A 57,671-nucleotide genomic window follows, 5' to 3' on the forward strand; every position below is an offset into this window, starting at 1 on the left:
GCTCAATAAGTTCCTTTTGTTCCGATGTAAGATTGTCTTTCTCTTTAAAAGAACCACTATTATTGGCTTGCTGAATCCATTTGTCTAGCAAGGAGGAGGCAATATCATATTCTCGGATAATGTCACACTTACGTTTTCCATTATTATATAATTGTACTACTTGGTTCTTGAATTCGTCCGTATAGGTACGGCGAGGGCGTCTTTCAACAGTCATGGGCTTAGCTCCTTTTACTTTATAATTATATTTTACATGCCCTTATGATAACTGTCCAATTAATTGTAGCCTATCCAATTTTTCAAGTATCCTTAAAGGAGAATTGAAACGGGTAAAGGAATATTTGATAAGGACACAATGTCCCTTTCAAACAAATATCTTCTAAACTTACATCGTGTAATGTTAGAAAGGTTCCAGAAGAACCCTTCAAACTTTTAGGAAGCAACAAGTTGTTACCTCGTAACTTGCATGTAATAATTAGGAAGGTTCTCAAAGAACCTTGCAAACTTTTGGTAAGCAACAAACTGTTACCTACCAACTGTAGGAATGGACACAATGTCCTTACCTAACTTGATGAAATTTATTGACACTTAAACTATAGGATTTTTCTAAACATTCAAAACGAAGGATTGGTTAGGTTCAAATTGAACCCTACTAAGATTTTAGGAAGTTGCAACTTGCAACCTCGTAACTTTGCTTGTTACTTATTAAATTATATATCTTGTGTGATCTAACAGAAACATAGTATTCACCTTTAAAGGGGAAAACGTAATACCAGGAGAAAATATTCCCTGATTCACCTCTATGCAATAGAGTGAATGTTAAATCGTTAGTATTTTGTTTTCGTTAAATAATGTTATTATCTGCCAAATGGGTACATGAAACTGTTCCACGACTTCACACCTTGGGAAAGTCGTTGTGTACCTATTTGTCACCTTGGCAGATTTACAAACTCCATTGTGATATACTTATATAAAATTTAAATCATCAATTGAAAGGGAATAAAATGGAAAAGTTTTTGAATATTGTTGGTGGAGTTTCTGTTGTTTTCATAGCAATTACTGCAATATGTTATCGGAACAGTGAAAAATATCCTCTTATCGGTTTGATAGTAGCGATTCTATTACTTTTAATTACAGCAATTAAAATATTCCGAAACAAAAGAAAAAAGAGATTTCAGATTTGAGCGTAGCGAAAATAGGGGTCTTATATGACTATATATTCTATATGATAGTGGAGTGTATTTTTTGCTACGCCAAAACGGGGTATACTTTCACATTTTTACCCAAAGTATGCTACGCCAAAACGGGGTATACTTTTGAAAAAGCAATTTTAGAAGGAGGAATTTAAGAGGTTTGAGATTACAGAATCCCCAAAATATCAGATACAATAAAGTTTGAAAATATATGAACAAGGGTGTAAAATATAAAAAAAGGGGTGCTTTAATATGATGGGGAAAACACATATTTTTATAGGTATGGCTTCGGCTCTTGCTATATCAGTTCCTAGCACAGGAGATGAGTGTTTGGCTGCAATAATGGGCGGAGCAGTGGGAGGAATAATTAGCGATATAGATATTCGATCAAATTCATATTGTAGAGATGCTTTATATGCAAGATTCATAACGGCTGGAATTGTATTGTTTTCATTTATTATTAATTTTTTTGTGGGTGGAGAAATATGGAGAAGTATCATCAACACTAATTATGTTCGTTTATCTATTGGTATAAGTACCTTTTTGATGTTATGCTTGTTTGGTGTTTTTCAAAATCACAGAGAATTTACTCATTCTCTGATTGCATTAGTTTTATTCACTGTTTCAGTTGGATTATTTTGTTATCCAATAGCAGTTCCATTTGTAATTGGTTTTTTGTCTCATCTTTTATTAGATATTTTAAATAAAAAACCTATAAGATTATTATTTCCTAAGGACAAAGGTATATGTCTGAAGTTATGTTATTCTAATAAAATAGCAGATAAAGTTTTTATGGTACTTGGAATTGTGGGAACTATTTTTGCTTTATCATACTCATGTTTTAGAATTTTCTGACAGTGTTTATGTAATTTTATTTTACAACAGTATTATAATTTGAAACACAAAAAGCACACCCATTAATTTAATAATGAGTCTGCTTCTTATCGGAGAGTATTACTTCCCTTATTAACGCCGCTCTCCCTTAGTTCAAAGGGCGCCCCTAATCTTCCGGGATTTTAATCCAAGTACTTGATTTTGCCGTGCAAACTCACAAGGTTTCTTGCTCACTTGAATTAAAAGATTTTGTATGGAATCATGCACGCTAGATTATTACCATACCATATTGACGATTTTGATTGATTATAACCATAGGCTCAACCATAAACCTACCCACCCATACGATCATATTCTATATCCATATTGTTTGGTTAATCTTAATATAGATATTTTATTGATATAATGCTCATTTTTTATTATACGATTCAGGAAGTTAGCATCTTTCTCTCAACTGGTATTATTGGCCTCACAGTTGGCTTTGAATCATAGTTTGACCGAGACTTTTGTCGATTTCATCTTATGATTATTGGCATCACGGTATATCGGTCATGATACCGTTTCACCTTTAACAAAGAGTAAAATATATGGAAGATTGTCGAACTCCCAAGACACTGTCCGGTCATATGCTATGCTCTCAGCCACCCAACGCTGAAAGCAATCTTGCCTACTTCCGAACTCATGTTCTGTATGAATTATATCGAACATATGTGCTATTGTCAAGCGTTTTACGAAAAGAGATTTAATTAATTTTTCTTCCTATATGATATTGGATTTGCAGTTCATTGTTCCCCATAATATCAATCATATCATTCAAAATTTGCCCCAATTTCCGCTTAAAATGTCTTAGGTGTAAACTTGTAAGGGTGTGACATTAGAAGTCCATATTAGCCTTTAAAACGCATTGTAGATACATTGGGATATGTTATGCCGACGTGGTAAATTTACCCGCTCGGATATCTGAATCTTAAATTTAAGACGCAGATACCAGATCAGCATTTTCTATTTGATAAGTCAGTATTCAGTTTTTCGTTTTAGAGTGATAAAATAGTTTTTCACCCGCGGGGGATAAACCTATAGTTTTCTCAATTCTGCGTAAAAGGTGCTTACCTGATAAGCACGAGGTTCCAATGGAACTTGGTGTCTTCTCCAGACGGAGAACACTCCTCTTGTCAATCCAGATGGAGCACACTTTCCCAACTTTGGGAAGATGTACACTTCACGAAATTTCACTCCCAAAATTGGGGGATTGATTTTACTATTGCCTTGAAAGGCATCTGCCATAACATCAAACACATCACATAATCACCCTTAATTTGCCCCTGTAACCTCTTGCCCTGACAACTCTCCACCTACACGCTTAAACGTCCATATGAGACAAATAAACACCTTGTACAGTCGGTGTAATGTAGTTATAATTCAGCCGAATTTACGGCTCTATTGCTCATATCATTTCCTATGCTCATATCATTTCCTATTAAATGGGATTCTCTGACCTCGTGGTAAATTTACCACAAAGACATTCCCCAACGCAGAATCATGGAGTTTGGAAAGAAGATAAGCCTTTGGTAAATTTACCAAACCCTATATCTAATGTTGACACTACAAAAAAGTTGGCTCAAAAGTTAGGAATGTAACTACTAACAATCTGTTTTATTTACCAATCTGGTAAACGATTAGATGGAGTAACGGTTCGTGACTTCATCAACTAACGAATTTCTCCGTCAGTACTTTCCAATTTGGGAACTACTGAACCACTCGTACAAAATTTACGAGAGAATACCCTCCGACAAAGTCGTTCAGAACGACTACAATTTTGTTGTGCATCAGATGCACACCTTGATTAGCGCCCACCATTTGGTGGCAAGTAGATTCCTTAAAAATCAATGCTCCCAGATCGGGGAGTAGTAGACGGACGGACTTTCCCATTGGTAGGCTGAGTGAACAATCGGAAATTTCCGATACTTGAATAAATTTCGCCATCCAGATCTGGACTGCAAGCTGTTCCTGGTTTGCCAAGACCGAATTATTCGGTTTTGCCTTAAATCTGTGTACACGGTGTCAACTGTCTCAAATTAGCGACGGTTCCCCGCGGGATACTGGTAAGAATCAGCATAGTTTTCGAAGAATACGCTATATGCTCGAGGTGTGGCTCTTGCCCACACGTTCACGAAGTCCCCAAATGGGATATTGTACTGTGACGACTGCTTAGTTCTAAGCAGTGTCCTTCAAAGACCACACACTATCTGTGTATCCTATATTCCGTAAAATGTGGAATCCAGTAAGGGGTGTCTGGAATGGATATACCTTTTCACAATGATATATGAGGGGCGGTAAGTTGCCGTATCCCTACAGGGTGTCACAAATTTGAGATACCTTTATATAGAAGTCTCGTCAAAAATGGTGTGTCATATTTGACCCTCCTTTAGAGGACTCGGAACTTTTTCCGACTGCTGCAACTTCGGTTCAAACCGAAATCGGTACAGATTCCCTTTGAAGGGAAATCGTGAATAGGGTATCACCTAAAATGGTGGATACCCCTTACTTTTACCAGTGTACTTATGGGTACGTTGGTAAATCTCATTGTGCACATGTGCACAGTGAACCTGTACTTTCTGATACGGGTTGGTTTTGATTAATATGGCTTCAAAAAACTAGTACATATGTTTGCTTTTTTACTATGGTCATGCTATAATGGGTGAAGTATGAATCCAATGAAAGAAGGTGAATCCGTGCAAAAGAAACTGACAAATAAGCAAAAGGCAGTACTAGATTATCTTAGGAATTATATTAGCGGGAAAGGATATCCGCCTACAATACGTGAGATTGCTTCTGAAATAGGGGCAAAATCTCCCTCCACAGCACAAATGTATTTGGAAACATTAATAGAAAAAGGTTACATTGAACGTGATCCTACAAAGCCTCGAGCTATTACGATTGTAGATGCAGAGCATAACAGTATGGCATCAAATGATAATTGGTTTATTGATATTCCTGTGTTGGGTTCAATTTCAGATGAAAAGTCTTTTTTTTCGCAAGAAAATATTAAGGATTATTTTTCGGCTCCAACAGAGGCAGTGAGAGATAAGGATTGCTTTATGCTTATTGCAAAAGGAAGCAGCATGGAGAAGGCTGCAATATATGACGGTGACAGGGTAATTGCGTCAAGACAATCGAATGCTGAAGATGGCGATATAGTGATTGCATTGATAGGAGATATGGCTACAGTAAAACGATTCTATAAGGAAGATAATGGTTATCGCCTTCAGCCAGAAAATGATTCAATGGAACCCATCATATTGAATAAAGCAACAATTTTAGGTCGGGTGGTAGGAGTCGTTCGTGATATGCGATAGAGGAAAAGAGGTTATTATAAGAAAGTTTGAAATTATTGGAATTTATCGTTGACAATACCTGAAACAGGTGGTAATATTTAAAAAGAACATACGTTCTAGTTTTTGAGGTGAATATGAGAAGTATCCACACAAAAAAAGAAAGCCAATGCTTGGCGGCATCAGCTTTTGAGTAAGGTAACATTGGCGTGTTATCTTACAATATGTAATAAAAACTGCACAGACAAAGCTGTACATAAGAATTTAGTCATTCATATTATAGCAGATACTTTCTAAAAAGTAAAGTCTACGGATAATTCAATCCGGCAGTTTCCAACACATTGATTTTTTACAACTGAATAATGCTTTATTGCTCTATGCCTAATATCTGAATAAAATCTGTCTTTTATTACGATTCGTTTTAATTGTCAGAAAATATAAAGATAGCATAGGTGCTATTTGTGTGCTACTGATATCGAATGATACCAGGTCTATTAAGCATACTCATTCTTTGGAATTCAATCAATATAAGATGAAAGGAGATAAGAAAATTTGGAGTCATCTAATCTACAACTGTATGATTTTAAGATACTGCGTGTGGTAAATGCGTTGGGGAGGGATTCCCCTGACAATGCAATTACTCTCGTAGAAATAGAAGAGGCCTTACCGAAAGTAGGTAGAAAATCGCATATGTCTACATATAAATATGTCCGCAAACTTGCAGATAATGGTTATTTGAATCGTGGTTTCTGCGATGGGCTGATTATTACATACTACATCAGTGATAAGGGGCAAGAGTTTTTGAAAAATGTTTGTGAAGGTAAATAAAGTTTTATTTAGAAAAAGGAGGATTTTTAATGGATTCAGGAATTGTCAAATGGTTTAACGCAATGAAAGGTTTTGGTTTCATTACAAGAGAAGATGGAACAGATTTGTTTGTACATCATTCGGATCTCAATATCACTGGTTACAGAACTCTTAATGAAGGCCAACGAGTGGAATTTAATTCAGTCACTACTAAAAAGGGAAATCAGGCAGTAAATGTTTTCTGCTGGGAGTTTGCACCGCAGTAGAAAATGTATCTATATTAATCAAACAAAAATTAAGGAGGATTTTACAATGATTAACGGAATTATTAAGTGGTTTGATGCTAAGAAAGGCTTTGGATTTGTGATGGAAGAGTTTAACCCCTCAAAGGAGTATTTTCTTCATATTAAGAATTTAGAACTGCCTGAAGGTGAACGTGTCGACATTGGTCGTGCTGTTGAATTTGAAACCGCTACCAATGAAAAAGGCGAAATGGCTGTTAATGCCAAGCTGACAGGTTTTAGCCTAAAGAAACTTAGAAGAATCTGGGGAGAAAGAAATTGCTCCGTCTCATCTGGCAGAAATGCAAATGGAACTATTGGCTACAAAATTATTGACAAGGAAAATAATCAATCCTTACTTGGAGATGATTACAATTTAACATTACCAGAAGTTGAATGTTATTACTACGCATAAATAAAAATCAAAAATAAAAGGAGAAAACACAATGAAAGCAGTAAAAATTACAGGAGTAGAATTACAGGAATTATTAAAGAAGTCCGCTGGCGGTATCTATGTTGGACGAGGATTTGAGAACTTTATCAAAAAGTCTTCTATTGAAGTTTTAGACGAGGAATTAAAGTTGATTTGTGATGATTGCACAACTGTTACATTACCTGTCTACAACGGAAATATTTATGTCAATTTTGCGGTTGCTGCGGAAGATGATACTGAAGATACTGTTTATGAAGTATGGGAAGGTAATGCTTATTTTGATTATGTATTTGAGATTTTGAATACGGTGATCGCTTTCAATATTAACGAGAAACCTTTTGTTTTATCCCCTGTTCAGTTTAAGTCATTGGTGGAATATGTTCCTGTTTATGGCATTGAATACAATGTGTCAAGCGTAGATTCCTATGGTCTAAGTGTTGATATGAATAATTGCACTTTATATGTCGAAATCAAGAAGAAGGAAATTGAAATTAACACGAGAAGAGGGGCAGAAGTAACAATTGATATGGACATTGTGGATTCAATTCAGAATCTTACCGAGGAATATGGCTATGTATGCTACGCTATTGACCTTGATGGTTCGGCTCGTTTGGAGATAACCCCAGCGAAGAAGTTTAGCTTTATTGGCGAATTGAGATATTGAAAACTTGTAGGAAAGGCGACTGCTTGAAAAATAGCACTCGTCCAAACTTAAAAATAAGGGAGAAGAACACATGAATACAGCAGAATTATTACAGGCATTAAAGGAAAATAACGATAAGTGTGGCATGTACCAGATCCATCTTAATTCAGGTAATTTTGAAGATACAGGCAGAAGAAACCACGGTGTAGAATTTAGCGATATTTACTTTACTACTTGTGGAACTATAGGAGCAAATATACTTTCCTTTGGCAATATGAATAGAAAGCCTATCAGTAAAAAAGAAGATGGAACACCGCTTTATCCAATGGATAGTAGTAATACTCTTTACATTTATCTTGACGAAATTGAAGAGATTGAGGATTTAAAAGATTATGATGATTGGTTTGAGACGGCGGTGTCGAGAGTAATTAATGTTTATATGCGTCCGGAAGGTGGTAATCCAGATGGAAACAGGGATGTTGTTACAATCGGGTTTATGAAATAAAAGAAAATATCATTAAGGACGGTGCGATGATGCCGTCCCCTAAAAGAAAAGGAGAAAATATAATATGGAAAAAATGTTATTAAGCAAATATGATTCAGAAAGTCTTCTGAGAGGAGATACAGTAATTCACGATGATTTCATCAGCAGAAGGGATTTTATCAACCAGACAGGAATCTTTGTTACACCGAGTTACTTTGATTCTATTTACGATGATTTTAAAGAGAGTGGCACATCAGTAGAAGAATTTGTAGAAAACTATGAAGAGAAATACTCAAATTGTATTATAAATGCAGCTATGAATGAAACATTTAAGTATGAGGTTTTTGATGAGGATTTAAGCTGTCTTGGAGACTATGAAAGTACGTTTGAGCCAAATATTTGGGAAATAATTGATAGTCTGGTGAGAACAATTAATTGGGAACGAGAGAAAAAATGGAAACAGCAAGAAGAGTACATGAACGTTATCAATCAGGCAATGGACATAAATGGAAAAATGTTAAAAATGCTGAAAGGTGAATCTATGGAAGTTGCTGAAAAGGAATCTTGTTCACTGCCACAATAACAAAGTTAAAAACTGGGGACGGTTCGATTATGTTCAGTCCTCTAAATAGAAAGGAAATATGATTATGAAAATAAAGACTGTGTTATGCCTTGTACAGTTAATATCCTTGGGTCTGTTGGACTGTAGCATTATTGTAAATGGTGCTTCTTTGCGTCAAAAGGTAATTGCTTTGGTTTTACATATCCCGGCTGCAATACTGGCAAATAAGACGATTCGTGAGATGGAAGCAGAAATTAAACAGAGGAGAGAGGAAAAATAAATGATAAATTATAGAATTCTTGAAGAAGGAAGAGAAAGATCTATTGGCCCGGTTGGGAATGTTACATTGTCTCTGGAAGTAACAGAAATTGGTACTATAGACAGTTTTTCTGTTGATGAAGCTACAAAACAGAGAATTGTTTCAATCATTGAAGATATGCGTGGTGGAGTTTGTGAGGGAATCTTCCTTATAGCAAAATATGAAGATGATTCCTATGTTGAATGTGTAGGTGCATTACTAGGGGAAGAAGATGAAGCATTTTTAGACGGAGCAGAGGTGGATTACTGCATCGCCTGTGACGTTGCACATCATGAACTTTCTACAGAAGAGAAATGGAGTGCAATTATTGAATATGCCAACAGACACAATCTCATGGATAGCATTATTGATTTGATTTATTTCTATGATGGCAGAATAAATGCAAGTATGTATGGTGATGTGCTTAGAAAATTATTTAAGTGGGTTGCTATGGCGAAAAGTCGGAAGAAGGGGGTAGAATACGATGTCATGTAAAGATTGTAGGAATTTATTTGATTTAATGGAGTGTGGAGATATAAACAAAGTTTCTTGTGAAACACACTCATTCCATATTGAAGAGCCAAAGGAATGCAAAGGGTATTTAAAGGCAACCTGCAAGGATAAAAAGAAAATTGAAAAGAATATACGAATTGTCACAGAAATGTATCTGGCAGATCAGGAAGAAGACTTGGAATAAATTATAGAGGAGTGACTTTTGAAAGAATCAAAGCCTAAAGTACGTGCTTGGCAGCACTCCTTCTTTTCGCAACAAGTTGCTCAAAGTGATTTATATTTAACCTTTCCATTTTTGAACGAATCAATACCCTAGTATTAATATATATACATAGGGAAATGAATTGTTCAAATTTGGAATAAAGTAATTAGAAATAGTTGTGTTTGAGGGTGGAACACCCGAAAACAAGGAGTGCTTTAGCACGTACTTAGAGATTTAAAACACACAAACAAGGAGAATTAAGGATTGTATACCACAAGAGGTAAGAAATATATCTATGCTGTTAATTTCGCAAATGAGTTAATCCAAAAGGGTTATCGTTGTATTGAAACTGGAATTAATCCCACAACCAATAAATGTTACTGGGTGTTTGATTATAATGACGTTCAACCATATTATGATGGAAAGTTAAAATCGAAAACGTAAGAAAATAGAATCGAGGTAAAAGTAAAATATTAGAGCTAAATAAAGAATATACATATTCACAGATTTGCGAGAGTCTTGGTTGGGATAAAAAGGAAGGTAATTCAAAGATATCACAAATTCGTACTATAGAAACTGCATATGAATTTTACCACCCTATTAATAGGAAAACTCATAAAAATAAAAAGAGTTACATATTCACAAAAAAAGTATGTGAAATCGAGTTAGTCGATGGACGCATAAAAAATGGGGCTAAATCCGCATTCCCGAAAGATGAATTTGATTATCTTCTTAATTGCCTTTTAAAGAAGGGGATTGAGAAAAATAAATACTTCTATAGAGATGGCATGTTTCCGGTTTATATATCAAATACTGTAATTTATGGTGAATTTGGATTTGATTATTATGGATTATTAAATACCATCAAAAAGCCCGATGACGATATTGATTGTGTTATTTTTAAGAACCTGTTTCAGCAGATAGTTCTGCAATCTGTAAAAAGTAATACCATTACAAAAATATGTAAAAAATTTGGTTATAGCAAAAATTCCATGCCAAAAGGAATCCTTCGCAATGAGCATAGATTCAGTAAATCCACAAAAAGTATTGTTCCTATACCAGATGATGGGTTGCTTGAGGAATACGATAATTATGCTAATCAATTTATTAAAAATTGTGGATTTAATGACATTACAAATGTTGTGGATTTTGGATTATATAACGATATGTTGAAATATATAAAAGAAAAATTTGAACAAAGGAAACTCTATGCAGTAAAAAAACTCAATAAAATATCTCTCCCTGAGGATACATATAAGGAAGTGCTTAGTTTTCAAGCCGATACAGAAACTAAAGAAAAATACCAAAAACACTTTAAAGAAATTATTCTGGACTGTGTGGAAAAATCCGTAGTAAATAGAATTAACGAAGCGAAAGAATATTCATTTAAACTCAATAATAAGCAAAAGAATATTCTAAAAGACTACTTTGAACAATTGTCAAGTAGAAAATTGCAAGCTTGCAATACCACTGATAGTGATTTGGTTACTAACAATTCCTCGAAATTTGAACGGAATGATGATACATCAGATATGGATAAATTATTTGACGGTAAATCATTATGGGGAGAGCCTGATTTAATGGAGAATGACTTTGCTATTGAGGAAATATTAGATATGCCTGAGATGAGCGACCCATATACAACTAATGATTTAGAAAAACAATAAATAAACTGAGTTCGTAAATACCTTGTTGAACAATGAGAGGAGATAAAAATGGATGTGGTATATGCCAATGAGTGGCAAGACTGCTATAGGATTATAGATGGTTACTTATTCATTGTAAATAAGTTTATAGAAATGGATGACCTGGGATCAACTTACATAATTCCAAAAAATTACTATAAGAAGGTGGCGAAAGGTATTAAGGGTAACTTGTGGATTCTTACTAGACCAGTAAAGCGTTATGGTGGTAGGAGCCAAGAGGGATTATTAGAGCAAGATGAAGAAAACGGAGAATTTCCCATAGGAACTGTGTTTTATAATGAAACACCAGTAAGAAAAACGGATAACCCATATCAATACGATTGCTTTGGAAGAGCTTCTTGGAATTGTTTACATGGGGATTTGGAGTATTGGAAGATTATATCAGAAGAGATTAAAAAAGTTGTAGATCTATATAAAAGGATATAACGCTAATTTGTAGTTTCTGACAGAGTAGGCAATTTCTTGTAAGCAAATTATCAAATATTTATTTTAATTATGAAAGGGAAAAATATTATGTAAAAAAGAAAAAAACAATATACTGAAAATTTATATAGTAAGTTTTCTGCATTACTGGATAGATTCATGGATTCAGACACTATTGAATGGAGTGAAAAAGAGCCGGTTCTTGATGATTTTAAAGAAATGATTGATTGTAAAAACAAGAATTACATAGTGAAGATTTACTTATGTAATTTTGGGTTAACTTAAGAGTCGGAGGAAAAGAATGAATAATAACGGTTTTATTAAGCGTGGAGAAATTATCGTAACTATGAAAGGTGACGTTTGCTGCACAAATACTAATTGTCAGCATTTGAATTGTGTAGGTTGTTGTACGAATGTAAATGCCAAATGTAAATATCAGAACCAGAGAAATGACGCATTGTTGCATTACATGTTTGATGATGATAAGAGTGTAGAATTTGAAATAAAAATATAATGGAACTGATAAAAAATAAAGATTATTCCATTGTAAATTAAGGAGAAAATTATATGGCAACTAAAAGCACTGAAATATGTTTCTTATGTGGTAAGACAAAATTGGAAGTAAAACGTATGTTATCTGGTAAATTTGGCTGTGTTTGTGATGAATGTATATCAGATGCTTATGAAATATTAGCCAGCGAAGATGAAGAGTCAATTGATTCCAATGTTCAATTGGCTACACCTTCCCAGATTAAGGCTCATCTGGATCAATATGTGATAGGTCAGGACGATGCTAAACGAACACTGTCAGTAGCCGTATATAACCATTACAAGCGGTTAAAACAGGATAAGAAGTCAGATGTGGAAATTCAGAAATCCAATATTCTTATGATTGGTTCGACTGGCTCTGGTAAGACATATCTGGCTCAGTCTCTTGCAAAATTCCTTGGAGTACCGTTTGCGATAGCAGATGCCACAACGCTTACCCAGGCTGGATATGTTGGTGAAGATGTAGAGAACATTCTTCTAAGACTTCTTGAAAATTCTGATTATAATGTTCAATTAGCGGAACAGGGAATTGTCTATGTTGATGAAATAGATAAGATTGCTCGCAAAGGTGAGAATACCTCTACCACCCGTGACGTATCTGGTGAAGGAGTGCAGCAAGCATTATTAAAAATAATTGAAGGAACAGTGTCAAGAGTTCCTTTATCTGGTGGACGTAAACACCCACAAGCTGAATGCGTTGAAATTGACACATCGAAGATATTATTTATTTGTGGTGGAGCTTTTGACGGAATTGAGAAGATTGTTCATAATGAGTCAAAAAGTAACCCTATTGGTTTTGGTGCTGACATTAAAAGTGTCTGTTTGACCGACACGTTGGATTTATCAGAGATTCAGCAACATGATCTTGTAAAATATGGTCTTATGCCTGAATTAATTGGACGTTTACCAATTGTGACAGCATTAAATCCTTTATCTGAAGATGATTTACTACGAATACTGGTAGAACCTAAGAATGCCTTAATTAAGCAGTATCAGGAACTAATGGAAATGGATAAAGTGAAGTTGGAATTTGATGAATCAGCTCTACATAGAGTTGCAGAACTGGCAATTAAAAGAAATATTGGTGCCAGAGGACTGAGAAGTATCCTTGAAAAAGCTATGCAGAAAGTCATGTTTGATATTCCTGATATGGCAAATGCAAAAAGGGTAGTAATTACGGCTGGTGTTATTGATGAAAAAGAAGTGGCTGTTGTGTATGGAGCCAAAAATAAAAAGATTGCATGAAAATAATGGAGGAATTGTATGAACGATAAATTTACAGTGATAAACAATGATAGAGCAGATCAGAAGAAATTAGACCATGTTTATAAGGTGGCAAAACTAAATGAGTTATGGGACAGACAACGTAGAAATGCTACCTTACAAGCAATTGAAAAAAATAAAGGGAAAGAGTTTGCAGATTTTCTACAAGAGGATTTAATGAAAATAGCCCTTTGTGGTGTGAAATATATATGCTCTCACCGTGATGTTAAACGAGAAAATACCCAATTAAGTACAGGTTATAAGCAATCTTTGGAAGAGTCAAAGATACTGTTTCAATTAATTGATGGTATCTTCGCTGTATGTGGGTATTTGCAGTTAAAAAACTTCGTTACCACGTTTCCCATTACAAAGGAATATGATGGCGAGAAGTGGGAGTGTAAGGATTATTTCTTTACCATGAATGTTCTTTCAGAGATGGATTGGGATAAGCCAGTTGGTAGAGAAAAAATTTCTGATTTGTTGTGGGATTATCAGAATGATGATTTGCGACATGTTTATGTTGAGTATACAAGTGCAATGAGCGATATTTACCGTTCCCAGACTGGTAAGGGTATGATGGAATCATTTTTCGAGAAAGAAGGGATCGGTACACATACTCTGATCCCAGGCAAGAACATTATGAAGGACAATTCGACTGGTGGGATTATGAAAATATGCGATAAACCGTCTCATTTAAAGATTGTGAAATAAAGGAGCATTAGTGTATGAGAGTTTTTATAGTAGTTTTAGTTTTACACGATGAACCATGGAAACAAGGTGAAGTAATAATAAAAAGCGTGTGTTCAACCAAAGAGAGAGCAGAACAATTTGTTAGAGAATCTTATAAGGGATTCTCTAGGGAATTGTTTGACTTCAATGGAACACGATTAGAAATTAGAGAATATGGAGTTGTCTAAATATAAGGAGGATACTAATGAACAGCCAAAATGTAACAGCAATTAAAGATACCAACGGGATATGTTTTAAATGTTTAAAGAAGCACAATCAAGAGAATGTCCATAAGATACATATTCCATCTGCTGGATATGGTAGTTATTTTGACAATTTATCTACAGAATTGCAGCTATGTGATTCCTGTTATGCGGAGACTGATTCCGAGTGGTGGGAATTTGAGAGTGTACCATATTGTAATGATGGTGGTAGGTTGTTTAAATATGATGATGAAATCCGTGATTATCTGAAACTTTTACTGCTACCAGGACAAGAACTTGTTTGGAATAGATTTGCTTATGGTGCTTGTGCTAACTACAACATGGACGGTCAAGACTGGATTGATTTTAAACTGGGTGAATTGCCACATAAGAAGTGTAAAGAATATGGATTCTATTCGCCAGATGAAATCAAGGCATATCAGGAGCTTTTCACTACTTGCCAGTATCCAATGAATGAAATTCATAATGATGGTTCTATAGGCTGTTATTGTCCTTATGGAGCGTCGGGTAAAAAGGATCAGCAGGTAAGTGGAAACATTTCTAGTCATTGTTATGGTTGTAAGAAATATAAGAAGCGTGAGACACCGATTCTATCAGTAAAATCTAGTGATTGGGAAGATTTAATTCTTTTCATTAAATATCGTAAAAGGAAAAATTATCTGGAAGAGAAATTTGGAAAGCTGAAATTGGGGATATAGGGGGGATACTACATTACCATAAAACTATACTTTGCTAGGGAAGAAAATAATTAATGGCCTATGTTTAACTTAGGTCGTCAGGAGAGTTAAGAAGGGAGGCAATAGCCATAGGAACAGATGAACAAAAGCAGAGTAGTGCTATTAATATTAGGAGCATACAGGCAGCAAGCCTTTATAGATGTAGCAACGGTTATAAATTTAAGATATCTAAGAAAAAAGAGAAACCAAAATACAAAGAATCATACTTAGATTTTGGAAACGCAGTTATAAATAACAGTTTGTTTGCGGAATATGTGCGAAGGCATGGTGTGACCGTCAAAAAGCATATTAGTTTAGATTTTATAATGATTAAATTTGATTTTGGTGTTGAAGAAGATGATTCGGTTGAAGGAGAGTATAAGCCACCTGTTTCAGCAGAGGATCTGAGGAAGTACTATTATGAGAATGGTGCAGAGATTACTTGGCAAACATATGATTCTGAAACTGGTAAAGTGATTCCTGGTTCTGGGAAGACTATAATATACAGAATGTTGATGAGAAGCCCTGGAAAAGCCAAGGAAGGACACTGTATTTTTATCAGAGATGATTTGCTGAATAAAACAAGGAAATATTTAACAATGGGTTTATGGGATAGAATGGAAAATGTAAAAGGTGCTCAAATTGTAGAGTTATCTGCATACGCTCCATTGATAACGGCCACGGCAATAGACTACATAAATATACCTTTGGAAAACATATTTGTATTAAAAGATGAAAAGGTGTCTGTATTTAAAAAGGCTGTTGCAGTTGGCGTTAAAGATATTGAATATTTTAGAACTGAAAAAGACTTTCCCCAATTTGAAGAATATATAAATAAATTTAATCTCACCTTTTATCAAAACAAAGCCAAAAAGAATCCGAATTTAGTAAAGATTGAGCGGACTAAAAAGGCACTTAAAGAGTACGGTATAGACATAAGTCTTTGTCCGACAAAAAAAGTTAAAGATAAAAAGAAACAGTGTTATGTTGACAGAGGAGATGAACCAGCAAAAATAACAAATGTTTTATGGGACGGTATGGGACTTGTTGATGATTCAATTTTTCCATCAGACGCAACAGGGTTTATTTACTGTAGAAGTCATTTCTTTAAATCTTGTTTATTTAGAGGAAAAATACAAGAATATTTTAAAGATAACTATGGAAAGGAATACGAAACTGCTTATGAAACAGATATGATTGGTCGCAGAATTAAAGTGACTGACATAAAGGTGATCGTTACAGAAAATTCCTTAAAGTGGATAAAGTTTATAAAATTAATGAGTAAAGACGGATCTCTTGCTAGTGCATTTAATTATTATAATGAATTTATGAAAAAGGATGGAGAGCGTTTTGCCATCGTAAAAACAGCGCATACTAGTAAGTGGGGGGATTTACAGAGAAGTTCGTTCCAGATGAATAATACTTTGCTTACTAGGGATTACAATGTACTACGTGAAATAGCAAAAGAGAGCATCGATTATTGTAATAGCCTAAAATTAAGTGATGAAGCTTTTTTAAGGCACTTAGACATAACTGGAAGTGCAAAATACAGTATCAATAATATACTCATTGATTTGTATAGAATTAATGACGAGTTTAGATACATGGAATATTTTAAACGCAAGAAAAGAAGTATAATTAACGAATTTAAAGACCAGAGGTTAAAGCTGGGAAAATTATTGCAGCAAGGCGACAATCTTACCATATGTGGTAATCCTGTTGCAATGTTACGAAAAGTTGTTAGTGAAACGAAAAAAAACTTCCTTGATGAGCAATGTTTTAAGACAATCTCAGATGGTATCCAATGCTATACCACTCGATTTCCTGAAAACGAGTATATTGCTGGGTTCCGATCTCCGCATAACTCGCCTAATAATATTGTGCATTTGGAAAATATTTATCCAGAAAAAATTATAAGATATTTCCCAGATCTAAGTGACAATGTAATCATAATTAATGGGATTGGAACTGATGTACAGAGTCGACTTAACGGACAGGATTTAGATACAGATTCAATTTTTGCAACGAATCAAAAGGATATAGTCAAATTGGCAAAGAAAGCATATCTTTACTACCCTACAATCGTGAATGATATAAAAACAATTGGTACTAGCGAATATGATAAAAGTATGGAATCATATGCAATAATGGATTCAAATATATCAAAGGCGCAGTATTCTATAGGGTATGCGAGTAATATTGCTCAGTTGGCACTAAGTTATTACTTTGATGTAGGGTGCAATAATAGGGATTTGGAAAATATATTTATCATGTGTTCCGTCCTGGCACAGGTAGCCATAGACTCCGCAAAGAGAAATTTTGAGATAAAGGTTAGCTCTGAATTATCAAGAATATCGAATATGGAATGTATGAAGCGAGAGCCTAGATATCCTGTATTCTATGCAGATGTTCAAAAGAATAATAACAAGAGAAAAAAAGGTAAAAAGTTGGAAATTAAGAAAATCGATGTTGCTTCTTTCAATTGCCCGATGGATATTCTGTATAAAATTATTAATAATGAGATTATTAATCTTACAGAACATAAAGATTTGAACACTAAAATTTATAAGGAAAAAGATGAAGGAGTAAAACCTATCTTTGAGTATGATGAGAAATTAAATAATAGAAAGCAGTATCCTAAAGTCATAAGCATAGTTAAGGAATATCGTGAAAATGTCCACAAAATTGAAAAATCAAACGATAATTACCATGTTAATAGATTGAACGAATTTGAACTTTGTATGAAAAAATTAAAGAATATCACCATTAATAAAAATACCATGGGTGCTTTGATTAATTATTCATTTGCGAAAGGGAATGAAGACATTAGAGATAGTTTGTTAATTGTGTTATATGATAAGAACAGAGAACAATTTTTGAAGTGTTTTAAAAAAACAGAAAAAACGTCACAGGAAGTGACCTGAAACCGTTGTTTTATAAGGCTTTTCAATATTTGTATATGAAGATAGGATATGAAAGAAACGTAAGTCGAGTAGTGTCCTTTCTCATATAATATTTTTTATATGCAATTAAATTATAATTACCCATAATGAACTATACTACATAACGGAAGTTTTGTATATGGTAAATATGCACAAAAATAGTGCTTACTATTAGTGCAGTTAATTATTTTTCAATTAAAAAGGGATATGCAAATAAAACTGAAAGGTGGTGATCTAATGTCAAATAGTGAATTAAGAAGTATTTATTGCACACGCTTGGAACGGGAGAAACAAAAATATATTGCAAAGGTAACGGGTATTGACGTAAGTATTTTATCAAAATTCAAATCAGGGAAAATTGATTTGTACCCGCATTTATTCGTAAAACTTGAAGCATATCTTTTAGGCAATGAAACAGAATGTCATGAGAAATAATAATCTGAAAGGGTGATTGCTTGAAACTAAACAAAGGTGATCGTATTAAATATGATGATTCAATTTACATAGTTATGGCGGTTGTTTGGTCTGCTGTTTATTTGCAGTTGGCAAGTGATAATGGGAAAGATTACAGTTTTACAATGGAACAGTTACATGAAAACGGATATCGAGATATCGAAATTATAAAATGATGGAGGAAATTAAATTATGGAGAACAATAATGTATATGATGTGGAAATGGTAGCTTCGGTATTAGGAGGATTATCAGAAAATGAAAGAGGACTGCTGTTAAGTGCATTAAAAATTGATGCCCTAGTTTTGTCTGCAAACGATGATGTTGCACAAGAACATATAGCACATTGGATTGATTCGTATATCCGTGTTATGAGTAATTTAAAGGACGGTTTTATTCACTTTATTGAAAAAATCCATTCAGGAAATCCGGTGTATTCATATGATAAAGAAATGGAGAGTTTTAAAAAATTTAGGGAAAGCATTAGCAGAGAAGATAAGGATAAAATTGATTCATTTTTTACTGAAAATCCAATTAGTGTTCCCCCTGTAGATTTGTGTGATACGTTGGGAAAATCTAGAAGTTTTCAAGATGTCTTAGATGATGTTGCAAAACGTTACAATAATGCAGATGAAGATGAACGTAAAAGTATCGTAGCCTTATTCAGTTACCTTTTAGGAAGTTGATGAACGAATGAAAGATTTAAAGACTAGGCTAAAAAACCTTGATGTCTCCAAACTTAAAATGAAAAATGGTAAGACAATCGAGGAAGAAATGAAGCGTCATGCTGCAATACTAGCGGACTGTATCCAATATGAATTAGATGCAGTCTATAACAGCTATTCTCCGAAATATTACAATCGTACTTTTGGACTTTACAATTCGTTGCACATTGGAGATATGAGAATAGACGTTTCCTCTAGTGGAACAGATTTATCCATTAAGTTGGAATTTGATGATGGAGCAATACATAAAGGATTAGATGGCTCCGACGCTGACACAGCCATATTAATTAATGATGGTTGGCAAACACATGGTAGTTTTGCAGATGTGCCTTATTTTGGATATAGAGAAGCTACTCATTTTATTGAAAATGGAATAAGTGACTATAAAAGAAGTACAATCAACCCGTTCAATGTTAGATTAACAAAGAATGGAATGTCGGAATTATTTTAGGAACGAGGGTTGTAAGAGGCCTTCGCTCTTTTCGAATGGAGGAAATTAATGGGAAGTAGCGCAGAAATTGAATTACTGGCGGGGTTGGATTTATCGGCAAGTGAAAAACAAGTAATTAGTGATATACAAAAATTAAACAAGATGATTCTGGCAAGTGGAAAAGGAAACATCAATCTAAAAATAGGCGAGATCGACACGAAACAAGTGAAAGAACTTGAAAGTGTGTTAAATAATATTAACGCCAGAGTAAGAGTGGGGAGCTCTGTATTTCAGCAGTTTGGATCAACCTTAGAAGATGCCTTTCGTACCTTTACTATGGCGAATATGCTTCAAGACGCTATATATAAAGTAGTTGCAGGTGGAAAAGCGTCTGTTGAGACAGTAAAGGACTTAGATGACGCAGCAACATCGTTGAGAATGGCAACAGGCGATTCTTACGAGTCTGTAAGGCGATTAATGAGCCAGTATAATGATATGGGGCAAACTTTAGGAGCCGTTACGACTGATGTCTCAAATGCCGCTGATGCCTGGTTGCGTCAGGGACATACCATTGATAATACGAATAAATTAATTAAAGACTCTATGGTATTAAGCAAGGTATCAAATTTGGATACCGCGGTAAGCACAAAATATCTCACTTCTGCCATGCAAGGTTATAAAGTGGCGGTTGATGATGTGGCTAGGGTGGTAGACAAACTTTCAGCTGTCGACCTAGAAAGTGCTACTGATGCAGGAGGGCTTGCCGAGGCTATGTCTAGAACTTCCGAGTCTGCCAATATTGCTGGAATAAGTATGGATAGACTTCTCGGAATGATTGCTACTGTTGGTGAAGTCACACAGAAACAAATGTCAAGTATTGGTGAGTCGTATAAAACAATTTTTTCCAGAATGAGGGATATTTCTGATAATAAGTTATCTATTGTTGGAGACGATGGAGAAATAGAGGATATCTCAAAAGTTGAAATCGTTTTAAATAAACTTGGAATTAAATTACGAGATAGTAATCAAGAGTTTAGAAATTTTCAGATTGTACTAGATGAAGTGGCTGGCTCTTGGGGGACATATAGCTCAGTACAACAGGCCGCTATTGCAAAGGCATTTAGTGGCGTTCGTCAGCAAGAGAATTTCTTAGTTTTAATGGAAAATTGGGATAAGGTAAAAGAATATACTGAAGTGGCTGCCAATAGTGCAGGAACCGCAGAGGAAAAGTTTGGATACTACTTGGAAAGTCTGGAAGCAAAAACAAATTCTCTGAAAGCCAGTATGGAAGATTTGGCCTCTACTACGATCAGCAAAGAATTATATGCGTCCATATTAGATACTTCTAAATCCGTTGTAGATTTTACAAATGAAACAGGACTCTTAAAAGGTGCATTGGCTGGACTTGGAACAGCAGGAGCATTATATACATTTCAGCAGTTAGCTTTGCTCATTGGAAAGACGGCTCTTGAATTAACAAAGTTTTCCGAAGCGTTGGAAGTAATTAAGACGGTAAATGCAACTTCAAGTATGCAGAAGTTACTTGATTTAACGAGTGGGTTAAGTGCTTCCCAGACAAAATTATTGCTTTCTACTGCAAATCTTACCAATGCACAAAGAATCCAGATTTTAATAAATCAGGGTTTGACGGAGTCCCAAGCAGTAACCAAATTATCTACAATGGGGCTTGTTTCTGCTAATGGTTCTGCTGCCGTAGCAACTACATCGCTCACAGGTGCCTTAAAAGGGCTATGGGCTACGTTAATGGCGAATCCCTTAGTATTGGTGGCAACAGGTGTAACAGCCGGTATAATGGCATTTACGACGTATGAGAACCATATCAAAAAAGTTAAGGAAGAAACCGCTGAAGCAGCAAGTCAAATAAGATCTTCTATCGATGAAACAATAAATAAGTACAATACTCAAAAAGAAGCCATTGATAGTTTGTCTGGTAGATTTACAGAGTTATCAAGCGGAGTAGATGATTATGGTAATAACGTATCTCTCACCAATGAACAGATGGACGAATATAACAGCCTTGTTAAAAAGTTGGTTGAAATTAATCCGTCTATTGTAAAAGGATACGATGATCAAAATCAAGCTATTGTCAATAAAAACACTGTTTTATCCGAAACAATCAGACTACTTGAAAGAGAAAGACAGTTAGAGTTAGAGAAAGAAACTTCTTCCGACAAATTGGAAACAGTTGGAGCAGATGCAGTCAATAAAAGGAATGATCTATATGGTATTGGAAGTCCCTATGATAAATCGGGTGATCTTAGACTTGATACTGTATCGGGACAGGCTACACGTTTCGGAATTGAAGCTGCAAAGATTTTTAATGATGAATCGGTAAAGGCATTTTATGATTATACCAACTCACGTCCGTTTGAAAAATTGTATGGTAAAAGTGACTGGCTGAAAACTTTTGGATTTGATGTTGCAGATGAAGACATGGACTTAGATATACAAGGATTTATGGAAAGAAATATAGGTGTATTTTCTAAGAATATGGACGATATTCTTCAAAAAGCTGGTATCGATCCAAGATCTGAACAAGCAAGAAGTCTTAAGATGTATGTCCAGGAGTGGCAGACTTTAGACAGTGAATTGAAGTCATTGGACGGTACATATATTGACAGCTATCTCCAAAAGATTCCCCGGCTAGTAGATGGCTATGGTGAATTGACCGATGCACAAAAATCATTTGTTGATAATTATGTCAAAGATAATTTTAGTGCAGAGGATTTGAAGAATAATGCAACAGGTGTTAAGGCTTCAATCATTGGAATGGTTGAAAGTATCTCAGATGATCCTAAAATCAAAAGTGGAATCAATGACTTATTCGCTCTTGATGCAAAGAATTTGAATGTCTCTGATTATGCAAAACAGTATAGTGATATTTTAGACCAGATTATTTCTCAGCTTAATTTATCTGATACAGATGCAAATAAATTACGTTTTAATCTTACGGTTGATACTGATGATCTGATGGAAAAATATAACAATGCCATTGCATCAGCTGAAGGTAAGTTTGGTCAAGATGAAACTAACTTCTTTAAAGTTAATAGTATTAATACCACAGAAGAAATAGATAGATGGCTTAAAATTGCACAGGGGGCTAAAACTGCGGAAGAAGCAGAAAAAGCCTATATTGAGCAGAGTAAGAATGTAGATTTGCCCGTTTCGAAAGAAGATGTTATTGCCAGTATAAATTCAATGTCTGAAGGGTTTGAATCTCTTGATAAGATAATGACCAGTATGAAGGATAAAAAACCTTTTGACTATGGATTATTAAATGATAAGAAATTTCAAGATAACTTTGGCGGACTTGGTGAAGCATATACGGATTTCATTGAAACAGTATCCAATTCTCCAAAAGATGTAAAAGGTGCACAATCCGCTTTTGATAACCTAACTACGACATGGATTGATAGTAAACTTGCCCTAAAAGGTTACACAGAAGAAAATGCTAATATGATTGCTTCTATGTTGAAGAACATGGGTGTGGCTAATGCTGACGAGGTAGTTGCCAACAGATTGGCAGTTGCACATGAAAAACTTGCTGCTGAAAAATACTATAACGAAAACGCTTCTGAATCTTTGAGTAATGCTACAATGTCTGAAATTGATGGTTTCGTGAATGAAGGTATTGCAGCCGGTGTATCTGAACAGGCTATGTCACAGTTAGCTTTAGAAAAGTTATCAGTAAACGATATTAAAATTGATACCGCCAGTGATATTGATCAGGTAATTGCTCTAGCTAATGCAGCCGGGGCGAGTACGTCAGCATTGGATCAGTTGGCTAGAGCGAAGTCTGCATTTGCCAGCATTAACTCAGCTATTGCCAAAAGTACTGCACAGTTAGCAAATCCATCATTGGGATCTCCTATAGCTGCTGGACTAACAATGGCTACTGAAATGCTACACAATAACACAATGGCTGAATTAAGTGAAGCACAGAAGACGCTTGAAGGTATTGCAAACGGTACATTTGATTACGGCATTAAAATTAATGCAGACGATTTCAAAAAGGCTACATACAATGGGCCTAAATCTAGTAAGGCTGGCGGTAAGGATAAAAAGGAAAAAGATCCTACTCAATTTGACTGGATAAAAGTTCAAGCAGAACAGGCACAGAAGAGTGTTGAAAGAATTCAAGACCAGATTAATGATGTTTCAAACTGGAAGCCTAAAAATACTCTAACTGATACTGCTATTTCTGAAATGTCAAAACAGGTGGAAGCGTTACAGGCCGAAGCCGACGCATATCAGGCCGAAGCTGATTCTTACGGGCTTTCTCCAACTTACATAGATAAAATCAAAAACGGTGCATTAGAAATTGAAGATATCACTGATGAACTAGTTGCAAAAAATGTAAAAGGTTATCAAGAAGCATATAACAAAGCTGAAGATTTCCGGGACAAGATTGATGATGTAAAAAAATCTATGAAAGAATTAGCAAAATCCAGATTAGACAATATCATTAATGATTTTGATAGCCTTGTATCTCTCATGGATAAATATTCTTCCTATAGCAATAGTCTCATTGATTTACAAAAGGATTTAGGAGAGGAAATTTCTAATGTAGACTACGAAAACTTAATCAATCAGCAAGAAGCTATATACAATGAATTGCAAGGAAAATACGACACATTAAGCAAAGAATTGTCTAAGGCCGTATCTAGTGGCACAATAAAAGTTGGTACAGATGAATGGCGCAAGTATCGTGAAGAATTAGTTAGCGTAAATTCTGAAATGAATGATGCCGTTTCCTCCATGAACGATTTTAGAAAAGCCATGATTGATCTTCCTTTTGAAGAGCTGGAAAGAATTTCTGACGCAACCAGCCGGGCAAATGACGAATTAAGCACCATGTTAGAATTGATCGGAAATGATGGTCTTATTAATGGTGGAATGGTGACTTCCAAAGGTCTTACCAGACTAGCATTATTAGGGAAGCAGTTATCCAATGCTAAACAACAAGCAGCCGACTATGCAGAAGCCATAAATGCTGTCAATGAAATGTATGAAAATGGTTCTCTCACGCAGTCCGAATACAACGAAAAGATAAATGAGTATACTTCTGCTCAACAATCCGCTGTTAAAGCCACCAAAGAAGCAAGGGATGCAATATTACAGTTTAGGTATGATGCAATTCAAGCAGAGATTGACGATTATAATGATTTGATTGCCAAGAAAAAAGAGGCGTTACAAACCGAAAAGGAATATCAAGATTACCTTGAAGAAATCAACGGCAAACAGAATGATATTGGAAATCTGCAAAGGAAAATTGACGAGCTGTCATTATCTACTGATAGAAGGGATATTGCTCAAAGATTACAACTTGAAGCAGATATGGTAAAAGCTAAAGAAGAATTGGCTAAGACACAAGCGGATCATGCTTTTGATAAAACTCTTGAAAGTCTCGATAAACAAGGCGAAGAATATGAGAAAGCCAAGAATGATGAGCTTGATACCTTGAAAAATAATACCGACGCACAGGAAAAAGTAATTGAAGATTATCTTGGAAAAGTTAAAAAGGATCATAAGATTGTCTATAACACTATTACTCAATACGGTGTTGATTATGGCTTAAAAATGACCGATGAACTTACGTCTCCGTGGGAATCTGCCACAAACGCAATGGACACATTCCAGAGTGCAGTTAGCGATGCTATCGCACAGATTAATATTGATATTGCAAATATTGATTTGTCTAAGCTGACTGAAATGGTAAGCACAATGTCTGGATTTTCTGCCAATGGTTCGGGAGCATCGTTTGAAGATGTTACTGGTGATGGCACATGGCAAAAGACATCTAAGGGTTGGTGGTATGGTAACTCCAATGATGATTATGTTTCTGATGGAGTTTATACCATTGGTGGTAAACAGTATAACTTCAACGAAGATGGATATATGAAATCTGGTTGGGATGATAGTACTGATCAGTGGAGATATTTTGAGCCAGAAAACGGTCAGATGGTTAAATCTACTTGGAGAAAAGGTTCAGATGGTAAAGAATATTACCTTAAATCTGATGGCACGATGGCTACGGACATGGCTGTCAAATCAAAGTCTGGTGACGGTTATTACTATTTAGATGACGAGGGGATCTGGGACGGGAATACCCTATCTCATGACGAAGTTAAAGAGAGAAAAATCACTGTTGGTTATAAGAATGGTACTCAGAACTCTAAGCCCGGATTAAAATATGTCAATGAAGATGGCCCTGAAATGATAATCACAAAAGATGGGACTCTTCTTAATTCAGCTGGCGGAGATACTATTTTTCCAAATGATATGGTAGAAAAGTTGTGGAGCATGGCGGATAATCCTATGAATTATATGTTGTCAAATATGCCGAAGTATGATTACAATGCGATACCTGCAAGCAATCAGACTAAAAACGATATAAAACTTGATGTGCAATTTTATGTCCAGGGTGACGCAAATGAGAATACACTGGCTGAATGTAAAAATATGTTAGAGGAATATGGAAAGAATGAGTTTCCGAAATTTGCTCAAAGACAATCTAAAGATATTTAATGAAGGGGGGATTCGTAACTGAGTCCCCTATAAAAAGTGAATAGGAAAGGTGATTACATAATGAAATTTAATTTTGACGGATATAACAAACCACAGATTCCGCGGGTATTTCTCTCATACCCAAATAAGAAGTTAATATGTCAACTAAATGCCAAGAAAAAGAAATCAAATTTCTTAGCAGCTGGCATATCCAGTTTTCAATTTACCATATATCAGTATCATGAAAATGTCCAAAATGATGGGTTTGACGATATTTCAGTCGGTAAATATATATGGCTAGAGGATAACGGCTGGTATCGAATCACGGATATTAAACGCACAGATAATGGACAAAATCCATATCTTGAAGTTGTTTGCTATGATTTGGCTTACGAATTAAAGCAGACATACCTAACTTCGTTTGGCTCCATGGGAACCGAAGATGATGAGCAAGGCGGATTAGATCGGTATGCTTTATATGATGCCAGTGACAAATCCCATAGTATTGCTCATATTTTCATGGATAAAAACCCTGGTTGGAAATTCAAATATATTGATCCAGCCATCTCGAAAAACAGACGTAGTTTTGATAATGATAATGTTGCATCATATAGATTTTTAGTTGATGATGTGGCTGAAACTTTTGAATGTATATTCACATTTGACAGCAACGATAGGTCTGTAAGCGCATTTAAGGTTGAAAATCTTGGTAAGCAGATTCCGTTAATTATGTCATTTCGTAATTTAATTAAGGAATTAAACATATCATGGGACGAAGATGATATTAAGACTAAATTATGCGTTACAGGTGGTAATGATGCAAGTGGAACAGCTTTATCTATTGCTTCTGTGAATCCAAGTGGAAACAACTACATTACAAATTTCAGTTACTTTTACAATGATATGAGTAAAGCATTGAAAGAGAAACTAGAAGAATATTATCAAAAGATGGAAGACAGTAAAGGGCTAATTTCTGCTGCCTTGACTCAATTAAAAATGCTGCAAGATGAATTAGATAGTCTGAATAATAAAATGCCATCTAATGAATCAAGTACAACATGGCCAGAGTACGGACTTGTTGGATTGAAGGCAAAAGCAAATACATACAAGGAACAGATGTCGGTGTTGACTGACAAATATAATTCTGATCCAGTAGCCCAGACACAGTACAATAACTATAATACTCTCTGGAATGCGGTAAATAATGAGATTATTGTAAGACAGTCTCAAATCACCACTAAAGAAAACCAGATTAAGGCCAAACAAACAGAAGCACAATCATATGTTGTAAAAATTGATGTGGTATTGGGTGAAGAATTGTATAAAGAATTACAGGCCTATGTTAGAGAAGATGTTTTATGTGATGCTTCATATATCGCAACTTCCACTATGACTGAATCTGAAATTCTGGAAATGAAACAGAACTTGTATAATCATGGTGTCGAAGAATTAAATAGGGTTTGTTTCCCTCAATTTGATATGACTGTTAATTCCATAAACTTTCCAGTGTTATTTAAGTATAAGGAGTATACCGATGGACTGGAAATAGGAGATATTCTTATAATCAAATATTCTGACGACGATTTCATTAAAGCCAGATTGTTAAGAATGGAAATTGATTGGGAAAACTTTAAGAATTTCAAACTAACATTTAGCTCTAAGACGAGTCTGACTGATGGCTATTTTTCTCAAATTGAAATGCAGAGAATGGCAGATAAAAATAACACCACTCTGAAATATAAGACTTCCGGTTGGAATCAAGCGTCTAAACAAGCGAATGAAGCATATTACAACACAAATTTAAAAGACTTTCTGGATTTAAATATGCAACAGATACAAAGCAATGCAACAGATCAAACAGTGACGATTGACAATACAGGTGCATTATTCACTAAGAAAGATGCTACAGAAAAGTTATGGATTACCAATAGGCAGATTATGCTATATGATGAGCCGGTAGGAACTAATTTGAAAGAACCGAAAATTGCCATTGGAATGATTGAGGTAAATCAGAATGGAGTTGTTACTAGAGCCTATGGTATTGGAGCGAGTCTTTTACTGGGTAAAATTGTAATTGCTGAAAATCTGTATATCCAGAATAAGAATAATACTCTTACCATGGGAGCTGATGGATTCAAGGCAAAGGCTTTAAATGGATTCAGCGTACAGATTAATCCTGATGATTCTAACAACACGTTCAACATATCAAAAGATGATGAAAAATTCTTTTACATTGACGGAGAAAGTAAGAAGTTGGTGTTTAGAGGATATGCTGAAATCGACGAGGGTAAAATTGGTGGTTGGGATATCACTAAGAATGCCTTATATTCAGGCAATGTAGGTATGAGTTCTGATCCTACCCCTGGTGCCGTTGCTTATTGGGCTGGAAATGCAGATAAGACCAAAGCTCCCTTTAGAGTAACGAATCAAGGGAAGGTTGCAGCGTCGGATATTGATATTAATGGTGGCTCAATCAAACTTGGAGATAAATTTAGTGTAACAAGAGATGGTAGCTTGAGAGCTTCAGATGGTACATTCTCTGGCAAAATTAACTCATCAATTTTTAATAGTGGAGAGATCCATATTGGGGGTGGATTGTTTGACGCAAGTGATGATGGAGTGGATTTTGGCGATTACCATGTCAGTGCTGATGGTAGCAATGAATTAGTGTCAAGCAATGGTTGGGTTCGCATCAATTCAAATGAAAGACCTGCTGGTAGCCCTGGAGGTGGATATGCTTCATTGCATCTTGGTGGTGCTGGATATGGAGGAGTTACTATAAATGGTAAGGGGGATATTGAATGTGGAGGAATGGAATGTACAGATGTCTTTATTAAGGACTCTTGGACAGAAGAAATGGGACTTCTGGAAATGCTTAAACAAATTTATGGAAGGCTAAATCAGTTGAGAAACTTCACAAATATGGGCAGTTGGGACGATTAATTGCCCATATCCCTTGACATTTATAGGCTAATTAATATAAACTAATTATATAAAATGTTGGGGGTGAAATTGTGAGATTTTTAAAGACTATAACTGTAGCTTTAATTATAGGATTGTTGTTACCTTCTACGGTTTTTGCATCTCAAGAGGGAATGAGCGTAGTAAGAGACAGTTCAAAAATGGCAGTATACAAATATGAGACGGGTATCGAAAATGAATATGGCTTTTCTGATTACTTACAAAATCAATGGAAACAAGTATGGGATAATTGGTACTATTTTGGTGACGATGGAATATCCAAGCAGAATACTTGGGCTAATATTGAAGGAAAGTGGTACTACTTTGACCAGTGGAGCGTAATGCTTCACGATACAACAACACCTGATGGATATCAAGTAAATTCAGATGGTGCATGGGTTAAAGATGGTCAAGTGGTGATTGAAACAGTAAAATAGCATGCAATTTGAGAAACACTTATCTTAGATTTTAATTGATAGGTGTTTCTTTAGATTAAAAGAGAAGGAGATTAAGAATATGACAAGAGAAGAAATTGAAAGTAAATGGGAAAATTTAAAATGTCCAGTATGTAGTGGAGCAATGAGAGAAGAAAGTAAGCAGTATGCTTTATTAAATCAGGAATTCTTTTCTAATGATAGACCTGATAGATATGTATTTGAAACCAGACCATATGTATGCGAGGATTGTGGTTGTACCATTTTTAGAAAAGCAAAGTAATATTGTAACTATTAACCAGAGAGTGGACAATGTTCTGCTCTCTTTTGTTATGTTCATATCTCCGCCCCATCATAAGAACCTACGTTCCTGTAGAAATATGGAATATTATGGTATATAATTGGAAGTATTACTGATGATAGGGGAATGGGAGTATGAAGATCGATTTAAGTAAAACACAAAAATATCTCAACTGGTTGTCTACAAAATTATTTTTAGATAATATTGCAGAAAAGTCTAAAACTAGAATTATAAATAGAGGTATGGTATATTGGTGCCATTTTGGTTATAATATTGGGAGTGAGTTAAGTAAAAGCAATCCTCGTCCATGCGTTATTATACAAAAAGAAGAATATAATAAAAAGTCACCAAACGTTATAGTTGTTCCTGTTACCCACAGTTTCGCTAATCTATCTTGTATTGTTCCGTTAGAGACTAGAAAAAATGAATCTGGAGATTTGATTTTAGATGGTTATGTTAATGTTTCTAATATTATGTGTATAAGTAAAGCGAGATTAACCGATCCTATTTGTGAATTAAGTTCAGATGAGGTTAAAAAAATTGAATTTGCCATTATGCGTCAGTTAGATATAATGAAGTATTATAAAGATTTAGAAGACAAATTTCAAAAAAGTAAAAAATATATTGTTAAGGCGAATGATGAGCTTTATAAACAAAAACAAATATTGAATGAAGTTAAAGGAGTTTTGAGATTAGAAGATAATGAAATCAAACATAACCTAAAAAATATACTTGACAAACTAGAGAAATAATGATAATATCAACTTACAAAAAAGATTTCTTGTTTGTACAAGGAATGATATTCATTAATGTGAATATACTATTATCACAAGAGAGTCTTGCATATGATATGTGAGAAGAAATAACAATAACCAGAAAGGCATTCACTATATAGGTGGGTGTCTTTTTGGCTTTATTGTATGTTAAATATGCTATATCAGAAATATTTGTAAAAAATTAACAATTAAATTTTATTTCTTAACCAAACCACAAGAGCCACCTACTCACGTAGACTGGCTCTTTTTGCATGTGAAAATATAACTAAGAAAGGTAGGAGATAAGCTATAGAAAAAGCGTTACTAAATATCAATGAATTTTGTGAATATTTAGGTGTTAAACAGACAAAAGCGAGAGAATTACTACATGAACCCCAAAATGGATTTACAGTGAGGATTGGTAACAGATTGTATGCACACAAAGGGAAACTGGATAAATGGCTACTAAATCAAATAATGTGATGATTGTCGATTGAAAATAAATATCGGGTATGGTAAAATTAGGGGCGAATGTTCTAACAGATATTCTTTCCCCGATTTTACGCAGGAAGGAGGATATATTGGGTAAATCACTTAAAGGGAAAGAACTTGGTAAAGGCATTTCTCAAAGGAAGGACGGTCTATATCAGGCTAGGTTTGTTAATAGATTTGGTAAAAGACAGACGATTTATGGAAAGACATATACCGAAATATCCCAAAAGTTACGAGCTGAACAGTATGAAGACGAAAAACAAACTAATGTTGTTAAAAAGGATATTACTCTTGATGAATGGTATCAAATATGGCTAAACACTTGTAAGAAGAATTGTAGAAATTCATCAAAGGAATCTTACGCCACTCATTATAAACGGATTAAGGAAGATCTTGGATGGAGAAAATTAGTATCACTGAACCTCATCAACATGCAAGAGGCCATAAATAAATTAAATTCAGATAATGAGCGAAGCAACTCGAAGAAAATATTAGTAGATATGCTTAACAAAGCATTGGATAGTGATTTGGTTACTAAAAATGTTGCAAAGCAAATCAATACCGTTATAACCAAAGAAGAAAAAGGGGAAAAACGGGTACTAACAAGAGACGAAACCGATAAATTTCTTTTAATGGCAGAAGGACGATTTTACAATAATCTCTTTATACTTGCACTTGAAACGGGTATGCGAATAGGCGAATTATGCGCCTTGCAATGGTCTGATGTTAATTTGAAAAACAAATTTATCAATGTTCAGCATACACTCTGTTACTTTAGCAAAAATGGTAAATACTTATTTGAGATGCACGATACCAAGACCGTTAATGGTAAAAGGATTATTCCACTAACTGCAAAAGCTATCATGGCTTTAAAAAGGCAGAAGGCTCAGAAACAAGAAATTGTTTTTGCTGGGAAAAGTGCACTAGAAGGTTATGAAAATCTTGTGTTTGTTACGAAAAACAATCAGCCAACACAGTTGTTTCTTGTTAAGGAGTGCATGAGTTTGATCATAAAAAGTATTCAAAAAGAAGATGCTAGATTTAAACATTTTACACCACATACATTCAGACATACATTTGCAACTAGAGCTATTGAAAATGGAATACAGCCAAAAACACTTCAGCATATACTTGGACATGGCACATTAAAAATGACAATGGACTTATATTGTCATGTGACAGAGGACACTTTATTTACAGAAATGGAGAAAATGGAACAGAAGCGTGCATAAATCCAAAATGGTGTAAAAATGGTGTAGTAGAGCAGATTCAACATAGATAGAAACGCTAGAGAGCGCATAAAATAAGGAGAAAATGATAAAATGGAACAGTATAAGCAGGAATTTATTGAATTTATGGTAGACAGCAAGGTCCTTAAATTTGGTGATTTTACGCTGAAAAGCGGAAGAAAATCCCCCTTTTTTATGAACGCAGGTTCTTATGTAACAGGAGCGCAGCTAAAAAGGCTGGGAGAATATTATGCGAAAGCCATTCACGATAATTTTGGTGACGATTTTGATGTCTTATTCGGACCGGCATACAAAGGAATTCCGTTAAGCGTTGTTACGGCAATTGCTTTTCATGACTTATATGGCAAGGAGATCCGTTATTGTTCCAATCGAAAAGAGGAGAAGGATCACGGCGGCGATGCCGGTATCCTTTTAGGAAGCCCTATAAAAGACGGGGACAAAGTGGTTATCATTGAAGACGTAACGACTTCTGGTAAATCCATTGAAGAGACATTCCCCATTATAAAGGCACAGGGCGATGTGGAAATATTAGGACTTATGGTTTCTTTGAATCGTATGGAAAAAGGAAAAGGGGACAAAAGTGCTCTTGATGAAATACAGGAAAAGTATGGTTTTAAAGCTTCTGCTATCGTATCCATGGCGGAGGTAATTGAACATCTGTATAACAAAGAGTACCAGGGAACGGTCATCATTGATGATAAATTAAAAGCTGCAATTGATACTTATTATGAAGTCTATGGAGTAAGATAAGGAGTGTCTGATATGGAAAGAATCTATAAAACCATGAGAAATGCCGGAGCATTAAGTCTGGTTGTGGGAATTGTGATGACAGTTATGGGACTTACTGTCGGTGTGATGTCAATCATCAATGGATCTGTTCTTCTGAAACGAAAATCAGAAATTACATTTTAATATTACTCTTAGAGAAGACTGTCAAAAGTGAAAGTTTTGACGGTTTTTCTCGTCTTTCATAAAATGGAGCTGCTATGATTAAAGACGCAACAAAACGGCAGAAAATAGGTTGGGTAATTTTTTTGTTATACTTAATCTTTTTGGTGTACTTTCTGTTTTTCTCTGATTATTTTGGAAGAGGAAATCATTCTGAAAGTAATTATTCCTACAATCTGATTCCTTTTCGGGAGATACGGCGTTTTATTATTTACAGAAAAGTGGTTGGCTTCCAGGCTTTCTTTCTCAATATTGTAGGGAATATTATTGGGTTTATGCCCTTTGGTTTCTTTTTGCCTGTTATCAGCCGGAGAAGCCGCCGTTTTTTAAATACAGTGCTGTTGAGTTTCTTATTTACTCTGACCATTGAGACCATTCAGCTTGTATTTAAAGTAGGAAGTTTTGATGTGGATGATATGATATTGAATACAGCAGGAGGAATCCTTGGCTATATTCTTTATAAAGTGATGCAGCACATAAGAGTAAGGAGGAAAAGGCGTGAAAAAGCAGAAAAAAGTGTCCTACATTAGAAAGCCTTTTGCAAAAAGAAGTTTTTTAGCGCTGGGGCTTTCTGTTGCAGCACTGATACTGGGGACAATTGGAATTGTAAGCTCTGTTCTTGCAGGAGGGCAGGCGCAGCTTAATGTTGCGGCTGTCTGTTTCTGCAGTATTTTAATTTCCTTTTTTTCCATTGGCTACGGTGTGCTTTCTTTTTTTGAAAGAGAGAAAAAGTACATCCTGTCCAGGATCGGAATCGGAATCAGTGGATTTTTAATTGTTTTATGGATTGTTCTCATTATAATAGGAATAAGGAGATAACAGCATGGATTATCGAACAATGTTTCAACAGGAAAATGAAACAATTATGGAACGGTATGAGCTTTCTATGAGCCGGATCAAAACGATGATCTCGGAACAGACAGTGAAAAAACCGTTCCTTACTTATTTTGAAAAAACAGCTTTGTTTATTCAAATGATTGGAGAGTATCTGGCATTTATAGAGTCTGGCAGGCAGAGAAGTGCTTCCTTTAAAGAACTAAAGGCATGGAACCGGAGACTTTATGAAGATATTTTACCGGAAAATTATGAAACCAGCTACGCAAATCCAGCTTATGCCGTATCAGAACTGGGAGAAGATTACGGACAACTTCTTTGCTATTTATACAAAGAGATCAGGGGGGATATTGTATTTGCCCATGAGTGGCGGCTTACGGATATTACTATTTTAAATGAGGCATTTATTGAAATCTATAATCTGTTTGAGGAAGATGCGCAGGAAGTTTCCGCAGTAAGAGAGATTCTATATTGGTTTGTAAGTGACTATACGGACCATACGGTTTCTTTCCGTGTCAGAGAAGGGCTTGATCCGTCTCTTGGTTTTGCAGCAGATATTATCCGGAAGCATGATCTGACAGATCTTCGCTATCTATATTATTTTGGGGAATTTATCTCGGATTCAGAACTTAAGGTGGCTGAATTTTTAAATTCTCTTCCAGAGGAAAAGGTCCGTTTAATGGCTGACACCTACACAGAAGGATACCGCAAAGGATTTCAGGTTATGGGAAGAGATCTGTCTAAAAAGAAATCCGTGCAAATTCGTTATGAGCTGGGATTTGAGCGAATGGTTAAGTATGCCATGGAGAATTTTGAGAAAATGGGACTTAGCATTATTCTCTGCCGTGCGGCAGTCTGGACAGTGAATACTAATGCAGGAAGAAAAGCCGGTTATTATGGAACCTCTGCAAACAGACAGTATGATTATGATCACCGCTATGACGATGCGCTCTATTTAAATAAGGCATTTAAGGACCGAAAAGCAGCGGTGCTGAAAGTGGCTTACGAGACTTACAAAGATCTGGCATTATCTTATGCAGGACCGGCAGTGATTGAAACTTTCGGAAAAGAAGGGTTTAAGCCTGTGAACAAGGCAGAAGCACTTTCCTATGATGGAAAACAGGAAAAACTGGCTGCCGAGATGTCCAATGAGACTTCGAGAATTTTGAACCAGTTTGTTCCAGGAGATGAAACCAGTTTTACAATTATTGCATTTCCAGTTCCTGAGATTGGTGAAAAGTTTGAAGAAATTTTTGAAGAAACCATTGCAATTAACACATTGGATTATGAAAAATACAAAGGACTTCAGCAAATCATCATTGACGTTCTTGATGAAGCCGAGTATGTGGAGGTGACTGGAAAGGGGAATAATAAGACCCATTTAAAGGTTGCTCTTCATAAATTACAGGACAAGGAAAAAGAAACAAAATTTGAAAACTGTGTGGCTGATGTGAATATTCCTCTGGGAGAAGTATTTACCTCTCCGGTGCTTTCAGGAACCGAAGGGACACTTTTCGTAAGTACCGTATACATTGCAGATTTTCAGTTTAAAGATCTTACAATGACATTTCATGATGGGATGATTACTGATTATTCGTGCAGCAATTTTGAAGATCCAGATCAGGGGAAAGCTCTGATCAAACAGGTGATCTTAAAAAATCACGAAACACTCCCCATGGGTGAGTTTGCAATAGGTACGAATACGACTGCATATGTGATGGCGAGAAAGTACGGAATTCTTGATAAACTTCCTATTTTAATTGTTGAGAAAATGGGACCTCATTTTGCGGTGGGGGATACCTGCTATAGCTGGGCAGAAGACAGTCCGGTCTATAATCCCAATGGAAAAGAAGTGATTGCCAGGGATAATGAAGTGTCTCTGCTTAGAAAAGAGGATTTGTCAAAGGCTTATTTCAGCTGCCACACAGACATTACCATCCCATATGCGGAACTGGACCGAATTGAAACGGTTACGAAAACAGGAGACCGCGTGGTGATTATTGACGATGGAATGTTTGTTTTAAAAGGAATTGAGGAATTAAATCTACCTCTGTCTGGTATTTGATGGATAAAGGTTAAGAATCTAGTGCTGAATCATGATTATATTAAGACTTCTTCAAAATTACTTAAGAATTTCCATATATTGTCGATATTTGCAGTGATGATATAAAAGAAGCGTAGATCAGATGGAGGACACTAGATGAAGAACTTAAAGATTGGTAAACGGATTACAGTTGCTTTTGGAATTGTTTTCATTTTGTTTTTGATTGTTTCCTGTAGTTCATTGTACGGTTTGGTGAATAACAACAGCAAATTTAAAGATTTTTATAACAATGGACACCAGGTTTCCCTTCTTGCTGTGGAGATGCGGCGTAATATACAGTCTTCAGCAAAAAATGTAAGTTATGCAACTATGAGTCTTGATGTGAACACCACAGCAAAATACATCGATGAGGCAGAAGCTGATTTTGATAAAATCAATGAAGGAATCCAGTATTTAAAGGAAAACTTCAAGGGAGATCAGGCGCTTGTTGATGATATTGCAAATGCGTTAAAAGAAGCAGAGCCGGTAAAAGAACAGGTATTTGTACTGGCAAAGGAGAATAAGAGCCGCCAGGCATCCAATCTTTTCTTTGATTCTCTGGAACCATATTTTATTACAGTTCAGGAAGATCTGATTAAGGTTAGTGATGGTGCAAAAGCCAATGCGGACAGCGAATTTAAAAAGGCTCAGACGCTCATGACAGTGACGGAAGTAGCCATTGTAATATTCCAGATTCTTGGTGCTGCTGCCACCATCATACTGGCTTCTGCAATTACAAAAAGTATTGTAAAACCAGTCAAAGAGATTGAGAAGGCTGCGGAAGAGATGTCAAAAGGAAGCCTCCATGTGGAACTGGGGTATGAGTCTGTAGATGAACTGGGAAGTCTTGCGAATGGTATGAGAAAGACTATTTCCAACATCGGAACCATTATTGATGATATTACCCATCTGCTTGGTGCGATGGCAGCCGGAGATTTTGGAGTTGTTTCCAAATGTCATGAGCAGTATATTCTTGACTACCAGCCAATTCTGGCAGCGATCCGTAATATCAGAAACAATTTAAGCGATGCCCTTTCAAGAATCAATGAAGCAGCCGATCAGGTTGCCAGCGGATCCGATCAGGTTTCTTCCGGAGCGCAGGCGCTTTCCCAGGGAGCTACGGAACAGGCATCTTCTATCGAAGAACTTGCTGCGACGATTAATGATATTTCAAATCAGATCAACAGCAATGCACAGAATGCGAAAGAAGCCAGACGTGAAGCAGAAGAAGCAACAAAGAATGTAACCCAGAGCAATGAAAAGATGGCTGAGATGAATCAGGCTATGACCCAGATCAGCGATAAGTCCAATGAGATTGGAAAAATCATTAAAACCATTGAAGATATTGCGTTCCAGACCAATATTCTGGCATTGAATGCTGCTGTAGAGGCAGCTCGTGCAGGAGAAGCAGGAAAAGGTTTTGCCGTGGTTGCGGATGAGGTTCGTAATCTTGCCAGCAAATCCGGAGAAGCAGCAAAGAATACCACTCTCCTCATTGGTGAAAGCATGGAGGCAGTTCAAAATGGAACGAAGATTACGGCAGAAACAGCCAAATCCATGCAGGCAGTTGTAGAAGGTACCAAGAGAATTAATATGATTATCGAAGAGGTTGCAGGCGCTTCTGATAAACAGGCGGTTGCAGTCGGTCAGGTAACTCAGGGAATTGATCAGATTTCAAGTGTGGTTCAGACCAACTCCGCTACAGCAGAACAGAGTGCAGCAGCCAGTGAAGAACTGTCTGGACAGGCTCAGATTATGAAGGGGCTTGTGGAGCAGTTTAAGCTCTATAACGGTGTTGATACTGAAAATACTTTAAGAGACAGCATACAGCCAGATGCTGCTTCTTATGAAGAGGAAGCTGAGGCACCTGCTGTCAATATAGATCCGGTTTATTTTGAAGAGAAGCCATCATATGGAGACAGTAAGTATTAAGTCCCTTTAAAAGACACAGGAAATGAAAGAGATAAGAATTCTTTCATTTCCTGTGTTTTTGTTTTCTCCCTTTGGTTACACTTAAAATTAAAAGAAAATCATTGACGTGGTAAAGAAAACCTAGTATTATAATTAATAAGCAGTAATTGTTTTGAAAGTGTGTTATATTAATTTAATTAATAAGTAATATTACCGCTAATAATGAACTGATATATGTGATAAGAGGAAAAGGAGAATTTACTATGGCAAAGGTATCAATTGTTATGGGAAGTGATTCAGATATGCCCGTAATGGCGCAGGCAGCAGATATTTTGGAAAAGCTGGGTGTGGAATTTGAGATTACAGTGATCTCTGCCCACAGAGAGCCGGATATATTTTTTGAATATGCAAAGACAGCAGAAGCAAGGGGTATTAAGGTAATCATTGCAGGTGCAGGAAAAGCAGCTCATCTGCCAGGTATGTGTGCGGCACTGTTCCCTATGCCGGTCATCGGGATTCCCATGAAAACGTCTGATCTTGGCGGAGTGGATTCTCTTTATTCGATTGTTCAGATGCCTTCTGGTATTCCGGTTGCAACTGTTGCCATTAACGGAGGAACCAATGCAGGAATATTAGCAGCAAAGATTCTGGCGGCAGGTGATGAAGACCTGTTAAAACGATTAAAAGACTATTCTGAGAATTTAAAAAGCGATGTGGTGAAAAAGGCTGAAAAGCTGGATCAGATTGGATATAAGGAATATGCAGCTCAGATGAAGAAATAAATTACCGGAAGCGGAGGAGAAAACAATGGATTATAAGAATGCCGGAGTAGACATCGAGGCCGGATACCGGTCTGTGGAACTGATGAAGAAGCATGTAAAGGAAACTATGCGACCAGAGGTGTTAGGAGGTCTTGGCGGTTTCTCTGGAGCATTTTCCATGTCCGCATTTAAAGATATGGAAAAGCCGACCCTGGTTTCAGGTACGGATGGAGTGGGGACAAAGCTGAAACTGGCATTTCTCATGGACAGACATGATACAATTGGAATTGACTGTGTAGCTATGTGTGTGAATGATATTGCCTGCGCAGGAGGGGAACCTTTATTTTTCCTTGATTATATTGCCTGCGGAAAGAATTATCCGGAAAAGATCGCAGAGATTGTCAGCGGAGTTTCAGAGGGATGCAAACAGGCCGGTGCTGCTTTAATCGGCGGAGAGACAGCGGAGATGCCAGGATTTTATCCAGAAGATGAATATGATCTGGCGGGTTTTGCCGTAGGAGTAGTCGATGAAAAAGACCTCATTACAGGTGCTTCTTTAGCTCCGGGTAATGTGCTCATTGGCATGGCGTCTTCCGGTGTGCACAGCAATGGTTTTTCTTTGGTCCGTAAAGTATTTGATGTATCAAAGGAAAGTCTTTCCGTTTATTATGAAGAATTGGGGCAGACTCTTGGAGAAGCGCTGCTTGTTCCTACAAAAATCTATGTGAATGCACTTAAATCTGTAAAAGAAAGCGGCGTAACCATCAAAGCATGCAGCCACATTACAGGCGGTGGATTCTATGAGAATATTCCAAGAATGCTTCCGGAAGGAATCTGTGCAGTCATAGAGAAAAACAGCTATGAAGTTCCTGCCATCTTTAAGCTGCTGGCAAAAACCGGCGATATTTCCGAAGAGATGATGTACAACACATACAATATGGGAATTGGGATGATTCTGGCTGTAGAGGAAAAAGATGTGGATACTGTCATGGCTGCCATCAGAAAAGCTGGGGAGACTCCTTATGTAATCGGACGGACACAGGCAGGGGAAAAAGGTGTGACTTTATGCTGAAAATAGGCGTGTTTGTTTCCGGAGGAGGAACCAATCTGCAGGCCATTTTAGATGCCATAGACAGTGGAAGGATCACCAATACGAGAATAGAGGTTGTTATAAGCAATAACAGGGCTGCATATGGTCTTGAAAGAGCCAGGAATCATGGGATTAAAGCTGTCTGCATTTCACCAAAGGATTTTGGGGACAGGGAAGAATTTTACCAGGAACTGCTTAAAAAGACAGACGAATATTCTCTTGATTTAATTGTTCTTGCAGGTTTTCTGGTTGCAATACCGGAAGAGATGATTAAGAAATACCGGAACCGTATTATTAATATTCATCCCTCCCTTATTCCCTCATTTTGTGGAACCGGATATTATGGTCTGAAAGTCCATGAAGCGGCTTTGAAACGGGGAGTGAAGGTAACAGGTGCTACTGTGCATTTCGTAGATGAAGGTACGGATACCGGTCCCATTATTCTTCAAAAAGCAGTTGAAGTTCATGAAGGGGATACGCCGGAAGAGCTTCAGAAGCGGGTTATGGAAGAAGCGGAATGGGTTATTTTACCCCAAGCCATTCAATTGATTGCAAACGGACAGGAGGAGAAGGGATGAAGATTCTCATCATAGGCGGCGGCGGAAGAGAGCACGCAATCGCCTGTAAAGTATCGCAGAGCCCTGACGTAGAGAAGATATACTGTGCGCCAGGCAATGCAGGAATTGCGAAAGTGGCGGAGTGTGTGGATATTCAGGTGATGGATTTTGAAAAACAGATTTCTTTTGCCTTAGAGCATAAAATTGATTTGACCATTATAGGTCCGGATGATCCATTGGTTGCCGGTGCAGTAGATGCTTTTGAGGCGGCAGGGCTTAGAGCTTTCGGACCCCGCAAGAATGCTGCATGTCTGGAAGGGTCCAAGTCATTTTCCAAAGATCTGATGAAAAAATACGGCATTCCCACAGCAGGATATGAAACTTTTGATTCTGCAGACGCTGCACTTGCTTACCTTAAGACAGCGAGACTGCCCATTGTGTTAAAAGCAGATGGTCTGGCTCTTGGAAAAGGAGTGTTGATCTGCAATACCCTTTCTGAGGCGGAAGAAGGAGTCAAAACCCTTATGCTGGATAAGCAGTTTGGTTCCTCTGGAGACAGAATTGTGGTGGAAGAATTCATGACAGGAAGAGAAGTATCCGTTCTTTCTTTTGTAGATGGAACAACCATTAAGATCATGACATCTGCCCAGGACCATAAAAGGGCAAAGGATGGAGATGAGGGTCTTAATACGGGCGGAATGGGAACCTTTTCCCCTAGTCCGTTCTATACCAGTGAAGTGGATTCTTTCTGCAAAAAGCACATCTATGAAGCCACTGTTCGTGCCATGAAAGCGGAAGGAAGAGAATTTAAAGGGATTATATTCTTTGGCCTGATGCTGACAGAGGAAGGACCTAAAGTGTTGGAATATAATGCCAGATTTGGAGATCCGGAGACGCAGGTGGTGCTTCCAAGGATGAAGAATGATCTGGTTAAGGTGTTTGAAGCATGTATTGACGGTACTCTGGATCAGATAGATCTGCAGTTTGAAGACAATGCGGCAGTTTGTGTTGTCCTTGCATCTGACGGGTATCCGGAGCACTATGAGAAGGGATTCCCCATTAGCGGTCTGTCTGATTTTGATAAAAAAGAGGGATATTACGCTTTTCATGCAGGAAGCAGATTTGATGATGAAGGCAGAATTGTGACAAATGGAGGAAGGGTCCTTGGAATCACAGCCATTGGAACGGATTTAAAAGAAGCCAGAGCGAATGCTTATGAGGCAGCAGAATGGGTTTCTTTTGAGAATAAATACATGAGGCATGATATTGGAAAGGCTATTGACGATGTATAAAATTACGATGGTTTAAGCTTTCATAAATATGAATGAAATGTGTTTACTTATTTAAAAAATCGTTGACATGGCTTTCGTTTCATGGTACATTATGTCTAATGTATCATGCGTGAAAGCAGAAGATCAGATTGTACTTTTATTGTCCGATGATTTTGTGTATTCTGCACTGTTTTACTTTCGGTGCCCTGGTGTCAGGGGTATGATATCAGGAACACTACACATTTGAAAAATAGGAACGGATATCGTGAATGCTGCTGCAAGTCCCGTCAGGGCAGGCGCATGAATCAGGTTAAAGGTTATTCTTATAGCTATGGCTGGGAATTTTGAAGTGTTTTGTACAGTTAAATAGTACCGGAAGACATCGCAAAGTAGGGATTACTCCAAGTTGTAATTAAGCCGATATCCAAGTTTTGGATATCGGCTTTTATATAATAAGATTGCAAAGGGGGTTGATCAATGAATCACAGCCGTTGATGGAAGGAATGCAGTATGGATTTACCATTAAAAAGGAAAGTAATTCATTTAGAGAATTGGGAGATTTAACTACCTCGTTTTGCCGCAGAACTACCCAGGTATAGACGAAAGATGTGCATAAATATGCACAGGAATGGAGGAAAAAATGCTTGAATGTTTAAGAAAATTAAACTTACCAGACTATGTACATGAAATATTGGATCAATCAAAAGGAGTTATTATTCCCAAGACAAGAGCCGAACTTCTGGAGCTTGCAATGGGAAGTGCAGAGAATAACGAATACAATATCGAATATGAGGTAAAAGGCAAGGGGAAAGTACTGGAAGCAGTTGCTACCAGATGCTCTAATGGAATTGTAGTTAACTATATGGAAGACTACATGAGAAGAAGAGATCCGAACTGTACCATTATTGCTGATGATAAGCCTACCGATAAACCCAGATATACTGACGTTTATAAAAGCGATTTTGCATCCTTGAGAAAAGAGACATTTGACTGGTTAAAAGAACAGGAACTTATTTTCTTCCCATTTAAGTCCGGCGGAGTTGAATACGGATATGATTCCATACTGATCTCACCAGTGAATGCAGGATTCTTTGCGGCAGCAATGGGTGATCTGCAGGGATTTGAGGATATAGATAATATTACGGAGTTTGATTTAAAGGCTATCGTTTATCTGGCGCCTCCTTTCCGTCATACCCATTTCAACGGAAAACAGGTTGTTATCCATAACCGTCTGGATGATGTGCATGAAGTATATTCTTATAATTTATATCCGGGCCCAAGTGCAAAAAAAGGTATTTACGGTGTTCTGTTAAATATCGGAGAAGCAGAAGGCTGGGTGACTGCCCATGCTTCGACAGTAAAAGTGATCACTCCTTATGATAATGAGATCGTAATCATGCACGAAGGTGCGTCCGGCGGCGGAAAGAGTGAGATGCACGAAGACATTCACAGGGAGATGGACGGAAGAGCTGTAGTGGGAGTTAACACAATTACAGGCGAGAAGAACTATCTTGTATTGAATGATTCCTGTGATCTGATTCCTGTTACAGATGATATGGCTTTATGCCACCCATCAATTCAGAACGAAAGCAAGAAACTGGTTGTAACGGATGCAGAATCCTCCTGGTTCCTTCGTCTTGATAATATTAAGAGCTACGGATCTTCCCCTCAGTATGAGAAGTTACTGATTCAGCCGGAAGAGCCGCTGTTATACCTGAACATGAAAGCGGTTCCTGGTGCAACCAGCCTTCCATGGGAGCACATTATGGATTCCACTGGTAAGCCGTGTCCAAACCCGCGAGTAATTCTTCCAAGAAGAATGCTTGAGAAGGCAATTGACGGAGCTGTAGAAGTTGATGTAAGAAGTTTTGGTGTGCGTACACCAGCATGTACCAGAGAGAATCCATCTTATGGTATTATGGGAATTCTTCATATTCTTCCTCCTGCACTTGCATGGTTATGGCGCCTGGTAGCTCCAAGAGGATATAACAATCCCAGTATTATTGATTCCCTTGAGATGACCAGTGAAGGAGTGGGATCTTACTGGCCATTTGCAACAGGGAAAAAGGTAACTCAGGCAAACCTGCTTCTGGAGCAGATTGTGAATTCCAGCAATACCCGTTATGTTTTGATTCCGAATCAGCATATTGGAGCATATGAAGTTGGATTCATGCCTCAGTGGATTGCAAGAGAATATATTGCACGTCGCGGAAGTGCAAAGTTTAAACCAGAGCATCTGGTAGAATCACGTTGCTCATTATTAGGATTTGGTCTGGATTCATTAAAGATTGACGGACAGTATATCGGAAGAAACTTCTTAAGACCGGAGACACAGCAGGAAGTAGGTCTGGAAGGATACGACGGCGGTGCTAAGATTCTTACTGATTTCTTTAGAAAAGAACTGGAACAGTATAATACTGAAGATTTAAATCCATTAGGAAGACAGATTATTGAGATGTTTAATCAGGGTGCGACTGTGGAAGACTACATGAGCGTTATTCCTATGAGATACTAGTTTCAACTGAAGAACCTTCCCCTATAGGGAAGGCTTTTTCAGTTTTTACCAGAGATCCGCCATATGAAATGGAAAATATGGGGAAAAGAAGCCATAAATTTAAGCATTATTTTTTGTTTGGGTTCATAATAGTTCCATAATGGAAGAATCCAGGGATGAAAAATCCGATCCGCTCATTGACATTGCCCTCATGGTCAATGGTTATAATGAAGAGGAAATTTTGAATACAGATGGAATAAGAGGTGGTTATGATGGAAAATGAGAATCGGGAACAGATTCGTATTGTTCAGGAAACAGTTGCAGGAAGAGAGATCACGCTGGCACATATTATCGGAGGGCCTTTGCCTATTGTATACCGGAAGCTGGGATTGAATCCGGATGTGGATTACCGTTCCTCTGCAATCGGTATTATGAACATGACACCTCCGGAATCAGCAGTCATTGCTTCTGATATTGCAGTAAAAAGTGCAAATATTTATCTTGGTTTTGCGGACAGGTTCAGCGGAACCCTGATTATAACAGGAGAGATTGCAGAAGTGAATGCAGCGATTACAGAAATCGTTGAGTATTTTCACAATACATTGGGATATGTTACTTGTCCCATTACAAAGCGGTGATCCTATGAAAAAATTGTTTTTATGCGGCAGAAGTGAAGCAGGCAAGACTTCTCTTACCCAGGCACTAAAGGGGGAACCAGTGGTTTATCATAAGACTCAGTATGTGAACCACTGGGATATTACTATAGATACGCCAGGTGAATATACCGAGAATAAAAAACTGTCTCTTCAAGGGCTATGCTGCTTTTCTTATGAGTCAGATGTGATTGGATTGCTTTGCAGTGCCAATGAGCCTTTTAACCTGTTTTCTCCTGGGATATCTACCGCATGCAACCGGCCTGTTATTGGAATTATCACGAAGATTGATTGTCCGGATGCCAATGTGGCTATGGTTCGCCAGTGGTTAGAGGAAGCGGGCTGTGAAGCTATTTTTCCAGTCAGCAGTACAACGGGAGAAGGCATTGCAGATCTGCTCCATTACCTGAATGAAGAAAAGAAAGAGATTACATGGGATAAACTTATGGAAGCGCAGGAAAAAGGGGCAAGAGAGTGGGATTTGTAACGCGATAAATTTCAAGATGAGAGAGTGGTAATATGATAGAGAAGAAAGAAAACCCGGCAGAAACCCATGACTTTTTTTCCAACCCTCAGGATTGGTCAAAAGACGGAAGAAGACGGGTTGTTAATGTCTCCGTAGCAGGAAGGGAGATTACTCTGGCACATGTCATTGGTCTTTCTGACCCGGCTGTCTATAAGAATCTGAGTCTGGATATTGGTACGAATAAAGACGTTGATTTCACAGGAATGTCTATTGGCACCATTAATATGACACCTCCGGAATCTGTGGTTATTGCCGCTGATATTGCAGTAAAAAGCGGTGATGTGGTCATTGGTTTTCTGGATCGGTTTATGGGAACCCTGATTTTAACTGGCCCCAGAATCGAAGTAAAGACAGCAACGGAAGAGATTGTGAAATATTTCCGGGAAGAATTAAAGTATAAAACATGCCCAGTTACGGAACGGTAGAACCTAAGAACAATTTCGCTTGTTCTGTAATTAAATGAAAGGGAGGCTGACAGATGAGGCTGACAGAGCGAAATCAAAAAGAAACAGGGCGGGAATATGCACTCCGAATGCTGAAAGATAACATTATCAGCCTTGATTTGATTCCAGGAACCATGATAAGCGAAAATGAACTGTCTGCGGAGCTGAATTTATCAAGGACCCCTGTCAGAGAGGCTTTGATTGAGCTTTCTAAAGTTAAAATTGTGGAGATTTATCCTCAAAAGGGCAGTGCAGTGGCTTTTGTTGATTATGAGCTGGTGGAAGAAGCCCGTTTTATGCGGGAGGTTCTGGAAAATGCGGTCGTAGAACTTGCATGCAAGATGGCATCCCGGCAGGATATTGAACGGTTAAGAGAGAATGTAAGACTCCAGGAGTTTTATATGGAAAACCGTTCTCCTGAGAGATTGCTGGAGCTCGATAATGAATTTCACAAAATGCTCTTTCATATCACCAGCAAAGATCAGGTATATCATTTGATGGACAGCATAACCATTCATTTTGACAGAATACGAAGTATGTCGCTGTCTGCGGTTAAAGAATTGAAAACAATTTCTGATCATAAAGAGATTGTGGAAGCGATCTCTTCAAAGGATGGAGCAGCGGCACAGATGCTGATGGAAAAACATTTATCCAGATATAAGTTTGACGAGGAAGCCTTGCGCAAAAAATATCCCGGATATTTTAAATAATATTTCCCATAATAATAAGCAGATGCGGTAATGAGAAGAATATTCTTCTATTACCGTTTTTTTGTGTGCCTGATATTGGATTAATTCTTTCTTTGTGCGGTTTAATTGTAAAAATTATGACGATTTGTGAAAAAAAGATTGAAATACTAGTATACAAGTTGTATACTTATATCAGATCAAAAAAATTGGAGGAATAAGACCATGAAAATGATTATGCGATGGTTTCCTTATGGAGACGACAGTGTAACATTAAGCCAGATCCGCCAGATCCCGGGAATCACAGGTGTTGCAACCTGTCTGCCTAAGATTCCAGTAGGAGAAGTCTGGCCGATGGAGGTTCTCGCTGCACTGAAAGAAGAGATCAACCAGGCAGGACTTGAGATGGAAGTAATTGAGAGTGTCAATATTCATGAAGACATTAAAAAAGGGCTGCCCTCCAGAGACCGGTACATTGAGTCATATCAAAAGACTCTGGAGAATCTGAGCAGGGTTGGAGTAAAATGTCTCTGCTATAATTTCATGCCTGTGATGGACTGGGCAAGAAGTGACCTTGCTTTGGTGAAAGAAGACGGGAGCAGCGTGATGGCTTACCGTCACGAAGAAGTTCTTAACATGAACCCGGAAAAGATGGCAAAAGCGATGGAAGGAAAGGCGAGGGGATATTCTCTTCCTGGCTGGGAGCCGGAGCGTCTTTCTGCCATGGCAGAAGATATTGAATTTTATCAGAGCATGACAAGGGAACAGTATTGGGATAATATGAAGTATTTTCTGGATGCAGTCATTCCTTATGCAGAAAAGTATGATATCAAAATGGCAATCCATCCGGATGATCCGCCCTGGCCTCTTTATGGGCTTCCAAAAGTAATAACAAATGCAGAAAATATAAGAACCTTCCTCTCTCTCAATGACAGTCCTTATAACGGACTGACCTTGTGCTCAGGAAGCCTGGGAAGCGATTTAAACAATGACCTTCCAGCAATGATGCGTGAATTTGGAGGACAGAAACGGATTCATTTTGCCCATCTTCGGAATGTGCGTCATGTATCGGAAAAGGACTTTGACGAAGCAGCTCATCTTTCTTCCTGCGGAGATCTGGACATGTATGAGATTGTAAAGGCTCTTTATGAGTCGGGATTTGAAGGCTACATCCGTCCGGATCATGGCAGAATGATATGGGGAGAGCAGGCGCGTCCGGGTTATGGCCTTTATGACCGTGCCATCGGGGCAAATTACCTGTTAGGATTATGGGAAGCCGTGGAAAAGTCTCACAAAGGCGGAAGATAGGAGGAGATTACTATGAAACTGAATCGGTCTTGTTTTGCCAATAAAGACTCTTTCCAGAAAATTTCCGTAAAATTACCGGAATTTGACTGGGAGGAAATGAGAAAGAATACAGAAGAATCTCCAAGATGGGTTCATTTTGGAGCAGGAAATATATTCAGAGGATTTATTGCCCAATTGCAGCAGCAGCTTTTGGAAAATGGAATGGAGCAAAGCGGTATCATTGCAGCGGATACCTTTGATTTTGATATTATTGATCAGATCTATCACCCTTATGATAATATGACCATGATGGTTCGTTTAAAGCCAGATGGAACCATGGAAAAAGAGGTGATTGCAAGTGTTGCAAAAGCAGTGAAGGCGTCTGTGAAAGAGAAAGCAGATTTTGCATACCTTGTCAGAGCGTTTGAAAATCCTTCTCTTCAAATGGCAAGCTTTACGATTACAGAAAAAGGATATGCGCTTACGGATTTAAAAGGGGAATTATTTCCCGTTGTGAAAAAAGATATGGAAGAAGGTCCGGATCAGGCGGTTCATGCCATGGGAGTGGTTACTTCACTTCTTTTAAAGAGATATCTGGCAGGAGGACATCCTCTTGCCCTTGTCAGCATGGATAATTGCAGTCACAATGGTGAAAAGCTAAAGATAAGTGTGACTTCCATTGCCCAGGCTTGGGTAGATGCCGGATTTGCAGAAGAAGGCTTTAAAGACTGGATTCAAAATGAGACAAAGGTTTCTTTTCCCTGGTCCATGATTGATAAAATCACACCAAGACCTGCACCAGTGGTACAAAAAGCTCTGGAGGAGGCTGGAATAGAAGATATGGCTCCTGTCATTACCAGTAAAAACACCTATATTGCTCCTTTTGTAAATGCAGAAGTGCCTCAATATCTTGTAATTGAAGATCGTTTTCCGGCAGGTCGACCGGCTTTGGAGAAAGCTGGGGTCTACATGACTGACCGGGATACGGTAAATAAAACAGAACGCATGAAGGTAACAACCTGCCTCAATCCTCTTCATACGGCTCTGGCTGTATATGGCTGCCTTCTGGGCTATGAAAGCATTGCAGCCGAGATGAAAGATGAGGACTTAAAGGCTCTCGTGGAACGAATCGGTTATGTGGAGGGAATTCCAGTTGTGACTGATCCTGAAATATTAAGTCCCATGGAATTTATAAAAGAGGTGATTGAATATCGTCTTCCTAATCCGTTTATTCCGGATACACCTCAAAGGATTGCTACGGATACCAGCCAGAAGATTGCCATCCGTTTTGGAGAAACCATAAAAGCTTATTTAGAAGATGAAGCCTTAGATGTCCAGTCTCTGACCGGAATTCCTCTTGCTATCTCAGGCTGGCTCAGATATCTGAACGGTGAAGATGACAAAGGGCAGCCAATGGAGATTAGCAGTGATCCTATGTTAGAGGATTTAAAAGAGCAGTTAAGAGGAGAAGATACGCTTTCTTCTATTTTGTCCAATCCAGTTCTCTTTGGCACTGATCTTGTGCAGGCAGGTCTTTCCGGCAAAATTGAAAAAATGTACAGGCAGATGCTTGCCGGTCCTGGCTCTGTTCGCAAAACTTTGCAGGAATTAAGAACGGCTTCTCATTGAATTTCGTCCCTTTCTGTGCTAGAATAGAGCCATATTAGGTCATGTTCGAAAGGCAGAGGAATTATGAATATACAGATCTTTGGAACCCGGAAATGCTTCGATACCAAAAAGGCAGAGCGCTACTTCAAGGAACGGGGTGTTAAGTACCAGTTTATTGATATGAAGGAGAAGGGGCTGAGTAACGGGGAATATCAGAGTGTGAAACAGGCAGCAGGCGGCAGAGATGCCCTGCTTGATGTCAAATGCCGGGATCAGGAGACTGTTTTATTGATCCGGTATCTTTCTGATGAGGATAAGGATGATAAGATTCTGGAAAACCAGCAGGTGCTGAAGACACCCATTGTGAGAAATGGAAAGTTGGCAACTGTAGGATATGAGCCTGATACTTGGAAGAATTGGAACTGATAACAGAGAGGGAGGTTACAATGAAAAAGACAGAGAAAAATCAGAGATGGGTATTTAACAGGGATATTGAAGGCGAACAGGCTTCCGAAGGTGTTGTAAGGAAGATTCTTGCTTACTGCGATGGGATGATGTGCGTGGAGAATTATTTTGAAAAAGATGCCATAGGAAAGCTTCATAATCACCCCCATACGCAGATCACTTATGTGGCAAGCGGAAAGTTTGAGTTTACCATAGGTGATGAAACAAAGGTAGTAGGAGCCGGTGATACTCTTTTGAAGCAGGATGGAATTACCCACGGTTGTGTTTGTCTGGAAAAAGGAATTCTTGTGGATATATTTACGCCGATGAGAGAAGACTTTTTATAGGAATAATTTGAATAAATATATTGATAAAAATGGTATAATGTGCTATAAATGAAGCACGTTGTGTGAAAAGGAGGTGTTTTGAATGGCAAAGTATGTGTGTGAGCCATGCGGTTATGTATATGATCCTGAAGTAGGTGATCCGGATTCCGGAATTGCACCAGGTACTGCATTCGAAGATCTGCCAGAGGACTGGGTTTGTCCAGTTTGCGGTGTCGGCAAAGATATGTTCGTAGTTGAGGAATAATAAATAAAACCTTCAGAAGCTGATGAATTATTAAGAAGCTTTGAAGGTTTTATTTTTTACCCGAATTTATAAATTCAGCAGTCGTTCAAATAGCCGGTTTATTTCCACCTGTCCATATCCCCATATGTTGTTAGGGTAGGAGTAAGCACTGTTTCTCACAGCTCCGCTTATCATAAGCCTGTTTACATCATTACCGGTTATTCTCAAATAATTTCCCCGGACAATTCCCCATTCAAAAACCATGGCAACGATGCCGGCGGCATGAGCCGCGGCGGCCCCGGTTCCTGTAGCGGCTCCGTACAGGTTTCCAGGTACTGCACAGGTTATCTGATATCCAGGAGCTGAAATATCTGGTTTGATCTGACCTGACCGGGAATATCCTCTGCCGGATTCTGGCAGGATGCTATCGCTATTCTGATTATAAGCTGTCACAGTCAGAGGGTGTCTGGCATTTCCAGGAGAGGTTATTGTGGTGTCCGGATTTGAGTTGAGAAAATAGGTTTCATTTGACAGCATATCTCCGGAAGGAAGCCAGGAATGAAACGAGAATGGTTCGTTTTCCGGATTTTGTGTGCGCAGATACCAGATTCCCGAAATTGGATTCTCGAACCGGAGAAGAATCAACTGATCACCGGTTTCTTCTTCAAAAATAATATTATTCACATAAATGGTTGTTTGGTTAAAAATAAAGCTGAATCTACGGCACTGATGCATAGTCGCAAAAACAGGCTGGGTGGACTCTCTGTTAGGCGATGAGATATCAATGGCAAGTCTGGCAGGGGAATAAGACCATATTTCCACAGAAAACAATTTGTCGTTGTCTCCGATTCTCAGTTCAATGTCGTTATAATAAGGAGGAACAGTTGTCGCATTAAAATAATGCCTCCGGTTATTGCCTTCATTTCCTGCGGCTACGGATACGGCATTGCCTGGAAGTAAGGTAAGGTGGTCTAAATAGGAACTCAAAGCCCCTCTACCGTCATGTCCGCCCTGGCTGCTTCCCATGGCAATGCAGATAACAAGAGGTCTGTTAACTTTTGCAGCAGCAGCAACTGAGTACCGCACGCCCAGAATGATGTCAGATTCCTGATAGCAAAGAACAGATTCAGGAACGAATGCAATCGCTTTGGAACTGGCTTTCGCCTCCTTTAATTTGACAATAATGTATTCTGCCTGCGGAACAACTCCGCTGAAAGACTGTTCTTCGTCCGGTGTGCCTGCAATAATACTGGCAATGGCTGTTCCGTGACCGTTTAAATCGTTTGTGGGAACAATGGAAAGGGGATTATCGGAGTCTAAGGCAGCATTAATTTCTTCCATGCTGTATTCGGAGCCAAAAGTAAAATTTTGAGGAATTGTGCCTGTCTGTATGGTTTGATCCCATATGGAAAGAATTCTGGAAGAACCGTCACTGGATCGGAATGCAGGATGGCGGTAATCCACTCCAGTATCAATAACCGCCACAAGAACACCATTACCAAATAAGGCAAGATCTGGATTTTGCTGAACGGCATCAACACCAGACCGTTCTAAACTGATGGTGGAAGCAAGCGTGAAAAGGGTAGGAAAACTGCTGTAAGAGTATCTTCCCAGATCGCAGGGATTTGAATTGTCTGTGGGAATATGAAGCAAGGAATTTTGTCTTGTTAAATATGTAATATTATCGCCGGTATCATAACCTGGAGCTAAGGCTGCACTGATCATCAGATCATAATAAGAATTATCCAATATTTTTGACAAAATTATCCCCCCTGCGTGTTTTAGCAAAGCATATGCTATATTTTATGCAGGGAGGGTTTGATTATGCTTGCTAGCTGTTGCTTTGTGCAGACGTAGTTGCAGGCACCGGCAGTTGATGATCCGGAGTAAAGTTGGACTTGCCTGCTTTTTCCAGATATTCCATAATTCCTTTGGCATCGGCTTCTCCAAGGGCTTTGTAGGATTCTTCTGAGGAAAGATAGGAGGTTAAATCACTGGTATGGTTTAGAAAACCGTGTTCAATAATAAAGCCGCGGATGCCATACATCTGGGAGTAACGGGGAATGGCATAATAATCAGCGGGTGTTCCGTCTGGAAACAGGGTTCCGTTTTGGGAATCCCGAAGAATCAATCCCCGGTTATATAGTCCGATGGTGTTCAACTGGTGAAGAATGGTATTAGCTGCTTCCTGGGACTGGAGCGCAAGTTCATTGTTGTAACGGCCGGTCTTCGGTGCCATGGAGCTGACTCCATAAGCATTGGCAGTAGTGCCGTTTCCCGGTGCAGAATCCACATGCTGGCTGATAAAAAGATCTGCTTTTACAGAAGCTGCAAAGGCGGCTCTTTGCTGTAAGGGAACGGTTGTCTCGGCACTGTCTTTTGTTAAGTATACAACATACTTTGAATTCTGTTCCAGATACTGTTTGGTATAAGTGGCGATCTTCATGGTAATGACGTCTTCATAATATTTAACACCGTCATGCTCAAAGTTGCATCCCGTATAATGTCCATCTGATTTTCCATGACCAGGGTCTAATACCACGACAAATTTTGAAGAATTGGAGACGCCAGGTCCAATCTCCGGACCTGATATTTTGGAAACAGGAGGAGCAAAAGCCGGTCCTGATTCTGCTTCTGCCCATGCGGCAGCGGAAGCGGCAGTGGAAAGCAGCGCAGCCAGTAAAAAAACTTTGGCAGAAGCTTTTAAAACATGTTTAAATTTGATCATGACAGATCCTCCAAAATAATAGCATTTTGTCTCATATTATAGCACTTTGTGGAAGATCTTGTAAATGAGATTCTTTGAAATTTTACTTACTTGTGATAAAATAATCAAACCAGGCAAAACCAGGAAAGAGAGGCACAGAGGATGAAGTATTATTTTGCACCGATGGAAGGCATTACGGGATATATTTACCGAAATGCCCATCACAGGATTTTTAAAGAAATTGACGTTTATTTCACTCCTTTTATTGTTCCAACAAAGAACCGGATCTTTTCTTCCAGAGAGAAGAATGATATTCTCCCAGAACACAATGAAGGATTGCGTATAGTTCCCCAGATTCTTACCAATAAAGGGGATGATTTCATATGGGCAGCCAGAGAACTTAAAAACTATGGATATAAAGAGGTGAATCTTAATCTGGGCTGTCCCTCTGCTACGGTTGTTTCAAAAGGAAAGGGAGCTGGATTTCTTGGAGAGCCATATAAGCTGGATGAATTTTTAAAGGAGATATTTTCTGAATCAGATGTGGACATCTCCATTAAAACAAGAATAGGAAAAGACGACCCGGAAGAATTTCAGGAACTTATGGAGATTTATAACCGCTATCCGTTAAAGGAACTGATCATCCATCCTAGGGTGCAAAAAGATTTTTACCGGAATAAACCCAATCTGGATGTGTTTGAACAGGCTATTTCCATTGCTGAATTTCCAGTTTGCTATAATGGAGACCTGTTTCTAAAAGAGGACTGCATCACCTTTGGGGCGCGGTTTGAACAGGTGGAACGGCTCATGCTTGGAAGAGGATTAATTACAAATCCGGGGCTTGTGACGGAACTGGTTTCAGAGACGAAGCTTTCCAAAGAACAGCTTATGAGCTTCCATGATGAGATTGTTTCCGGTTATGAGAAGGTGATCTCAGGTGATCGGAATGTATTGTTTAAAATGAAGGAATTATGGGCTTATATGATACAGATGTTCGCTTTTGAAGAGAAGGCAGCAAAAAAAATAAGAAAGTCCCAAAACCTTATGGATTACCGGAAAGCAGTCTCAGAGCTTTTTACTAATCTGGAATTAAAATAGAACATTTTGTGTTTCAGAGGTTGAAATTAACTATATCTTGTGCTATATTTTTCTAACAAGTATAATAATAGTTATTGGTATTAACATTAAAAGATAGAATGGCAGGAAAATAGATGGATAGTAGAGACGGAAAAAAAGAACTTTTAAAACTATTTCACGATGTAGAGAAAATTTCAGATGTTCTTGATGGCATTCTGTCTAAGTGGACAGAGCCTTGTTATAGTATGGCTCTGCTTTTGGAAAAGTACGTTTCTTTTATAAAAAAAGAAGGGACCGTATCAGAGCGGCTTAGAATGCTTACCCAGGCAGCTATAGAGCTGACCACTCAGGAAGCACCAGACTGGGAGTATATCGGGGCGAGGATTTTTATGCTTGATTTTGATATCCGTTTAGAAAAGGAGCTTCTCCAGCGCAAGGTGGTAAGTTTTTATGATAAGGTACAGTTGCTGACAAAATCAGGGCTTTACGGGGATTATATTCTGAAAAATTATAAAAGAGAAGAGATTGAGCGTTATGAAACTTATCTTGATCAAAAAAGAAATCATCTTTTAAATTATTCTGGCCTTGAACTGCTTTTGAGCCGTTATGTAATTAAAAGTCATGAGAATGTTCCTCTTGAGACACCTCAGGAGATGTTTTTAGGAATCGCCATGCATCTGGCGATGAAGGAAAAGAAAGATAGAGATGGCTGGGTGAGGCGGTTTTATGATATGTTAAGCACTTTGAAAGTCACCATGGCAACACCAACTCTTTCCAATGCAAGAAAACCCTACCACCAGCTTTCATCCTGTTTTATAGACACGGTTCCGGACAGCCTTGATGGAATTTACAGAAGTATTGACAGCTTTGCCAAGGTGAGCAAATTCGGCGGCGGTATGGGACTCTATTTTGGAAAAGTACGGGCAGCAGGCAGCAGTATCAGAGGGTTTCAGGGAGCGGCAGGCGGCGTGATCCGCTGGATAAAACTGGCGAATGATACGGCGGTGGCAGTGGACCAGCTTGGTGTGAGGCAGGGAGCGGTTGCGGTCTATCTGGATGCATGGCATAAGGATCTTCCGGAGTTTCTTGCAATCAGAACGAACAATGGAGATGACCGGATGAAAGCTCATGACGTTTTCCCGGCAGTCTGCTATCCGAACCTGTTCTGGAAGCTTGCAAAGGAGAATATAGAAGGAGACTGGTATTTAATGTGTCCTCATGAGATTTTAACAGTAAAAGGCTGGTCTCTTGAAGATTGTTATGGTTCCCTTTGGGAAGAACGGTACCTGGACTGTGTAAATGACCTCCGTATTCAAAAAAGAGTGGTGCCAATTAAGGATATTATCCGCCTGGTGCTAAAAAGTGCAGTGGAAACAGGCACGCCATTTGCATTTAACAGGGATATTGTGAATGAAGCCAATCCCAATAATCACAGCGGAATTATATACTGCAGCAATCTGTGTACGGAAATAGCTCAGAATATGAGTGGAGTAGAGGAAGTGGAACAACGCTTTGAGACTGTAGATGGAGAAACGGTAGTGGTAACCGTAACAAAGCCAGGAGATTTTGTGGTCTGCAATCTGGCAAGCCTTTCTCTTGGCAATATTGACATCAGTAAGCCACAAGAACTGACAGAACTGACCCGGAGTGCAGTGAGAGCTCTTGACAACGTAATTGATTTAAACTTTTTTCCGGTGCCTTATGCAAAGTTAAATAATCTTCGCTATCGTCCGATTGGTCTTGGAGTCAGCGGATATCATCATATGCTTGCCAAGAACGGGATATCATGGGAGTCAGAAGAACATCTTCAATTCGCAGACGGTATTTTTGAGATCATTAATTACGCTGCAATTGAGGCGAGCTGTGATTATGCAAAAGAAAAGGGCAGCTATGAGAAGTTTGAGGGTAGTGACTGGCAGACTGGTGCTTATTTCTCCAAACGTAATTATAGTTCCCCCAAATGGGAACATTTAAAGAGCAAAGTGGCTGAAAACGGCATGAGAAATGGCTGGCTTATTGCCATTGCACCTACCAGCAGTACGAGCATGATTGCAGGGACCACTGCAGGGCTTGATCCGGTTATGAGCCGGTATTATCTGGAGGAAAAGAAGAATGGTCTGGTTCCAAGAGTGGCACCTGATCTATCTCCGGAAACCTTCTGGAGGTATAAAAATGCCCATTTCATTGATCAGACATGGTCTGTGCGGGCAGCAGGAATCAGACAGAGGCATATTGATCAGGCACAGAGCATGAATCTTTATATTACCAATGATTATACTTTGCGCCAGGTATTAAACCTCTACATTCTTGCATGGGAATGTAACGTGAAAACCATCTATTATGTCCGCTCAAAAAGTCTGGAAGTGGAAGAGTGCGAGGTCTGCTCCAGCTAAAAGTGTGTTAAGAGTGAAGAAAGAATCAGAAAGGAGCAGAAACTATGCAGCAGTTAAAAAAAAGACCACTCTTTAATCCTGATGGGGATATTGATGTGAGACAACGGCGCATGATCAATGGCAACACCACCAATTTAAATGATTTTAACAATATGAAGTATTCCTGGGTCAGTGACTGGTATCGTCAGGCGATGAATAATTTTTGGATTCCAGAGGAGATTAACTTATTAAGGGATACCAAGGATTATCCCCTTCTTAGTGAGGCAGAAAGAAGGGCTTATGATAAGATTTTATCTTTTCTGGTGTTTTTAGACAGCATTCAGACTGCGAATCTTCCTGCGATCGGTGAATATGTAACAGCCAATGAAGTCAATCTGTGTCTGGCAATCCAGACTTTTCAGGAGGCGGTACATAGCCAGAGCTACAGTTATATGCTGGATACCATCTGCGAACCCCAGACCAGAAATGAAGTGCTTTATCAGTGGAAAAGTGATCCCCATCTTCTTGCGAGAAATACTTTTATCGGGAATTTGTATAACGATTTCCAAAAGGATAAAAGTGCCCTTGCGTTTCTAAAGGTGGTAATCGCCAATTATATTCTGGAAGGAATCTATTTTTACAGTGGATTTATGTTTTTCTATAACCTGGGCCGAAATCATAAAATGACTGGTTCTTCTCAGGAGATTCGCTATATTAACCGGGATGAGAATACCCACCTGTGGCTGTTCCGCAACATTATCATGGAATTAGAAAAGGAAGAACCCCAACTATTCACCAAGGAACATATTGACACTTACCGAAACATGATTTTAGAGGGATGCCAGCAGGAAATTGCATGGGGCTGTTATGCGATTGGAGAGGAAGTTCCTG

55 protein-coding genes (1 of these 55 running past the window's edge) are annotated in these 57,671 nt (G+C 37.9%); 52 read left to right on the forward strand and 3 right to left on the reverse strand.

Annotated features, from left to right (window positions below; all coding sequences use genetic code 11):
* Positions 1-214 (reverse strand): transposase (locus FAY33_RS00005; protein WP_143318720.1); only part of this gene is annotated, 214 nt, incomplete at its 3' end.
* Between the two features lie 1,228 nt (positions 215-1,442).
* On the opposite strand from FAY33_RS00005, the gene FAY33_RS00010 reads away from it, so the two are divergent.
* From FAY33_RS00010 to rd, 49 genes are all read left to right on the forward strand, one after another.
* Positions 1,443-2,045 carry a metal-dependent hydrolase gene (locus FAY33_RS00010; protein WP_143318721.1) on the forward strand — a complete coding sequence of 201 codons (603 nt, stop codon included), beginning with the start codon at positions 1,443-1,445 and terminating at the stop codon, positions 2,043-2,045.
* 2,693 nt (positions 2,046-4,738) lie between these two features.
* Positions 4,739-5,380 carry a transcriptional repressor LexA gene (lexA, locus tag FAY33_RS00015; protein ID WP_185967437.1) on the forward strand — a complete coding sequence of 214 codons (642 nt, stop codon included), beginning with the start codon at positions 4,739-4,741 and terminating at the stop codon, positions 5,378-5,380.
* A 528-nt stretch (positions 5,381-5,908) separates the two neighbouring features.
* Positions 5,909-6,184, forward strand: a complete 276-nt coding sequence (locus FAY33_RS00020) for a hypothetical protein (protein WP_143318723.1) — start codon at positions 5,909-5,911, stop codon at positions 6,182-6,184.
* Positions 6,185-6,213: 29 nt separating this feature from the next.
* Positions 6,214-6,429, forward strand: coding sequence for a cold-shock protein (locus FAY33_RS00025; RefSeq protein ID WP_143318724.1), 216 nt, complete (start codon positions 6,214-6,216; stop codon positions 6,427-6,429).
* 46 nt (positions 6,430-6,475) lie between these two features.
* On the forward strand, positions 6,476-6,859 hold the full coding sequence (locus FAY33_RS00030; RefSeq protein WP_185967438.1) for a cold shock domain-containing protein: 384 nt from the start codon (positions 6,476-6,478) through the stop codon (positions 6,857-6,859).
* Positions 6,860-6,890: 31 nt separating this feature from the next.
* On the forward strand, positions 6,891-7,541 hold the full coding sequence (locus tag FAY33_RS00035; RefSeq protein WP_143318726.1) for a hypothetical protein: 651 nt from the start codon (positions 6,891-6,893) through the stop codon (positions 7,539-7,541).
* A gap of 70 nt (positions 7,542-7,611) precedes the next feature.
* Positions 7,612-8,025: a hypothetical protein gene (locus tag FAY33_RS00040; RefSeq protein WP_143318727.1), complete on the forward strand. Its 414-nt coding sequence runs from the start codon at positions 7,612-7,614 to the stop codon at positions 8,023-8,025.
* A gap of 64 nt (positions 8,026-8,089) precedes the next feature.
* A complete protein-coding gene (locus FAY33_RS00045; RefSeq protein WP_143318728.1) occupies positions 8,090-8,587 on the forward strand; it encodes a hypothetical protein in 498 nt (165 codons plus the stop codon).
* Between the two features lie 64 nt (positions 8,588-8,651).
* Positions 8,652-8,846, forward strand: a complete 195-nt coding sequence (locus FAY33_RS00050; protein WP_143318729.1) for a hypothetical protein — start codon at positions 8,652-8,654, stop codon at positions 8,844-8,846.
* Positions 8,847-9,359 carry a hypothetical protein gene (locus FAY33_RS00055; protein WP_143318730.1) on the forward strand — a complete coding sequence of 171 codons (513 nt, stop codon included), beginning with the start codon at positions 8,847-8,849 and terminating at the stop codon, positions 9,357-9,359. It abuts the gene before it with no gap.
* A complete protein-coding gene (locus FAY33_RS00060; RefSeq protein ID WP_143318731.1) occupies positions 9,349-9,561 on the forward strand; it encodes a hypothetical protein in 213 nt (70 codons plus the stop codon). The genes FAY33_RS00055 and FAY33_RS00060 overlap by 11 nt, the downstream gene beginning before the upstream one ends.
* Before the next feature lie 282 nt (positions 9,562-9,843).
* Positions 9,844-10,023: a hypothetical protein gene (locus tag FAY33_RS00065; RefSeq protein ID WP_143318732.1), complete on the forward strand. Its 180-nt coding sequence runs from the start codon at positions 9,844-9,846 to the stop codon at positions 10,021-10,023.
* Between the two features lie 344 nt (positions 10,024-10,367).
* Positions 10,368-11,246 carry a hypothetical protein gene (locus tag FAY33_RS00070; protein WP_143318733.1) on the forward strand — a complete coding sequence of 293 codons (879 nt, stop codon included), beginning with the start codon at positions 10,368-10,370 and terminating at the stop codon, positions 11,244-11,246.
* A 48-nt stretch (positions 11,247-11,294) separates the two neighbouring features.
* Entirely contained in the window at positions 11,295-11,711 is a 417-nt protein-coding gene (locus FAY33_RS00075) for a hypothetical protein (protein ID WP_143318734.1), read from the forward strand.
* Positions 11,712-12,009: 298 nt separating this feature from the next.
* Positions 12,010-12,222 carry a hypothetical protein gene (locus FAY33_RS00080; protein ID WP_143318735.1) on the forward strand — a complete coding sequence of 71 codons (213 nt, stop codon included), beginning with the start codon at positions 12,010-12,012 and terminating at the stop codon, positions 12,220-12,222.
* 53 nt (positions 12,223-12,275) lie between these two features.
* Positions 12,276-13,502 carry an ATP-dependent Clp protease ATP-binding subunit ClpX gene (gene clpX, locus FAY33_RS00085; RefSeq protein WP_143318736.1) on the forward strand — a complete coding sequence of 409 codons (1,227 nt, stop codon included), beginning with the start codon at positions 12,276-12,278 and terminating at the stop codon, positions 13,500-13,502.
* Positions 13,503-13,520: 18 nt separating this feature from the next.
* Entirely contained in the window at positions 13,521-14,231 is a 711-nt protein-coding gene (locus FAY33_RS00090; RefSeq protein ID WP_143318737.1) for a hypothetical protein, read from the forward strand.
* A gap of 14 nt (positions 14,232-14,245) precedes the next feature.
* The gene (locus FAY33_RS00095; protein ID WP_143318738.1) at positions 14,246-14,437 is read left to right on the forward strand and encodes a hypothetical protein; all 192 of its coding nucleotides are present in this window, start codon (positions 14,246-14,248) and stop codon (positions 14,435-14,437) included.
* A 17-nt stretch (positions 14,438-14,454) separates the two neighbouring features.
* Complete coding sequence (locus FAY33_RS00100; RefSeq protein WP_143318739.1) at positions 14,455-15,171, forward strand: hypothetical protein; 717 nt, start codon at positions 14,455-14,457, stop codon at positions 15,169-15,171.
* 308 nt (positions 15,172-15,479) lie between these two features.
* Positions 15,480-18,113 (forward strand): hypothetical protein, encoded by a 2,634-nt coding sequence (locus tag FAY33_RS00105; protein ID WP_243126504.1) that lies wholly within the window; start codon positions 15,480-15,482, stop codon positions 18,111-18,113.
* A gap of 255 nt (positions 18,114-18,368) precedes the next feature.
* On the forward strand, positions 18,369-18,566 hold the full coding sequence (locus FAY33_RS00110; RefSeq protein WP_143318741.1) for a hypothetical protein: 198 nt from the start codon (positions 18,369-18,371) through the stop codon (positions 18,564-18,566).
* Between the two features lie 210 nt (positions 18,567-18,776).
* Positions 18,777-19,268, forward strand: a complete 492-nt coding sequence (locus FAY33_RS00115; protein WP_143318742.1) for a hypothetical protein — start codon at positions 18,777-18,779, stop codon at positions 19,266-19,268.
* A 7-nt stretch (positions 19,269-19,275) separates the two neighbouring features.
* Positions 19,276-19,758, forward strand: coding sequence for a hypothetical protein (locus FAY33_RS00120; RefSeq protein ID WP_143318743.1), 483 nt, complete (start codon positions 19,276-19,278; stop codon positions 19,756-19,758).
* Between the two features lie 48 nt (positions 19,759-19,806).
* A complete protein-coding gene (locus FAY33_RS00125) occupies positions 19,807-26,286 on the forward strand; it encodes a phage tail tape measure protein (protein WP_143318744.1) in 6,480 nt (2,159 codons plus the stop codon).
* A gap of 60 nt (positions 26,287-26,346) precedes the next feature.
* A complete protein-coding gene (locus FAY33_RS00130) occupies positions 26,347-29,208 on the forward strand; it encodes a hypothetical protein (protein WP_143318745.1) in 2,862 nt (953 codons plus the stop codon).
* Between the two features lie 71 nt (positions 29,209-29,279).
* The gene (locus FAY33_RS00135) at positions 29,280-29,663 is read left to right on the forward strand and encodes a hypothetical protein (protein WP_143318746.1); all 384 of its coding nucleotides are present in this window, start codon (positions 29,280-29,282) and stop codon (positions 29,661-29,663) included.
* A gap of 79 nt (positions 29,664-29,742) precedes the next feature.
* Positions 29,743-29,943 (forward strand): hypothetical protein, encoded by a 201-nt coding sequence (locus FAY33_RS00140; RefSeq protein ID WP_143318747.1) that lies wholly within the window; start codon positions 29,743-29,745, stop codon positions 29,941-29,943.
* 152 nt (positions 29,944-30,095) lie between these two features.
* Positions 30,096-30,713: a type II toxin-antitoxin system PemK/MazF family toxin gene (locus FAY33_RS00145; protein ID WP_143318748.1), complete on the forward strand. Its 618-nt coding sequence runs from the start codon at positions 30,096-30,098 to the stop codon at positions 30,711-30,713.
* Between the two features lie 584 nt (positions 30,714-31,297).
* The gene (locus tag FAY33_RS00155) at positions 31,298-32,440 is read left to right on the forward strand and encodes a site-specific integrase (RefSeq protein ID WP_143318749.1); all 1,143 of its coding nucleotides are present in this window, start codon (positions 31,298-31,300) and stop codon (positions 32,438-32,440) included.
* Positions 32,441-32,530: 90 nt separating this feature from the next.
* Positions 32,531-33,208 (forward strand): orotate phosphoribosyltransferase, encoded by a 678-nt coding sequence (gene pyrE / locus FAY33_RS00160; protein WP_143318750.1) that lies wholly within the window; start codon positions 32,531-32,533, stop codon positions 33,206-33,208.
* 12 nt (positions 33,209-33,220) lie between these two features.
* On the forward strand, positions 33,221-33,370 hold the full coding sequence (locus FAY33_RS19200; RefSeq protein WP_185967440.1) for a hypothetical protein: 150 nt from the start codon (positions 33,221-33,223) through the stop codon (positions 33,368-33,370).
* A gap of 74 nt (positions 33,371-33,444) precedes the next feature.
* Complete coding sequence (locus tag FAY33_RS00165) at positions 33,445-33,936, forward strand: VanZ family protein (protein ID WP_143318751.1); 492 nt, start codon at positions 33,445-33,447, stop codon at positions 33,934-33,936.
* Entirely contained in the window at positions 33,905-34,225 is a 321-nt protein-coding gene (locus FAY33_RS00170; RefSeq protein WP_143318752.1) for a DUF6142 family protein, read from the forward strand. Before FAY33_RS00165 ends, FAY33_RS00170 begins: the two co-directional genes overlap by 32 nt.
* Positions 34,226-34,229: 4 nt before the next feature.
* The gene (locus tag FAY33_RS00175) at positions 34,230-36,305 is read left to right on the forward strand and encodes an aminopeptidase (RefSeq protein WP_143318753.1); all 2,076 of its coding nucleotides are present in this window, start codon (positions 34,230-34,232) and stop codon (positions 36,303-36,305) included.
* A gap of 135 nt (positions 36,306-36,440) precedes the next feature.
* Positions 36,441-38,255 carry a HAMP domain-containing methyl-accepting chemotaxis protein gene (locus FAY33_RS00180; RefSeq protein ID WP_143318754.1) on the forward strand — a complete coding sequence of 605 codons (1,815 nt, stop codon included), beginning with the start codon at positions 36,441-36,443 and terminating at the stop codon, positions 38,253-38,255.
* A 242-nt stretch (positions 38,256-38,497) separates the two neighbouring features.
* Positions 38,498-39,016, forward strand: a complete 519-nt coding sequence (gene purE, locus FAY33_RS00185; RefSeq protein ID WP_143318755.1) for a 5-(carboxyamino)imidazole ribonucleotide mutase — start codon at positions 38,498-38,500, stop codon at positions 39,014-39,016.
* A gap of 25 nt (positions 39,017-39,041) precedes the next feature.
* Positions 39,042-40,067 carry a phosphoribosylformylglycinamidine cyclo-ligase gene (gene purM / locus FAY33_RS00190; RefSeq protein WP_143318756.1) on the forward strand — a complete coding sequence of 342 codons (1,026 nt, stop codon included), beginning with the start codon at positions 39,042-39,044 and terminating at the stop codon, positions 40,065-40,067.
* The gene (gene purN, locus FAY33_RS00195; protein WP_143318757.1) at positions 40,061-40,663 is read left to right on the forward strand and encodes a phosphoribosylglycinamide formyltransferase; all 603 of its coding nucleotides are present in this window, start codon (positions 40,061-40,063) and stop codon (positions 40,661-40,663) included. Before purM ends, purN begins: the two co-directional genes overlap by 7 nt.
* Complete coding sequence (gene purD / locus FAY33_RS00200; protein WP_143318758.1) at positions 40,660-41,934, forward strand: phosphoribosylamine--glycine ligase; 1,275 nt, start codon at positions 40,660-40,662, stop codon at positions 41,932-41,934. Before purN ends, purD begins: the two co-directional genes overlap by 4 nt.
* 619 nt (positions 41,935-42,553) lie before the next feature.
* On the forward strand, positions 42,554-44,428 hold the full coding sequence (locus FAY33_RS00205; RefSeq protein ID WP_143318759.1) for a DUF4914 family protein: 1,875 nt from the start codon (positions 42,554-42,556) through the stop codon (positions 44,426-44,428).
* A gap of 251 nt (positions 44,429-44,679) precedes the next feature.
* On the forward strand, positions 44,680-45,045 hold the full coding sequence (locus tag FAY33_RS00210; protein ID WP_143319558.1) for a BMC domain-containing protein: 366 nt from the start codon (positions 44,680-44,682) through the stop codon (positions 45,043-45,045).
* Positions 45,046-45,049: 4 nt separating this feature from the next.
* Positions 45,050-45,547, forward strand: coding sequence for a EutP/PduV family microcompartment system protein (locus tag FAY33_RS00215; RefSeq protein ID WP_143318760.1), 498 nt, complete (start codon positions 45,050-45,052; stop codon positions 45,545-45,547).
* 32 nt (positions 45,548-45,579) lie between these two features.
* Positions 45,580-46,011 (forward strand): BMC domain-containing protein, encoded by a 432-nt coding sequence (locus FAY33_RS00220; RefSeq protein WP_143318761.1) that lies wholly within the window; start codon positions 45,580-45,582, stop codon positions 46,009-46,011.
* 53 nt (positions 46,012-46,064) lie between these two features.
* Positions 46,065-46,739, forward strand: a complete 675-nt coding sequence (locus tag FAY33_RS00225; RefSeq protein WP_143318762.1) for a GntR family transcriptional regulator — start codon at positions 46,065-46,067, stop codon at positions 46,737-46,739.
* 201 nt (positions 46,740-46,940) lie between these two features.
* Positions 46,941-48,023: a mannonate dehydratase gene (uxuA, locus tag FAY33_RS00230; RefSeq protein WP_143318763.1), complete on the forward strand. Its 1,083-nt coding sequence runs from the start codon at positions 46,941-46,943 to the stop codon at positions 48,021-48,023.
* A 12-nt stretch (positions 48,024-48,035) separates the two neighbouring features.
* Positions 48,036-49,631, forward strand: coding sequence for a mannitol dehydrogenase family protein (locus tag FAY33_RS00235; RefSeq protein WP_143318764.1), 1,596 nt, complete (start codon positions 48,036-48,038; stop codon positions 49,629-49,631).
* Between the two features lie 63 nt (positions 49,632-49,694).
* On the forward strand, positions 49,695-50,036 hold the full coding sequence (locus tag FAY33_RS00240) for an ArsC/Spx/MgsR family protein (protein WP_143318765.1): 342 nt from the start codon (positions 49,695-49,697) through the stop codon (positions 50,034-50,036).
* A 20-nt stretch (positions 50,037-50,056) separates the two neighbouring features.
* Positions 50,057-50,401 carry a cupin domain-containing protein gene (locus FAY33_RS00245; protein WP_143318766.1) on the forward strand — a complete coding sequence of 115 codons (345 nt, stop codon included), beginning with the start codon at positions 50,057-50,059 and terminating at the stop codon, positions 50,399-50,401.
* Between the two features lie 82 nt (positions 50,402-50,483).
* Positions 50,484-50,645 carry a rubredoxin gene (rd, locus tag FAY33_RS00250; RefSeq protein ID WP_143318767.1) on the forward strand — a complete coding sequence of 54 codons (162 nt, stop codon included), beginning with the start codon at positions 50,484-50,486 and terminating at the stop codon, positions 50,643-50,645.
* A 66-nt stretch (positions 50,646-50,711) separates the two neighbouring features.
* Here rd and FAY33_RS00255 read toward each other — a convergent pair whose 3' ends face one another.
* Together FAY33_RS00255 and FAY33_RS00260 are read right to left on the reverse strand one after the other, a co-directional pair.
* Complete coding sequence (locus FAY33_RS00255) at positions 50,712-52,385, reverse strand: S8 family peptidase (protein WP_185967441.1); 1,674 nt, start codon at positions 52,383-52,385, stop codon at positions 50,712-50,714.
* Positions 52,386-52,455: 70 nt separating this feature from the next.
* The gene (locus tag FAY33_RS00260) at positions 52,456-53,352 is read right to left on the reverse strand and encodes an N-acetylmuramoyl-L-alanine amidase (protein WP_143318768.1); all 897 of its coding nucleotides are present in this window, start codon (positions 53,350-53,352) and stop codon (positions 52,456-52,458) included.
* Between the two features lie 141 nt (positions 53,353-53,493).
* Between FAY33_RS00260 and FAY33_RS00265 the strand changes: the two genes are divergently transcribed.
* The 3 genes from FAY33_RS00265 to FAY33_RS00275 all read left to right on the forward strand — a co-directional run.
* Positions 53,494-54,429 (forward strand): tRNA-dihydrouridine synthase family protein, encoded by a 936-nt coding sequence (locus tag FAY33_RS00265; protein ID WP_143318769.1) that lies wholly within the window; start codon positions 53,494-53,496, stop codon positions 54,427-54,429.
* 113 nt (positions 54,430-54,542) lie between these two features.
* Entirely contained in the window at positions 54,543-56,801 is a 2,259-nt protein-coding gene (locus FAY33_RS00270) for a ribonucleoside-diphosphate reductase subunit alpha (RefSeq protein ID WP_143318770.1), read from the forward strand.
* Between the two features lie 44 nt (positions 56,802-56,845).
* Positions 56,846-57,671 carry the 5' portion of a ribonucleotide-diphosphate reductase subunit beta gene (locus tag FAY33_RS00275; protein WP_143318771.1) on the forward strand. It continues 218 nt past the right edge of the window, so the window shows 826 of its 1,044 coding nt (coding positions 1-826); it begins with the start codon at positions 56,846-56,848; the stop codon falls past the right edge of the window.

Source organism: Clostridium sp. HBUAS56010 (assembly GCF_007115105.1).
GTDB lineage: Bacteria > Bacillota > Clostridia > Lachnospirales > Lachnospiraceae > Lacrimispora.

What these genes read in the sequence shown, in the direction of transcription:
- FAY33_RS00010 (WP_143318721.1), top strand. Translation starts at nt 1,443, where the DNA reads ATGATGGGGAAAACACATATTTTTATAGGTATGGCTTCGGCTCTTGCT.
- lexA (WP_185967437.1), top strand. Translation starts at nt 4,739, where the DNA reads ATGAAAGAAGGTGAATCCGTGCAAAAGAAACTGACAAATAAGCAAAAG.
- FAY33_RS00025 (WP_143318724.1), top strand. Translation starts at nt 6,214, where the DNA reads ATGGATTCAGGAATTGTCAAATGGTTTAACGCAATGAAAGGTTTTGGT.
- FAY33_RS00030 (WP_185967438.1), top strand. Translation starts at nt 6,476, where the DNA reads ATGATTAACGGAATTATTAAGTGGTTTGATGCTAAGAAAGGCTTTGGA.
- FAY33_RS00035 (WP_143318726.1), top strand. Translation starts at nt 6,891, where the DNA reads ATGAAAGCAGTAAAAATTACAGGAGTAGAATTACAGGAATTATTAAAG.
- FAY33_RS00040 (WP_143318727.1), top strand. Translation starts at nt 7,612, where the DNA reads ATGAATACAGCAGAATTATTACAGGCATTAAAGGAAAATAACGATAAG.
- FAY33_RS00045 (WP_143318728.1), top strand. Translation starts at nt 8,090, where the DNA reads ATGGAAAAAATGTTATTAAGCAAATATGATTCAGAAAGTCTTCTGAGA.
- FAY33_RS00050 (WP_143318729.1), top strand. Translation starts at nt 8,652, where the DNA reads ATGAAAATAAAGACTGTGTTATGCCTTGTACAGTTAATATCCTTGGGT.
- FAY33_RS00055 (WP_143318730.1), top strand. Translation starts at nt 8,847, where the DNA reads ATGATAAATTATAGAATTCTTGAAGAAGGAAGAGAAAGATCTATTGGC.
- FAY33_RS00060 (WP_143318731.1), top strand. Translation starts at nt 9,349, where the DNA reads ATGTCATGTAAAGATTGTAGGAATTTATTTGATTTAATGGAGTGTGGA.
- FAY33_RS00070 (WP_143318733.1), top strand. Translation starts at nt 10,368, where the DNA reads ATGTTTCCGGTTTATATATCAAATACTGTAATTTATGGTGAATTTGGA.
- FAY33_RS00075 (WP_143318734.1), top strand. Translation starts at nt 11,295, where the DNA reads ATGGATGTGGTATATGCCAATGAGTGGCAAGACTGCTATAGGATTATA.
- FAY33_RS00080 (WP_143318735.1), top strand. Translation starts at nt 12,010, where the DNA reads ATGAATAATAACGGTTTTATTAAGCGTGGAGAAATTATCGTAACTATG.
- clpX (WP_143318736.1), top strand. Translation starts at nt 12,276, where the DNA reads ATGGCAACTAAAAGCACTGAAATATGTTTCTTATGTGGTAAGACAAAA.
- FAY33_RS00090 (WP_143318737.1), top strand. Translation starts at nt 13,521, where the DNA reads ATGAACGATAAATTTACAGTGATAAACAATGATAGAGCAGATCAGAAG.
- FAY33_RS00095 (WP_143318738.1), top strand. Translation starts at nt 14,246, where the DNA reads ATGAGAGTTTTTATAGTAGTTTTAGTTTTACACGATGAACCATGGAAA.
- FAY33_RS00100 (WP_143318739.1), top strand. Translation starts at nt 14,455, where the DNA reads ATGAACAGCCAAAATGTAACAGCAATTAAAGATACCAACGGGATATGT.
- FAY33_RS00110 (WP_143318741.1), top strand. Translation starts at nt 18,369, where the DNA reads ATGTCAAATAGTGAATTAAGAAGTATTTATTGCACACGCTTGGAACGG.
- FAY33_RS00115 (WP_143318742.1), top strand. Translation starts at nt 18,777, where the DNA reads ATGGAGAACAATAATGTATATGATGTGGAAATGGTAGCTTCGGTATTA.
- FAY33_RS00120 (WP_143318743.1), top strand. Translation starts at nt 19,276, where the DNA reads ATGAAAGATTTAAAGACTAGGCTAAAAAACCTTGATGTCTCCAAACTT.
- FAY33_RS00125 (WP_143318744.1), top strand. Translation starts at nt 19,807, where the DNA reads ATGGGAAGTAGCGCAGAAATTGAATTACTGGCGGGGTTGGATTTATCG.
- FAY33_RS00130 (WP_143318745.1), top strand. Translation starts at nt 26,347, where the DNA reads ATGAAATTTAATTTTGACGGATATAACAAACCACAGATTCCGCGGGTA.
- FAY33_RS00140 (WP_143318747.1), top strand. Translation starts at nt 29,743, where the DNA reads ATGACAAGAGAAGAAATTGAAAGTAAATGGGAAAATTTAAAATGTCCA.
- FAY33_RS00145 (WP_143318748.1), top strand. Translation starts at nt 30,096, where the DNA reads ATGAAGATCGATTTAAGTAAAACACAAAAATATCTCAACTGGTTGTCT.
- pyrE (WP_143318750.1), top strand. Translation starts at nt 32,531, where the DNA reads ATGGAACAGTATAAGCAGGAATTTATTGAATTTATGGTAGACAGCAAG.
- FAY33_RS19200 (WP_185967440.1), top strand. Translation starts at nt 33,221, where the DNA reads ATGGAAAGAATCTATAAAACCATGAGAAATGCCGGAGCATTAAGTCTG.
- FAY33_RS00165 (WP_143318751.1), top strand. Translation starts at nt 33,445, where the DNA reads ATGATTAAAGACGCAACAAAACGGCAGAAAATAGGTTGGGTAATTTTT.
- FAY33_RS00175 (WP_143318753.1), top strand. Translation starts at nt 34,230, where the DNA reads ATGGATTATCGAACAATGTTTCAACAGGAAAATGAAACAATTATGGAA.
- FAY33_RS00180 (WP_143318754.1), top strand. Translation starts at nt 36,441, where the DNA reads ATGAAGAACTTAAAGATTGGTAAACGGATTACAGTTGCTTTTGGAATT.
- purE (WP_143318755.1), top strand. Translation starts at nt 38,498, where the DNA reads ATGGCAAAGGTATCAATTGTTATGGGAAGTGATTCAGATATGCCCGTA.
- purM (WP_143318756.1), top strand. Translation starts at nt 39,042, where the DNA reads ATGGATTATAAGAATGCCGGAGTAGACATCGAGGCCGGATACCGGTCT.
- purN (WP_143318757.1), top strand. Translation starts at nt 40,061, where the DNA reads ATGCTGAAAATAGGCGTGTTTGTTTCCGGAGGAGGAACCAATCTGCAG.
- purD (WP_143318758.1), top strand. Translation starts at nt 40,660, where the DNA reads ATGAAGATTCTCATCATAGGCGGCGGCGGAAGAGAGCACGCAATCGCC.
- FAY33_RS00205 (WP_143318759.1), top strand. Translation starts at nt 42,554, where the DNA reads ATGCTTGAATGTTTAAGAAAATTAAACTTACCAGACTATGTACATGAA.
- FAY33_RS00210 (WP_143319558.1), top strand. Translation starts at nt 44,680, where the DNA reads ATGGAAAATGAGAATCGGGAACAGATTCGTATTGTTCAGGAAACAGTT.
- FAY33_RS00215 (WP_143318760.1), top strand. Translation starts at nt 45,050, where the DNA reads ATGAAAAAATTGTTTTTATGCGGCAGAAGTGAAGCAGGCAAGACTTCT.
- FAY33_RS00220 (WP_143318761.1), top strand. Translation starts at nt 45,580, where the DNA reads ATGATAGAGAAGAAAGAAAACCCGGCAGAAACCCATGACTTTTTTTCC.
- FAY33_RS00225 (WP_143318762.1), top strand. Translation starts at nt 46,065, where the DNA reads ATGAGGCTGACAGAGCGAAATCAAAAAGAAACAGGGCGGGAATATGCA.
- uxuA (WP_143318763.1), top strand. Translation starts at nt 46,941, where the DNA reads ATGAAAATGATTATGCGATGGTTTCCTTATGGAGACGACAGTGTAACA.
- FAY33_RS00235 (WP_143318764.1), top strand. Translation starts at nt 48,036, where the DNA reads ATGAAACTGAATCGGTCTTGTTTTGCCAATAAAGACTCTTTCCAGAAA.
- FAY33_RS00240 (WP_143318765.1), top strand. Translation starts at nt 49,695, where the DNA reads ATGAATATACAGATCTTTGGAACCCGGAAATGCTTCGATACCAAAAAG.
- FAY33_RS00245 (WP_143318766.1), top strand. Translation starts at nt 50,057, where the DNA reads ATGAAAAAGACAGAGAAAAATCAGAGATGGGTATTTAACAGGGATATT.
- rd (WP_143318767.1), top strand. Translation starts at nt 50,484, where the DNA reads ATGGCAAAGTATGTGTGTGAGCCATGCGGTTATGTATATGATCCTGAA.
- FAY33_RS00260 (WP_143318768.1), bottom strand. Translation starts at nt 53,352, where the DNA reads ATGATCAAATTTAAACATGTTTTAAAAGCTTCTGCCAAAGTTTTTTTA.
- FAY33_RS00265 (WP_143318769.1), top strand. Translation starts at nt 53,494, where the DNA reads ATGAAGTATTATTTTGCACCGATGGAAGGCATTACGGGATATATTTAC.
- FAY33_RS00270 (WP_143318770.1), top strand. Translation starts at nt 54,543, where the DNA reads ATGGATAGTAGAGACGGAAAAAAAGAACTTTTAAAACTATTTCACGAT.